Here is a 54,742-nt window from a genome sequence, read left to right on the forward strand (position 1 = left end):
ATGATAGTGCGCATTCGCGTGTGAAAGTAGGTCATCGTCAGGCTTCTATTCCAGCAAACCCCTCTGATCTTCTGGTCAGAGGGGTTTTTGCTTTGGCGCATCGAAACGATGAAACCTTGTCTTGGGGGAATTCCTGGGTGTGGCCGCGATGGCGGCCTCATGCCCGGATGTGATTTGCGGGGGATCAGTCGATCACCGTCGTGATCAGGGCCGTTCACTGCTCCCTGACGTCCGCATAGTTGAGCACGAGGTCAAGGCAAAGAGCGTTGCGGTAGAGGGCCTGGGAGATGTTGGTCTGGCCATTGGCCCGCAGCAGGTTGAGAGCGAGATGGCGCAGTCCTGCAAAGACGCCGGGATTGCGCCGGATGCGGCAGGCATCCTCGGCCAGGGCCGTGTCGAGGACGTGATGGAGCTGGTTCTCGATGGCCCAGTGGCCGCGGATGGCCTGGGCCAGCTCTTCGGCGCTGGCCTGGCGGGTGCACAGGTACAGGGCGGGCTGCTCGGCGCGGGGGACGAAGGTCTTGCGGGCGGGGTCGAAGATCTCGGTGGTGCGCGTGACCTCGATCAGGCACTGGAAGTGATCGTGCCAGGGCTCCAGGCCGCTGCCGGCGGCCAGGGGCCACACGCGCACGCGGCGCTGCTCGATGCGGTTGCGCCGGCCCAGCGTGGCGCCGTAGTGCTCGTCATGGGCAGGACGGCGCCGGACCTGCTCGCGCAGGCGCGCCAGCAGCCGGGGCTGATTGCCCTTGAGCTGGATCAGCGCGCCGCCGCCGAGCCCGACGATGCGCTCGACCGTGTTTTTTGCAAGTGCAGCGCGTCCAGCGTGTACAGGCAGTCGCTCAGCCCCAGCTCGGCGATCAGGCGCTGGGCGGCCGCGATCTCGTGATCCTTGCTGCCGTCCTCGATCAGCACATGCCCGAGCACCACCCGCTCCTGCACCGCCAGCGCGCTGAGCACCTGGGCCGCTCGCCGGTCCTCGAAGCGCGCCAGGCTGCCGCGCAGCGTCTTGCCGTCCAGCGCGATCACCGCCCGGCCCACCGGAGCTGTCGTGTGCTCGACCTGCTCGCTGGCCAGCCGGCGCAGCGCCGCCTCCAGCTCTGCGGCATCGAGCCCCTGCAGGATCTTGCGCAGCCCCGTGTAGGCCGGTGCGCGCTTCCACCGGCTGCCGAACGCCTCGTTGAGAGACTGCCAGTGCGCCTGCAGGAACTGCTCGATCTTGCGATACGACGTCGCCCCGGACGCCACCGCCAGCACGCTGTACAGCAACACGTGCGGCAGGTCGTAGCGCTTGCCCTGCGCTCGGCGCGGATCACTCACCTGCGCCAGGCTTTGTTTCAGCCATGACATCGTCGTCCCGTTCCATCTGCCTCGGTCAGCCGCGCAGTTTGCCGCAGGTCAGTGTTAGCAGTGAACAGCCCTGCCGTCGTGATGATGCCGCCGCCCAGGCATACTTCGCCGTCATAGACGACGGCCGACTGGCCCGGCGTGACCGCCCATTGCGCCTCGTCGAACTGCAGACCGAAGCTACTGTCAGTCGGGTTGCCGGCGTCGATGCGGCAACGGGCATCGGCCTGGCGATAGCGGGTCTTGGCAGCGCAGACGCCCGGCGTTGGCGCCTCGCCGGCCACCCAGCTGATGTCGCCCGCACGCAGCTGATGCGACTGCAGCCACGGGTGGTCATGGCCCTGCACGATCCACAGCGTGTTCTTCTCCATGTCCTTGCGGGCGACGAACCAGGGTTCGTGGTCGCCGCCGCCGCGTGCCGACTTCTTCTCCTTCACGCCGCCGATGCCGATGCCCTTGCGCTGGCCGAGCGTGTAGAAGCTCAGCCCCACATGTTCGCCGAGCACGCGACCGCGGTCGTCCTTGATCGGGCCGGGTTCCTTGCTCAGATAGCGGTTCAGGAAGTCGCGGAACGGGCGCTCGCCGATGAAGCAGATGCCGGTCGAGTCCTTCTTCTTCGCGTTGGGCAGGCCGATCTCCTCGGCGATGCGGCGCACCTCGGTCTTGTGGATCTCGCCGACCGGGAACATCGTCTTCGACAGCTGCGTCTGGTTCAGCCGGTGCAGGAAGTAGCTCTGGTCCTTGGCCGGGTCCAGGCCCTTGAGCAGCTCGAAGCGCTGGCTGGTCGGGTTCTCGCGCACGCGGGCGTAATGGCCGGTGGCGATCTTTTCGGCACCGAGGCGCATCGCGTGGTCGAGGAAGGCCTTGAACTTGATCTCGGCATTGCACAGCACGTCCGGATTGGGCGTGCGGCCCGCCTGGTATTCGCGCAGGAAATCCGCGAAGACGCGGTCCTTGTATTCGGCGGCGAAGTTGACGTGCTCGATCTCGATGCCGATGACGTCGGCGACCGAGGCGGCGTCGAGGAAGTCCTGGCGCGACGAGCAGAACTCGCTGTCGTCGTCGTCCTCCCAGTTCTTCATGAAGATGCCGACGACCTCGTGACCCTGCTGCTTGAGCAGCCAGGCGCTGACGGCCGAGTCGACGCCGCCGCTCAGGCCGACGACGACACGCTGCGGACGCACGTCCGTGCTCATGCCGCACCTCCGGCGCCCAGGGCGTCCTCGGCCCAGACCGCGTCCAGCGGGTGGCTGCGGCCGGCCAGATGGTCCTCGATGCAGCGCAGCAGCATCGGCGAGCGGTGGCGCGCGACGCTGGCGCGGATCTCGTCCGGTGTCATCCAGACGGTGCGCACGATGCCGGCGTCGAGCGCCTGGCCGGGAATCGGCTCGCCGACCTGCCCGCGGTAGGCGAAGCGCAGGTAGGTCACGTCCGCAGCCGGGTCGGCCTCGCGGTGCATGCGGGCCAGATAGACGCCGAGCAGGGTCTCGGGCACGAAGTGGCGCCCGGTCTCCTCGAGCGCCTCGCGCACCACGCCCTGCAGCAGCGACTCTCCGGCCTCGAGATGGCCGGCCGGGTTGTTCAGTTTCAGACCATCGGGTGTCTCTTCCTCGACCAGCAGGAAGCGGCCTTCCTGCTCGATGATGGCCGCGACTGTGACACTGGGTTTCCAACGTTGTTCGCTCATGTCGCGATCCTACCGGCTCGGGCTGTTACCGGGGGGAGGCGGGCCGTGTGACGCGCCATGTCTCCGGGATCACTCGGGGGTGGTCCCATCACGCGATCTGTGTAATCTGACTCGTTCCACAACGAGGAGGGGTGAGATGCTGGTCGGTGTACCGCTGGAGACGGCCGCCGGGGAAACCCGCGTGGCCGTGACGCCCGAGACGGCGAAGAAACTGAAGGCGCAGGGGCACACGGTGCGTGTGCAGTCCGGCGCCGGAGTCCGGGCGAGTGCGCCCGATGCGGCCTACGAGGCCGTCGGCGCCGAGATCACCGATGCGGCAGGCGCCCTCGGCTGTGATCTGGTGCTGAAGGTGCGCACGCCGTCGCCTGCCGAGATCGCGCTGACGAAGCGCGGCGCGGCGCTGGTCGGCATGCTCGACCCGTTCGACCGCAGCGGGCTGGAGCGCCTGGCCGCGGCCGGCCTGACCGCCTTCGCGCTGGAGGCCGCGCCGCGCACCACCCGTGCGCAGAGCATGGACGTGCTCTCGTCCCAGGCCAACATCGCCGGCTACAAGGCGGTGATCATGGCCGCCGACCGCTACCAGAAGTTCTTCCCGATGCTGATGACGGCGGCCGGCACGGTCAAGGCCGCGCGCGTCGTGATCCTGGGCGTCGGCGTGGCGGGCCTGCAGGCCATCGCCACCGCCAAGCGCCTGGGCGCGGTGATCGAGGCCTCCGACGTGCGGCCCTCGGTGAAGGAGCAGGTCGAGTCGCTTGGCGCCAGGTTCATCGACGTGCCCTACGAGACGGCCGAGGAGAAGGAGGCGGCCGAGGGCGTCGGCGGCTACGCCCGGCCGATGCCGCCGAGCTGGCTGGCGCGCCAGAAGGTGGAGGTCGCCAAGCGGGTGGCGCAGGCCGACGTGGTCATCTCCACCGCGCTGATCCCGGGTCGCCCGGCGCCGACGCTCATCACCACGGAGATGGTGCAGGCGATGAAGCCGGGCTCGGTGATCATCGACATCGCCGCCGGCCGCGGCCCCGAGGGCGGCGGCAACTGCCCGCTGACGGTGGCCGGGCAGACGGTGCAGGTCCACGGCGTGACGATCGTCGGCGAGACCAACCTGCCGGCGCTGGTGGCGGCCGATGCCTCGGCGCTGTACGCGCGCAACGTGCTCGACTTCCTCAAGCTGGTGCTGGCGAAGGACGCCACCGCCCTGAACGTCCCGATGGACGACGACATCGTCGTCGCCTGCCTGGTCGCCCGCGACGGCCAGGTCACCCGCAGCTGAAGGAGCAGACCATGGATGTGGTTTCCCACACGATCATCAACCTGATCATCTTCGTGCTGGCCATCTATGTCGGCTACCACGTCGTCTGGACGGTCACGCCGGCGCTGCACACGCCGCTGATGGCGGTGACCAATGCGGTCTCGGCGATCGTCATCGTCGGCGCGATGCTGGCGGCTGCGCTGACCGAGACGACGCTGGGCAAGAGCATGGGCGTGCTGGCGGTGGCTCTGGCCGCGGTGAACGTCTTCGGCGGCTTCCTGGTCACGCGCCGGATGCTGGAAATGTTCAAGAAGAAGGACAGGAAGCCCGCAGCGGCCAAGGGAGAGTCGGCATGAGCATGAATCTCGTCACGCTGCTCTACCTGATCGCCAGCGTCTGCTTCATCCAGGCGCTCAAGGGGCTGAGCCATCCGACCACCTCGATCCGCGGCAACGTCTTCGGCATGACCGGCATGACCATCGCGGTGCTGACCACCGCGGCGCTGATCGTCAAGCTGGCGGGCTCGCCGCTGGGGCTGGGCTATGTGCTGGCCGGGCTGGTCGTCGGCGGCGGCCTGGGCGCCTACATGGCCAACAAGGTCGAGATGACGAAGATGCCCGAGCTGGTCGCCTTCATGCACAGCATGATCGGCCTGGCGGCGGTCTTCATCGCCATCGCCGTTGTCGCCGAGCCCTACGCCTTCGGCATCGCCGCCAAGGGCGAGCTGATCCCGGCGGGCAACCGGCTGGAGCTCTTCCTGGGCGCAGCCATCGGCGCGATCACCTTCTCGGGTTCGGTCATCGCCTTCGGCAAGCTCTCGGGCAAGTACAAGTTCCGCCTGTTCCAGGGCGCGCCGGTGCAGTTCAAGGGCCAGCACATGCTGAACCTGGTGCTCGGCCTGGCCACCGTCGGCCTCGGCCTGGTGTTCATGTTCACCGAGAGCTGGCCGGCCTTCTTCGCGATGCTGGCGCTGGCCTTCGTGATGGGCGTGCTGATCATCATTCCGATCGGCGGCGCGGACATGCCCGTCGTCGTGTCGATGCTCAACAGCTACTCCGGCTGGGCGGCGGCCGGCATCGGCTTCAGCCTGAACAACTCGATGCTGATCATCGCCGGCTCGCTGGTGGGATCCTCGGGCGCCATCCTCTCGTACATCATGTGCAAGGCGATGAACCGCTCGTTCTTCAACGTGATCCTGGGGGGCTTCGGCGGCGAGGCGGCGGCGGCCACCGGCGGCGCGCAGGCGCAGCGCAGCGTCAAGAGCGGCTCGGCCGACGACGCGGCCTTCATTCTCGGCAACGCCGAGACGGTGGTGATCGTGCCCGGCTACGGCCTGGCCGTGGCGCGCGCCCAGCACGCCGTGAAGGAGCTGGCCGAGAAGCTGACCCACAAGGGCATCACGGTGAAGTACGCGATCCACCCGGTAGCCGGGCGCATGCCGGGCCACATGAACGTGCTGCTGGCCGAGGCCGAAGTGCCCTACGACCAGGTCTTCGAGATGGAGGACATCAACGGCGAGTTCGGCCAGGCCGACGTGGCCATCATCCTGGGCGCCAACGACGTGGTGAACCCGGCCGCGCTGCAGAAGGGCAGCCCGATCTACGGCATGCCGATCCTGGAGGCCTACAAGGCCAAGACCATCATCGTCAACAAGCGCTCGATGGCCGCCGGCTACGCCGGCCTGGACAACGAGCTGTTCTACATGGACAAGACCATGATGGTGTTCGGCGACGCGAAGAAGGTCGTCGAGGACATGGTCAAGGCGGTGGAGTGAGGTCCGGTCCGGATCTGATCCTGAACGCCGAATGAATGTGGATTTAACGGGAAATGAGCAACAGAGGTGGCGTCTCTGAATGAATCCCCTGATGTCCGCTGACGGGGCCTCGACCAGAATAGTCCGCAGATTGGAGACATCTGAATGGACAAAGTCTGGTTGAGGCATTACCCCGAGGGGGTGCCGGCCGACGTCGAGCTCGGTCGATACGCCTCGCTGGTTGCCCTGCTCGACGAGAGCTTCGCCGCCTTTCGCGAGCGGGACGCCTACCGCTACATGGGCCAGGTGCTGAGCTACGGCCGCATCGACGAGATGTCGAGGGCCTTCGCGGCCTGGCTGCAGGCCCAGGGCCTGCGCAAGGGCGACCGCGTCGCCGTCATGCTGCCCAACATGCCGCAGTACCCGGTCGCGGTGGCGGGCATCCTGCGCGCCGGTCTGGTGGTGGTGAACGTCAATCCGCTCTACACCCCGCGCGAGCTCGAGCACCAGCTGCGCGATGCCGGCGCGAAGGTGCTGCTGATCCTGGAGAACTTCGCGCACACGCTGCAGCAGGTGCACGGCACGCTGCCGCTCGAGAAGGTGGTGCTGACCTCGATGGGCGAGCTGCTCGGCTTCCCGAAGGGCCCGATCGTCGACTTCGTCGTGCGGCGGGTGAAGAAGCTGGTGCCGGCCTTCGAGCTGCCCGGCGCCGTGCGGTTCCGCGACACGCTCGCGCAGGGGCGCACCCGCGGCTTCCAGCCGGTCGAGGTCGCCGCCGACGACCTGGCGGTGCTGCAGTACACCGGTGGCACGACCGGCGTGGCCAAGGGCGCGATGCTGCTGCACCGCCACCTGGTCGCCAACGTGCTGCAGTGCGATGCCTGGTACCAGCCGGCGCTGAAGAAGATTCCGCCCGGCGAGCAGCTGGTGCAGGTCTGCGCGCTGCCGCTCTATCACATCTTCGGCTTCACCACGAACATGATGCTCGGCTCCCGGGTCGGCGCCTGCAACGTGCTGATTCCCAATCCGCGCGACCTGCCGGCGCTGCTCAAGGAGCTCTCGGGCATCCGCTTCCACACCTTTCCGGCGGTCAACACGCTGTTCAACGCGCTGGCCAGCCATGCGGCCTTCGGCACGGTGGACTGGAGCCACCTGAAGATCTCGGTCGGCGGCGGCATGGCGGTGCAGCAGGCCACCGCGAAGCTGTGGCTGCAGAAGACCGGCTGCGCGATCTGCGAAGGCTACGGCCTGTCGGAGACCTCGCCGACGGTGAGCTGCAATCCGACCGACAGCCAGAGCTTCACCGGCACGATCGGCCTGCCGCTGCCGTCCACCGAGATGTGCCTGCTCGACGACGACGGCCGCGAGGTGCCGCCGGGCACCGCTGGCGAGATCGCGGTGCGCGGTCCGCAGGTCATGGCCGGCTACTGGCAGCGCCCCGACGAGACCGCCAAGGTCATGACCGCCGACGGCTTCTTCCGCACCGGCGACATCGGCATGGTCGACGAGCGCGGCTACTTCCGCATCGTCGACCGCAAGAAGGACATGATCCTGGTGTCGGGCTTCAACGTCTATCCGAACGAGGTCGAGGACGTGCTGACGCAGATGCCCGGCGTGGCCGAATGCGCCGCGGTCGGCGTGGCCGACAGCCGCACCGGCGAGGCGGTCAAGGTGGTCATCGTGCGGCGCGATCCGATGCTGACCGAAGCCGACGTGCGCGCCTACTGCGAGCAGAACATGACCGGCTACAAGCGTCCGCGCATCGTCGAGTTCCGCGACGAGCTGCCGAAGACGCCGGTCGGCAAGGTGCTGCGGCGAGAGCTGCGCGACCGCAGGGCCTGAACGCATGCACGCGCAGGGGCAGCACAGTCGTCAGGCAGGGACCATGGCCGAGTACTACGCCAAGTCGACGCGGGGACGTCAGGTGCTGCGCGACCGGCACTATCCGCTGCCGCGCTCGGCGCGCAACCTGCTGCTGATCCTCGATCCGTCGCAGCCGGTGCGGCACTGGCTGCACATGGTGCGCGGGGCCGGCTGGGCCGAGATCGGCGTGCTCGAGCAGGCTGGCCTGATCGAGCCGGTGGAGGCCGAGGGTCCGGCCGAGACGCGCCCGCTCGCGCTGCCCAGCGAGTTCCACACCGACTTCGGCGCCGACCTGGCCGGGGAGGCGGTGCCGGCGCGTGCGCAGGGCTGGCCCGCGCCGCCGCTTCCGCTCTTCACGCGTGCGCCCGCGCCGGTGCACCGCAATCCGGCGACATCGCCCCCGCCACATCGCGAAGTCGCGCCGGAGCCGGAATCGATCAGCGCCTTCCTGCCGCTGACGACCCAGCCGCGGCTGCACTCCTCGCTCGATTTCTCCGACCTCTACGACAGCCTGACCGCGCTGGCGCGGCAGACGCTGGGCCTGCTGCGCGGCTACCGCTACACGCTGCGCATCGAGAAGGCGCGCGACATCGACGAGCTCGAGCAGGTGGCCAGCGACTTCGTCGCCGAGGTCGAGCGGGTGCGCGGCCGGGTGACGGCGCGCACCGTGGGTCGCGCGCTCGGCCTCGAGGGCTGGTCCGAGACCTGACGCGCCCGGTCCGGGCGGGGCGTTATGCTCCGTGCACCATGACCGATACCGCCGCCCCGATCCGACCGCTGGCCCTCGTCAGCGCGCTGCACCAGGAACTCGCCGCGCTGCTGGCGCGTGGCCGCGAGGCCGACTTCGAGCGTCAGCGCCATGCCGGGCGCGATTTCCTGGTCGGACGGCTGCACGGCGTGCCGGTGGTGCTGGTGCTGTGCGGCGTCGGCAAGGTCGCGGCGGCGACCACCGCGACGCTGCTGGCCGAGCGCTTCGGCGTCGGCGCCCTGGTCTTCACCGGCGTGGCCGGCGGCCTGGGCGAGGGCGTGAAGGTGGGCGACGTGGTGCTGGCCGACACGCTGCTGCAGCACGACATGGATGCCTCGCCGCTGTTCCCGCGCTTCGAGGTGCCGCTGACCGGGCGTTCGCGCTTCCCGGCCGATGTGGCGCTGACCCAGGCGCTGGCCCGGGCCTGCGAAGAGGTGCTGGCGCAGCCGCAGCCCTTCGGCGCGGCCGCCGAGGCGCTCGGCGTGAGCCGCCCGGCCCTGCATCGGGGCCTGATCATCAGCGGCGATCGCTTTGTCGGCGCCGCCGCCGAATGTGCGGCGCTGCGCCAGGCGCTGCCGGATGCGCTGGCCGTCGAGATGGAAGGCGCCGCCCTGGCACAGGCCTGCCATGACCTCGGCCTGCCGTTTGCGGTGCTGCGCACCGTCTCGGACCGCGCCGACGACAGCGCGCATGTCGACTTCATGCGCTTCATCGACGAGGTCGCCTCGCGCGCCAGCGCGGCGATCGTCGACGGCTGGCTCAGCGTGCGCTGAGCGCCTCGACCACCGGCTCGGTGCTGTCCAGGCCGCTGCGCGCGATCCGGCCGAGCAGACCCGGCCACCAGGTGCCGGGCAGGCGGTCGGTGCCCAGCCGCACGACGACGGTGCGCTGCTGGGGCGCGACGTAGATGTACTGGCCGTGCTGGCCCTGGGCGTAGAAGTCGGTGCCGGGCACCAGCGTGGCCGGATCGACGCCCGAGGCCGGATCGGGCGCGGCCTCGAGCCGGCCCTGCGGCATGCGGCGCCACTGGCCGGTGTAGAACACCGCCGACGGTCGGCTCGGATCCTCGATGTTGCGCCGGGCGGCCGCGTCCTTGCCGGGATGCTCCTGCACCGCCAGCAGCGTGTCGATCCAGTCGGACGGGACGACCTGGCGGGTGCCGACGCGTCCACGGTCGAGCATCAGCTGGCCGATGCGGGCGAAGTCGATCGCGCGCGCGTTCAGGCAGCAGAAGGCCTTGGCCTGGCCGAGCACTGCGCTGTCGACGCTCCAGCTCGCCTCCATGCCGGCACCGATCGGCTCCCACAGGCCGTGCGCGAGCAGCTGCGGCAGCCGGCGGCCGGTCGCGCGCTCGATCGCCATGCCCAGCACCTGCGTGTCGCCGCTGCTGTAGCGGTAGCGCTGGTCGGGCGGCTCGGCGATCTTCAGGCCGGCCACCGCGCGGCCGAGATCGTGCGTCAGGTAGAAGACCGCCACGTCCGACCACGGCGAGCCGTACTGCTCCTGGAAGGCGATGCCGCTGCGCATCGCCAGCAGGTCGCGCAGGCGCACCTGCACGAAGCGAGGGTCCTGGGCCTCGAGTTCGGGCAGGTAGCGGGTGACCGGATCGTCGAGGCCATGAATGTGGCCGTCGCGGATCGCCTGGCCAAGCAGCAGCGCGACGACCGACTTGGCCATCGAGAACGAGGTCAGCAGCGTGTCGCGCTGGCGGCCGGCGAAGTACTGCTCGTGCAGGATCCTGCCATCGCGCAGGACGACCAGCGCCACCGTGCCCTGCTGCTCCAGCCAGGGGCCGAGCTCGCCTCCGCCCGGCGCGGCGGGCAGCTTCAGCGCCTCGGTCGCCGCTGGCAGCACCACCGGCTGGCGCGAGGCCGGAATCGGAGCGTTGTCGAAATGCAGGTGGTCGGTGATGGTCGTGCGCTGCTGGCCGATGATCCAGGCCGGCGGCATCAGGCTGCAGCCCGACAGGGCCAGCGGCAGCAGCAGCGCGCCCAGCGCGCGGGACGGAAGAGAGCGGGAAGGTCGGGGGGGCATGGCAGGGACGGCGGACCGCGCAGGGCGGTCCGCACAGAGGCCGTGGAGGCTCAGGGATGGGCGGCGATGACCTGCGCGACCGCGGCGGTCAGCCGGCGCGCGTAGGCCAGGTCGATGAACTCGTTCGGGCCGTGCGCGTTGCTCTTCGGGCCCAGCACGCCGCAGACCATCATCTGCGCCTGCGGGAAGCTCTTCTGCAGCAGGTTCATCAGCGGGATGGTGCCGCCCTGGCCGATGTAGCCCAGCGGCGCGCCGAACTGGTCGTGCGAGGCGCGGTCCATGGCGCGCTCCAGCCACGGCGCCAGCTCGGGCGCGTCCCAGCCGCTGGCGCCCCAGGCGCCGGCGCGGCCGTCGGGCTGGAAGCTCACGCGGGCGCGGTAGGGCGCGTCGGCCTCCAGCAGCGCCTTCAGGTGCTCGGCGGCGGCGTTGGCGTCGACCGTCGGCGGCAGGCGCAGGCTGAGCTTGAAGGCGGTGAAGGGGCGCAGCACGTTGCCCGCGCTGGAGAGCGGCGGCAGGCCCTCGGCGCCGGTCACGCTCAGCGTCGGCCGCCATGTGCGGCCCAGCAGGGCCTCGACCGGATCGTCGGTCATCGGCAGCACCGGCAGGCCCTCGGCGCCGCAGGCCCAGGGCTGGCGCTTCCAGACCTCGTCGCCGAGCACCGCGGCGGTGGCGCGGGCCTGCGCCAGCCGCGCCGCCGGGATCTCGACATGGAAGGCACCGGGCAGCAGCCGGCCGGTGGCGCTGTCCTCCAGCCGGTCGAGCAGGTGGCGCAGGATGCGGAAGCTCGAGGGCACCACGCCGCTGGCGTCGCCCGAATGCACGCCTTCCTCCAGCACCTCCACCTTCAGCGCGCCGCTGACCAGCCCGCGCAGCGAGGTGGTCAGCCAGAGCTGCTCGTAGTTGCCGGCGCCCGAGTCCAGGCAGACCACCAGACTCACCGAGCCGAGCCGCTCGCGCAGCGCGTCGACGTAGAAGGGCAGGTCGTCGGAGCCGCTTTCCTCGCCGGTCTCGATCAGGCCGACGATGCGCGGGTGCGGCACGCCCTGGTCCTTCAGCGCCTCGATCGCGGCGACCGCGGCGTAGACCGCGTAGCCGTCGTCGGCGCCGCCGCGGCCGTAGAGCCGCTCGTCGATGCGCTTCGGGGTCCAGGGACCGAGGTCGGCGCGCCAGCCGGTGAACTCGGGCTGCTTGTCGAGGTGGCCGTACATCAGCACGCTGGGCTGCTGCGCGGTGCCGACCGCCGCCTCGTGGCGGGTCGCGGCGACCTCGAAGAACAGCACCGGCGTGCGGCGCCGGCCGGCGGCGTCGTGCAGTTGCACGATCTCCAGCGTCAGGCCGGGCACATGGCGCTCGCGCACCCAGTCGGCGGCGCGGCGCACCACGGTGTCGAGGTGCCCGTGCGCCGCCCAGTCGGCGTCGAACATCGGGCTCTTGGCCGGAATGGCGATGTAGTCGGTCAGCTCGCGGACGATGTCGCGGTCCCAGGTGGCGGCGACATGCCGCGCCAGCGCGGCCGGGTCGGGACGGATCAGGGTGTCGGGGGCGTTCATGCGGACCTCGTGTCGGGCCAGGGGATGGCCGTCCACCGGTCAGTGTAGCCAGTCCGCGTGAAGTTCCGCCAGTTCAGCCCAGCGCGTCGTCGAGCAGCGCCGGCAGCGCCTCCAGGCCCTCGATCAGCTGTGCAGGCAGCGTGCCGTCGGCCAGCCTCGGCAGCTCGTTGAGCGCATGGAACTGGATGCGCGAGCCGCCGCCGGCCTCGGCGGTGATGCGCATCGTCAGCGGCAGGCTGACGACCTGCTCCGGATCGTCGCTCTGCACGATCGCGGTCTCGTCCTCGGCCAGGCCGAGCACCAGCCATTCGCCCCGGCCCTCGCGGTCGTGCAGCGGAATGCGGGCAAAGACGCTCAGGCCGTGCGATTGCGCATGCGCGCTGAGCCGTTCGATCGCCTCGGTCGGCGAATAGCGGGTGCTGCGGGCCAGGCGGCCGCTGTGCAGCGGGCCGAGGCTGGTGACGGTCAGCGCGACTACCGTCAGCCCGCCGGTGATCCAGCAGCGCCAGAGCGCGGTGCGTCGTCGGTCCTGAGAGAGCCTGTCCAGATCATCGAGTGGATTCATCGGAACTCCTCGCTGGAACGGGTGTGGCGAACGCCACGGATGGAAATCACGAATGTACAGGCCCCGCGGCGTCAGGATCGTGAAAGTCGCGCGCCTGTCCGGGTTGATCCGGGCGGGGATCCTCCGGATTTACACCGATATATGAAACAATGTGTAAGTCGCTTCCGGCGTGAAGACATCGGTTGTCACGGGTGCGACGCAGACGAGACACCCATGAGGATCAGCACCCGCATCGATCTGGCGGTGGCCGCGGCCGCTGCGCTCGCGCTGGCCGGGCTGGCCGCGCTGACCTGGCTCGATCATGCGGACTGGCTGCCACGGCTGATGCCGCGTGCGCTGGCGCTGCTGGCGCTGTTCGTGGTGCTGGACCGGGTGCTCAGGCATCTGGTGCTGCGGCCGGTGCACGAGCACAGCCAGGCGCTGCGGCGGCTGGCGCTGCACGACAGCCTGACCGGTGCGGTCAACCGGCGCGGCTTCACGGACCGGCTGCAGCAGGCGCAGGGCCAGGCCGCGCTGTGCGCGCAGCCGCTGTCGCTGGTGATGGTCGACATCGACCATTTCAAGCGCATCAACGACGTGCACGGCCATGCGATCGGCGACAGCGTGCTGCGCGAGGTCGCGGCGCGGCTGCGCCGGCAGATGCGCCGCGGCGACCTGCTCGGCCGGCTCGGGGGCGAGGAGTTCGCGGTGCTGCTGCCGGGAACCGATCTCGAGGGCGCGGCGGTCCAGGCCGAGCTGGCGCGCCAGGCGCTGCGCCGCGAGCCGGTGGCGGTCGCCGGCACGGTCACTGCCAGCCTCGGCGTGGCGCAGTGGGATGGCAGCGAGCCGGCGGCCGACTGGCTCGAGCGCGCCGACCTGGCGCTGTACGAGGCCAAGCGGCTCGGCCGTGACCGGGTGCGCCTCAGCGGTGCTCGAACTTGAAGACGGCGGTGCTGGCGAGCAGGTTGGGCCAGTGCTTGACGACCTCGCCCTCGTGCAGGCCGAAGGCGTCGAGGATGTGCAGGCCGTTCTTGCGCGCGAGGATCCCGAAGTCGGCGAAGGTGCCCACCCGGATGTTGGGCGTGTCGTACCACTGGTAAGGCAGCACCTTGGTCACCGGCATGCGACCCTGCAGCACGCGCAGCCGGTTGGGCCAGTGCGCGAAGTTCGGGAAGCTGACGATGCCGATGCGCCCGACGCGCGCGGTCTCGCGCAGCATGTCCTCGGTGTTGCGCAGGTTCTGCAGCGTGTCGAGCTGCAGCACCACGTCGAAGCTGTCGTCCTCGAAGAGGCTCAGGCCTTCTTCCAGGTTGCGCTGCAGCACGTTGACGCCGCGCTGCACGCAGGCCAGCACCTTGGCGTCGTCGAGCTCGACGCCGTAGCCGCGGCAGCCGCGCCGGTCGCGCAGCAGCGCCAGGAGGGCGCCGTCGCCGCAGCCCAGGTCGAGCACGCGGCTGCCCGCGGGCACCAGATCGGCGATCAGTTCGAGGGCCTGGCGGTTGCTCATGCGCCGATCTCCCGGGCGATGTTGTCGTAGCAGGCGCGCACGATGCCGTGGTAGCGCGCGTCGTCCAGCAGGAAGGCGTCGTGGCCGTGCGGCGCGTCGATCTCGGCGTAGCTGACGTCGAGCCGGTTGTCGAGCAGGCCCTTGACGATCTCGCGCGAGCGTGCCGGCGAGAAGCGCCAGTCGGTGGTGAAGCTCACCACCAGGAACTTGGCCTGCGCCCGGGCCAGCGCCCGCGACAGGTCGCCGCCGAACGCGCGCGCCGGGTCGAAGTAGTCGAGCGCGCGGGTGATCAGCAGGTAGGTGTTGGCGTCGAAGTACTCGCTGAACTTGTCGCCCTGGTAGCGCAGGTAGCTCTCGATCTGGAACTCGATCTCCTGCGTCGAGTAGGCCAGCTCGGCCGCACGCAGCTCGCGGCCGAACTTGGCCTCCATCGAGTCGTCCGACAGGTACGTGATGTGGCCGATCATGCGCGCCACCCGCAGGCCGCGCTTGGGCACGACGCCGTGGGCGTAGAAATGGCCGCCGTGGAAGTCCGGGTCGGTGACGATGGCGCGCCGGGCGACCTCGTTGAAGGCGATGTTCTGCGCCGACAGGTTCGGCGCCGAGGCGATCACCAGCGCATGGCGCATGCGCTCGGGGTACTGCAGCGTCCAGCTCAGCGCCTGCATGCCGCCGAGGCTGCCGCCCATCACGGCGGCGAGCTGGCGGATGCCCAGCCGGTCGAGCACGCGGGCCTGCGCGTTCACCCAGTCTTCCACCGTGACGACCGGAAAGTCGCTGCCGTAGGGCCGGCCGGTGTCCGGATCGAGATGCATCGGCCCGGTCGAGCCGAAGCACGAGCCGGGGTTGTTGATGCAGATGACGAAGAAGCGCTCGGTGTCGAGCGGCTTGCCGGGGCCGATCAGGTTGTCCCACCAGCCGACGTTCTTCGGGTTGTCGGCGTGGGTGCCGGCGACATGGTGGCTGGCGTTGAGCGCGTGGCACACCAGCACCGCGTTGCTGCGCTCGGCGTTGAGCCGGCCGTAGGTTTCGTAGACCAGCGTGTAGTCGCGCAGCGAGGCGCCGCTGCGCAGCTCCAGCGGTTCGCCGAAGTGCATCTTCTGCGGGGTGACATGTCCCTGCATCGACATCGGGAGAACTCCGAAAGGTTTTTCGACCACAAAAAAACCCGGCGCTGCCTGAGGCGGACACCGGGTCGTCGAGTGCCCCTCTTTAGCGGAATTTCTAGAGCGCCCGCAAGCCGGACCAAATCGGCGCTGTGAGGGGCAAGTGTAGCGCGAGCCCGTCCGGGGGGACAGCGGCTGCACGATCTGCGCATTCCGACCGCCGCGCCTCCCCCGGCCGGGTGGTCCTCTGGCGATCCGGACCCGCGGCTCCGGGATGCATCGCCGGTGCCGGCCTCGTGACAATCGTCCGGCACCCCCCTCTTTCGTACGAACCCGACATCCGCCGACCGTGAACCCGACTGCTGTATCCGATCTCTCGATCCCGGGCGATGCCTGGCTGCTGGCGCTGGGCACGGTGCTGGTGCTGGCGCTGGTCGGGCGGCTGTGGCACCGCTGGCAGCAGGGCCGCTCGCAGGACCGGGCGCTGTCGGCGCCGTCGCTGCCGTTCGAGCCGCCGCTGTCGCGCTGGCCCGGCACCACGCCGGTCGAGCCCGACCTGCAGCGCCTGGTCGGCGAGGTCCAGGACCGCCTGGGCATGCAGCTGCTGAACGCACGCACGCTGGCGCGCACCGGCGAGGCGCTGCCGGGCAGCACCCGGCTGATGCATCTGGATCACCAGCTCGCGCAGGCGCTGCTGTCGCTGCGGCTGATGCGCGATGCGCTGCGGCCGGAGCCGGCCTCGCTGCTCGACAGCCTGCACGGCATGCAGGCGCATTTCCAGCCGCTGCTGGCCGAACGCGGCATCCGCCTGGACTGGCAGGTCGACGAGGCGCTCGACCGGATCAGCCTGCCGGCGCGCAGCCGGCTGGGACTGCTGCGGCTGATGCAGGAAGCGCTCGACAACGTCGTGCGCCATGCCCGCGAGGCCCGGCTCGCGCAGTTCCGCCTCGAGGCGGACGGCGAGGCGGGCGAGCGGTGCCTGCGCCTGCGCGTCGTCGACGACGGCCAGGGCACGCCGGAGAGCCGGCGCGTCGAGTCGACCGCCCTGGGCATTGCCCGCATGGAGCGCCAGACGCTCGAGCTGGGCGGCCGCCTGGCCGTCGGCCCGGCGCGCCCGGGCTGGTGCGTCGACCTGCGGATGCCGCTGGACTGAGCGCGGCGCCGTCCGCTCAGGCCGGGTTCGCGGGCGCGGCCGGTGCCGGCGGCTGCGTCGCGGCGAAGCTCGGACGCTGCGACAGGCGCAGCATCAGCTTCGCCAGGTTCGGGTGATCGTCGCGCCAGGCGATGGTCGGGAAGCGGAAGTCCAGGTAGCCCAGCGCGCAGCCGACGGCGATGTCGGCCAGCGTCGGATGCAGGCCGGAATACCAGCTGCGCTCGCCCAGGCCTTCGGACATCGTGCACAGGCCCGCGTGGATCTTGCCCAGCTGGCGGTCGATCCAGGCCGGGCAGCGCTGGCTGTCGTCGCGGCCCGGCCAGGTGGCCTCGAGCCGCGCCAGCAGGGCCGCGTCGAGCAGGCCGTCGGCCAGCGCCTCCCAGGTGCGGACTTCGGCGCGCTCGCGGCCCTTCTCGGGAATCAGCCGTCCGACCGGCGAGAGCGTGTCGACGTATTCGACGATGACCCGCGAGTCGTAGAGTGCGTCGCCCCCCTCGAGCACCAGGCAGGGCACCTGGCTGAGCGGGTTGGCCGAGGTCAGCCCGGCCGGGTCCGACCAGGGGTCCTCGATGACGAGCTTGTAGTCGAGTTTCTTCTCCGCCAGCACGATGCGCACCTTGCGCACATACGGGCTGGTCAGCGAGCCGATGAGTTTCATGAGCGGGCGAGTTTGTCGTTCTGTCCTGCGGGGCCGGACCATTCTAGCCACGAGTCGCGGCGCGAGCCGGGGCCGGCCTCCTCCCTTGGGGGGACGCTGCGGGCTTCAGTGCCCCTGCGTCCAGTCGATCCGGTCCGGTCGCCCGGGCAGGTCGAGCCGGGCCTCGGCCGGGGCGGTGCGGGCCACGATCCGGCCGCGCCGAACCACCGCCAGGCGGGTCGCGCGCAGCCGGATCGCCTCGACCGGCGAGCGGGCCTGCAGCAGCACGACATCGCCGTGGCAGCCGATGTCCAGCCCGTGGCCGGCGAGCCCGAGCACCTTCGCGGCATTCGTCGTCACCGCGTCGAAGCAGGCGCGCATCTGCGCCTGCGAGGTCATCTGCGCCACATGCAGTCCCATCTGCGCCACCTCCAGCATGTCACCTGACCCCAGTGAGTACCACGGATCCATGACGCAGTCATGGCCGAAGGCGACATTGACGCCGGCAGCCATCAGCTCGGGCACGCGTGTCATGCCGCGGCGCTTCGGATAGGTGTCGTGGCGGCCTTGCAGCGTGATGTTGATCAGCGGGTTGGCCACCGCGTGCACGCCGGCTTCCGCGATCAGCGGCAGCAGCTTGGAGACGTAGTAGTTGTCCATCGAGTGCATGGACGTCAGGTGCGAGCCGGTGACGCGACCCTGCAGCCCGAGACGCTGCGCCTGATACGCCAGCGTCTCGATGTGGCGCGAATGCGGGTCGTCGCTCTCGTCGCAGTGCATGTCGACGCGCAGTCCCCGCTCGGCGGCCAGCTCGCACAGGATGCGGACCGATTCGGCGCCGTCGGCCATCGTCCGCTCGAAGTGCGGGATGCCGCCGACCACCTCGACACCCAGGTCGAGCGCGCGCCTGAGGTTGGCCAGCGCCGTCGGGCTGCGCAGCACGCCGTCCTGCGGAAACGCCACCAGCTGCAGGTCGAGGCAGGGCGCGACGCGGCGCTTCACCTCCAGCAGCGCCTCGACCGCCAGCAGCCGGTCGTCGCAGACGTCGACATGGCTGCGGATCGCCAGCAGCCCCCTGGCGACCGCCCAGTCGCAGTACTGCAGCGCGCGCTCGACCAGCGCTTCCTGCGTGAGCTGCGGCTTGAGCTCGCCCCACAGCGCGATGCCCTCCAGCAGCGTGCCGCTGGCGTTGACGCGCGGCAGGCCGTAGGAGAGCGTCGCGTCCATGTGGAAATGCGCGTCGACGAAGGGCGTGCTGGCCATCCAGCCCTGCGCGTCGAGCGTGGGCAGGCCCGGCGGCGTGGCCAGCGCCGGGCCGACCGCGGCGATGCGCCCGGCCAGGATCAGCAGGTCCTGGCCGCGGCGGCCGTCGGGCAGCGTGGCGTCGCGGATCAGCAGGTCGTGGGCTTCGGTCATCGTCGCTTCTCCGCGGGAGGGGCTCGGCGGCCTGATCAGGCCGCGATGCGGGCGCGCCGGCGTCGGCCGGCGGCCATTTCGGCCTCGCAGCGCTGCATCAGCGCCTCGATCGTGTCGCCCGGGCCGGCCTGGGCATGGCTGATGTCGATCTGCAGCCGGTGGTTGCCGCTCAGGGTCGACCAGTCGCGCGCCTGCACCGCCTGCGCGATGCGCTGGCAGATGCGCGCGGCATCGTCGGCCGAGGCCTCGGGCAGCAGCACCGCCACCTGCGATCCCGACCAGTGCGCCGCGAGGTCGCCGGCGCGCAGCGTGCGCCCGATCAGCCGGGCGAAGGCATCGAGCACACGCTCGTCGGGCGGCCCGTTCGACGGGTCGGCCTCGCAGGCGGCCAGCAGCAGCACCGCCAGGTGGCCGTCCGCAGCCCGGGGCAGCACCTGGCGGGCCCGGGCGAGAAAGTCCGGGCGCGACGGCACCGCCGCGGGCAGGTCCTCGCCAGGGCCGGTCTCGGTCTCGGGCTGCAGCGCCGGGCGGCGCTCCTTCGAGCGGACCTGGGCCAGGTAGCGCGACAGCCGGGCCGAGGTGGGCAGCGGTGTGGCTTCGGTGCCCAGGCGCCGCCGTGCTGCCAGCTCGACGCGCTGGCGTGCCTCGAGTTCGCGGCCCTGCGCGGCCAGGCAGCGGGCGAGCCGCTGCTCGGCCAGGTCGCTCAGCGGCTGGTGGCCGAGGCGGTGCGCCTCGTCGGCCAGACGCCGCGCCGCTTCCTCGAGCGCGCTCGGGTCGTCCTGCGCCTGTGCGATCAGCATCGCGATCCAGATGGTCGGCAGCTCCAGGTCCGCACGGTGCGCGGGCTGCAGCGGCCGCAGCGAGGCCAGCTGCAGCCGCGCGCGCTCGGGCTCGCCGGCGCTGCAGTGCAGCAGCGCCTGCAGCCAGCCCAGGCGCAGCGCCGAGCGCGCCGAGACCGGCCAGAGGCCGGCGGTGGCGTGGGCGGTGTCCAGCGCGTCCTGCAGTCCGGCGCGGGGCAGCGGCGTGTCGTGGCCGTGCTCGCCGATCGCATGGCACCAGGCCAGCGTCTCGCCGAGCAGCAGCGCCAGATGCAGCTGCCAGCCGGCGGCGAGCCGGGCCTCGGCGCGCACCGCCGGGGGCGGAGCCGCGCGCAGGCGCTCGACCAGCGCGACCGCCGCCGCGCCCTGGCCGCGCCAGACCATCGCGTCGGCCAGCGCCTCGGTGGCGCGCAGCAGCGGCACCTCGGCCGTGCGCGCCGGATCGCAGTCGGCCAGATGGTGGGCCAGCAGGCCCGACTCGAGCGCCTCGTCGAGCCGGCCGAGCCGGGTCGCGGCCCGGCAGGCCCGGGCATGGACCAGGACCCGCTCGGCCAGCGAGCCCGGCGCCGTGCCGCGGCTCAGCGCGTCGCGCGCCGCTGCCAGGGTCGCGGCCGGGTCGCCGGCCCGACCCGCGTCGTGCTCCTCATCGTCCAGGCTGTCCAGCTCGTCGCTTGGTTCCAGGCGCTCCGGTTCGCTCATGCATTCCCCGTCTCGTGTCATCCGGTCCGCCGTGGCTGCGGCTTGCACGCGTCCCGCGCCGCCTCTTCTGATCCGGAATCCGCTGATCCGGGCACCTCGGGCAGGCCTGCAGGCCGCGATCCGCTCTGGATCCGGCAGAGTCCGGTCGCCAGCACGCCCATTCGTGCCGCTTCCGGATGAAGGGAATTGAACCACAGCCGCACCCGGCCCCGACATCGGCCCGGCTTACTTGGTCCCGAACATCCGGTCGCCGGCGTCTCCCAGGCCGGGAACGATGTAGCCGTGGTCGTTGAGCTGGCGGTCGATCGCCGCGGTGTAGACCGGCACGTCCGGATGGGCCTCGTGGAAATGCTTCAGGCCCTCGGGCGCCGCCAGCAGGCTGACGAAGCGGATCGAGCGCGGGCGGGTCTCCTTCAGCCGCTCGACCGCGGCCGCGGCCGAGTTGCCGGTGGCCAGCATCGGGTCGAGCACGATGGCGTCGCGCTCGTGCATGTCGCCGGGCATCTTGAAGTAGTACTCGACCGCGACCAGCGTCCTGGGGTCGCGGTACAGGCCGATGTGGCCGACGCGCGCGCCCGGCACCACCTGCAGCATGCCGTCGAGGAAGCCGCTGCCGGCCCGCATGATGACGACGAAGACGGTCTTCCGGCCCTCGATGACCGGGCTCATCATCGTCTCGAGCGGCGTCTCGATCTCGATCATCTGCGTCGGCATGTCGCGGGTGACCTCGTAGGCCATCAGCATGCTGATCTCGCCGAGCAGGCGGCGGAAGCTGTTGGTCGAGCGGTCCTTCTGGCGCATCAGCGTCAGCTTGTGCTGCACCAGCGGGTGATCGACGACATGGACCTGGCCGGCGCCGGGGGTGTTCATCGTGCTCATGGGGTCTCTCCTCGCGGGTTGCGGATCAGGTGGGTATCCGGTGGGTCTCAGAAGACGGTGCCGTCGCTGTCGATGCGCAGCGGCGGCGCGCCGCCCGGCCGGCGCTCGGCGGCGATCTCGCGGCCGGCGGCCCAGCTGCCGCCCTCGAGCATGCACGCCAGCGGCAGCTGCTGCGCATCGACGCCCAGCTCGGCGCGCACCAGCGGCGCCAGGTCGTCGAGCAGCGCCACCGTCAGCGCCCGCCACTCGATCACCCACGGATCGTCGACCGTCTTCGGCAGGGCGGCGAAGTCGGCCGCCAGCGGCACCAGCGCGCCGCCGTCGATCAGCAGGCCGCCGTTGCGGTATTCGGGCAGGCCGGTGAGCGCGTCCAGCCCTTCCACCGCGATGCCGGCCCATTCGAAGGGCTCCAGCAGCGAATAGGTCAGCCACTGCGACAGCTTGTGGAAGGGCACCCGGCCGGCGGCCGGCGCGTCCGGCGCGCTGGCCTGCGGGTGCGGCCAGACATCGCCGATCGGCCGCCCGTCCAGGCTCTGGCCCGAGGGCCAGATCGGCGCGAGCGACTCCAGCAGCTCGACCAGCAGCTCGGCGGCCTGCAGCGTCGGCGTGGCGCTCGAGCGCTGGCGCGCACGCGCGGCCAGCCGATCGAACAGGCCGCCGGGGCGGCCGTCGTCGCCGAAGCGCTCGGGCTGCGCCGCCATCACCGCGCCGAGCCGGCGCAGCAGCGCCGCACGCCCCTCCAGGCCGACGAGCGGATTGTCCGGCCGGACCTGGAAGACGGCCGCCAGCGGTGCGGCCTGCATCCGGCCGAGCGCGCGGGCGTCGACCCGGCAGGGCTCGTCCGGCCGCGACGAGAAGGCACCGGCCGCGAAGGCGCGCAGCGTCGCCACCGCCAGCCCTTCCGAGCGCGTGAGGCGCTGGCCGGTCTCGGCCTCGTCGTAGTGCCAGTCGGGGCCGGCGCCGGCATCGAGCAGCACGCTGATCAGCGCCAGGTCGATGCGTGCGCGCGCCAGGCCGGCGCTGCCGAGCGGGCGCACCTGTGCGTCGATGGCCTCCTGCCGGTCGACGCCGCCGGCCTCGAAATGGCGCCAGCGGCTGTGGTACGGGATCTGCAGGTCGGGGAATCGCCGGCGCGTCAGGGCGGCGATGCGCCGCGCGATGGCCGGCAGTGCGCCGCGGTCGATGCGGAAATGCGTCGAGTGGCCGCTCTCGACCGCGGCGGCGATCGCATGGCAGCGCCGGCGCACGGTGGCCGGGTCGTTCAGCACGGCCAGCGGGTCCGGGCGATGGTGTTCACTCAAGGCCGCGCCCCTTCACGGCGGCCAGATCCGCCTCGTCCGGCACCTCGCCGGTGGTGAAGTAGCCGGCGGCGATCTTGGCCTGGATCTCGACCATCGCGTCGGCCGGCACCAGCTCGTCGGGGATCTTGATGCGCTCGACCACCTCGATGCCGCTGCCGGTGATGGCGTCGAACTTGTCGTTGCTCATCGACACCAGCCGGTGGATGCGGCGGATGCCCAGCCAGTGCAGCACGTCGGGCATCAGCTCCTGGAAGCGCATGTCCTGCACGCCCGCCACGCACTCGGTGCGCAGGAAGTACTTGTCGGCCGAGTCGCCGCCCGCCTGGCGCTTGCGCGCGTTGTAGACGAGGAACTTGGTGACCTCGCCCAGCGCGCGGCCCTCCTTGCGGCTGTAGGCGATCAGGCCCACGCCGCCGCGCCCGCCGTGCTCGACCGACTGCGCGCCCTCGATGCACTCCTCGATCGCGTGCGTCAGGTAGGGGCGGCAGGTGCAGATGTCCGAGCCGAACACGTCCGAGCCGTTGCATTCGTCGTGGATGCGCGCGGTCAGCGTCACCGACGGATCGGCCAGGTCGCGCACGTCGCCGAAGACGTAGAGCGTCTGCCCGCCGATCGGCGGCAGGAAGACCTCGATGTCGCTGCGGGTGACCAGCTCGGGGTACATGCCGCCGGTCTCCTCGAAGAGCGTGCGGCGCAGTTCGGCCTCGCTCACGCCGAAGCGCTTGGCCACGCCGGGCAGCCACCAGACGGGCTCGACGGCGATCTTGGTCACCGCGGCCGAGCCGTCCTCGAGCAGGATGCGGCCGTCGGGCTTCAGGCGCTGGAAGGCCATGGCCTGGCGCACCTCGGGCAGGTGGATGTGCGCCTTGGTGACGGCGATGGTCGGGCGGATGTCCATGCCGGCGGCGATCTGCTCGGCGTAGACCTCGGCGACCAGCGCGCCCCATGGATCGATCGAGACGATGCGCTCGGGCTCGGACCACTGCGGGTTGGGGCCGATGCGGTCGGTCGGCGCGGTGTTGGTGAGGTCGGCGCGGTGGCCGCGCTCCAGGTTGCCGGCGGCCACCGCGAGCGCGCGGTAGACACCGTAGCTGCCGCTGTGCGTGCCGACGACATTGCGCTGGTGGCGCGAGGTGGTCGTGCCGACGACCGGGCCGCGTGCCTGCGGATCGGCTTCGCCCCAGCGGATCGGCGGGGCCCCGGCCGCACCCTGGCCGGGATGGGAGGTGAGCCGGATGTGGCCGGCCGGGGAGGGGGAAGGGTCGCGGGCCATGGGGGTTCCTCGGGTGTCAGTCGGTGATCTGCAAGCCGCGTGCCTGTGACGGGGGCGACGGCGGCACCTGTCGCTCCTGCTGCAGCTGCTGCAGTTGCAGCCAGTGCGGCGCGACCGCCGCGCGCAGCGCCGGTTCCGGCACGTCGGCGCTGGCGGGCAGCAGGGCCAGCGCGCCGAGGCCGCGCTGCTCGTGCAGCAGCGTCTCGGCGGCGGCGCCGAGCGCGAGCAACCGGCGCAGCATCGGCTCGAGCGGCGGGCGCTGCGCGGGCGCGCGGATGCGCTCGCGCACGAAGGTGACCACCGGCGCGGCCAGCCCCCAGCTCGCGCACAGCACGCTGCCGTAGGCCGCATGCCCGATGCCCCAGGCGCTCGTCTCGGCCGCGTCGAGCGCGGCCGGGTCCTGGCCGAGGGCGTCGAGCAGGGCCTCGTAGGGACGTCCCAGGTGGGCCAGCATGACGGCCTGGCCGCTGCGCGCGAACAGTCCGGCGGTGTGCGCCTGCAGCGGGTCGACGCCGAGCGCGGCCGCGCTGCGGCCCATCAGCAGCCCGGTCTGGCCGGCTTCGTGCCACAGCGCGTTCATGCGTGGCGACGGCGGAAAGGCCGCGCGCAGCGCGCTGGCATAGCTGATCGCGACGACCTCGCGGGTGCCGAGGTAGCGCAGCGCCTCGCCGACGGTCTCGACTCGCCGCAGCAGGCCATACATCGCCGAGTTGACGGTGCGCACGACCGCCGCGGCCAGCGCCATGTCGGACTCGATCAGCGCGGAGATCGACGGCAGCGTGCTGTCGTCGTCGCGCATCAGGGCCAGCAGTTCGAGCAGGGCCCGAGGGCAGGCGGGCAGGTCGACCTGCAGGGTGCGCAGCGGTGCGGGCAGTGGCACGTTCGTTCCCCAAGACGGTGTTGCACGGGGCCGCAGCGTACGCCGCCTCCCTCATCTGGTGCGTCCGCACGGACCGTGACGGTGCACATTCCAGACGACTTCGGGAATGCGGCGCGCTCCGGTCGTTGCATTTCCCTCTCGGACGTCCCGGGAATTCCTTGAGCTGCGGCAATGAAAATTGATCGGCACGGGTTTTGCCTTCGTGCTGCCTTCGAAATCTGCTGGAATTCGTGACACTTGTCGCACCTTGTGGTGGGGCAACCGGACTGGACACACCCGTGAAACAAGAGATGAACACTTCTTTTGGTGCTTCCCGCCTGCCTTCGCGGGCCTCGATCCGTTTCGATGAGGTTCTGGCCGCCGCCGAGCGGCTCGCGCGCTGGCGCATGGGCGCCTGCCTGAGCTACCGGCCCGAGGCGGACGAGGCGCCGGCGGACGTGAGCGCGCGCCTGATCGCCTCGCTCGGGCCGCTGTCGGGGCTGGCGTCGGACACGCAGCTGCTGATGCAGCCCTCGGCCTTCGGCCAGGACGTGATGCTGATGATGCAGCTGCTGGCGGCGGCGCAGTCGCGCGCGATGCCGGTCACGATCGATCTGGTCGCGCCGGAGGCGACCGAGCGGCTGATGAGCCAGATCGACCTGCTGGGCGCGCACCACGACGGCCTGGGCCTGTCGCTGTCGAGCGACCGCGAGCGCAGCCTGGGCGATGCCGACCGCGCCTGCGTCGCCGGCCTGCGCCTGCGGCTGGTGCACGAGCGCTGGTCCGACACCGGTCAGGCGCGGCGCCAGTCGGCCGAGGCCTTCGAGCGCCTGGTCGACCATGTCGCCGGCCGCACCCGCCATGTCACGCTGGCCTGCCACGAGCCGCAGCTGGTCGACCGCTGCGTCGAGCGGCTGCGCCGTGCCGGCACCGCGGTCACGCTGGAGCTGCAGCCCGACCAGCCGCGCCAGGGGCTGCTGTGGGTCTCGCGCCAGCGCCAGGTGCCGGTGCGCAGCCTGCTGCACTACGGCCGGCCGGCTGCGCCGGCCCGCCTGGGCACGCTGGCACGCCAGCCGCGTGTGCTGTGGTGGTCGACGCTGAGCAGCAGCCTGAGCGCGCTGCTGCCGACCTGAGTCGCGACCTGAATCCGGCTCAATCGTCCGTCAGCGGACCGGTCGCCTCGAGATCGTCGCCGAGCTGCAGCTGCAGGCTGTCGGGCCGCGGCACCGGCGTGGCCCGGGCCAGCGCCATCCAGACCGCAAAAGGCAGTCCGGCCTCGTGCGGCAGCACGCGCATCGGGGCCGCGCGCCGCATCAGCGGCTGGCCGTCGCGCATCTCGATGACGCCGCACTCGACCGGAATCTCGTCGGTGCGGGCAATGCCCTCGGCCAGCACGTAGTACAGGCCCGCGGCCATGTCGAGGTAGGCCGCGCGCTTGGCCGGCCGACGCAGGTCGGCGAGCAGGTCGGCGCGGCTGACCTTGATCTCGTGCACCAGCGGCTGCAGGTAGCCCGCCACCGTCGTGTGGCGCACCGAGAACACGTCGGGCATGGCCATCTGCCAGGTGCCGTCGTCGCCGGGCTCGGAGGGCACGGCGGGGGCGCCGGGGCCGGCGCTGGCGGCGGTGTCGGAGGGCGCGCGCGCGCGCAGCGACAGCCCGCGCCAGGCGATGCGGCCCTCGCGCATCAGCGCCTGCGCCATCTGCTCGACCAGCGTCTCGTGCGCGCTGCGGGCGGCGCGGTTGCGTGCGGCCGACTCGGCCAGCGCCTGGATGCCGGCATCGGTCACCCGCACCGTGCAGCGGCCGGCGGTGTCATGGCTGCGCTCGAGCAGGCCGGCGGCGAGCAGCTCGGCCTCGAGGATGTCCTGCGCGGGCCAGCCGGCCGAGCGCCAGACCTCGCGCAGGCGGCGCCGGTGGGCACTGGTCAGGCGGATCGGGGCGGGGCAGGGCTCGGGCAGGCTCATGCCCCCGAGCGTAACAATTTCGTGTCCGCGGTGAGCTGCGGCAGGTTCTTCGCGCATCGTCCGTCCCGTCGTCCGTCAGGCACCGGCCTGGCGGGCCCGCTCCGACCCCATCGCATGAAAGACCGCGTGGCACAGCGCCGGCGAGATGGTGTACTCGGTGATCTCGAGTCCGCCCAGTGCCGCCGCAGGTGCGTCGTACCAGTGCCAGCGACCGTCGTCCGGCAGGCTGCGGCCGTGGCCGCGACCGGATTCCAGGGGCGTCAGGCCGCCCAGCGCGGGGGGCGACGGGGGGGGAATGCGCCGTCCCGGCGTGCGTCCCAGTTCGTGCAGCAGCTGTTCCAGTGCCTCGAGCGTGGCCATGTTCTTCTCCCTGCGTGAATGAATTCACATCCTTCCAAGCACGGGGTCATTCTTCCATCCGGGCCGGGTGCGCATCCATCGCTCCAACAGGTGAGGCGGCTGGTGAATCGTTCACATCGGGCGGGCCCTGCCTGGCACTGATTCTCAGCCCGTCACGCGCAGCGCATGCATGGCCAGGCCGATCAGGCCGCCGACCAGCGTGCCGTTGAGGCGGATGAACTGCAGGTCGCGGCCGATCGCCAGCTCGATCTCCTGCACCAGCTGCTCGTCGTGCCAGCCGCGCACCGTGCGGGCGATGTGCTCGGCGGCGACGTCGCGCAGCGCCGGCGCCGCCTGCTCGACCGCGGACAGCAGGTGCTCCTGCAGCGCCGAGCGCAGCGCCGCGTCCTCGCCCAGCGCCTGCCCGAGCCGCCGGGCCGTCGCGGCGATCTGCGCCTGCAGCCGCGACTGCGGCGTGCCCAGCTCGGTCTGCAGCCACTCGCGCAGCTCGTCCCACAGGCCGCGTGCATAGTCCTGCAGCGCCGGCTCGTGCAGCCAGCGGTCCTTGGCAGCATTGATGCGGGCGGCGAAGTCCGGATCCTGGCGCAGCCGCTCGACCAGCTCGGCGACGCTGCGGTCGAAGGCCAGCCGGCGCGGATGCTGCGGATCCTCGCAGACCTCGTGCACCCAGCCGGTCAGCCCGCGCGCGGTGGCCGCCGCGAGCTTCAGGCCGAACTCCTCGGTGTCGGCGACCAGGCCGATGGTGCGCAGCACCAGCGGGTACTCGCGTCCGGCGATCTCGATCAGCACCGAGGCGAGCGTGCGCTGCACCTCCTCGGTGTCGACCTGCTCGGCGAGCTGGCGCAGCGCCTGCTCGAAGAGCTGCTGGTGGCGGCCCTGCGCGGTCAGCGTGTCGAGCAGGTCGCCGGCCAGGTGCGACAGGTCGAGCCGCTCCAGGCGCCGGGTCACGGCGCTCTGCAGCAGGCCGCGCACCCGCGCGTCGTCGATGCAGCCGAGCAGGCCGCCGGCCAGCCCGCGCAGGTGGCCGGCGAGCAGCTGCGCGCTGTCCTCGCGCGCGAGCCAGCAACCCAGCTGCGCGACCGGATCGAGCGCGGCCAGCCGGGCCAGCAGCGTCGGCGTGTCGAGAAAGCGGTCGCGCACGAAGACCGCGAACTGGTCGGCCAGCTGCGGCTTGCGACGCGGCAGGATCGCGGTGTGCGGAAAAGGCAGGCCCAGCGGTCGCCGGAACAGCGCCACCACCGCGAACCAGTCGGCCAGCGCGCCGACCACCGCCGCTTCGGCAAAGGCCGCGACCCAGCCCCAGACGCCGTGGCGGCCCTGATGGTGGGCCAGCGCCAGCAGCAGCAGGCAGGCCGCCAGCGCCAGCAGCGCGAGCCGCTTCATCTGCCGCAGTCGCGCCAGGCGCTCGCCGGCCGGGCGCGTCCCGGAGGACGGGGCGGCGGACGGCGGGGCGGGCGGCGACGGATCCGGTTCACGCATGACCATGACCCGATTGTGCTCGGCCGAGGGTGACGCGGCGCTGTCACCGAACAATGTGCGCATGTCGCACGACATGTCCTGGAATGTGCGCATGCCGCACATGCGCCCGGCCCGGCGTGCCGGCCTCCTAACCTTGATTCAGGTCAGATCCCGATGAACCTCCTCGCCCCGTCTTCTTCTGCCGCGCCCGCCGCCGTCCTCGCGTCCCCGATCGCCGAGCGCGACCTGCTGGGCGCGCTCGAGAAAGGCCTGCGCGTCATCGAGGCCTTCGACCAGGACCGCCCGCGGCTGACGATCAGCGAGGTCGCGCTGCGCACCGGGCTCAGCCGCGCGGCGGTGCGCCGCTGCCTGCTGACGCTGGTGCATCTGGGCTATGCGCGCCAGGACGAGCGCCATTTCTCGCTCAGCCCGAAGGTGATGCGCCTGGGCCAGTCCTACATGCATTCGGCGAAGCTGCCGCGCGCAATCCAGCCGCAGCTCCAGCGCATCGCGATGGCGATGCAGGAGGCCGGCTCGGTCGGCGTGCTCGACGGCGACGACGTGATCGCGGTGGCGGCAGTGACCGCCGGCCGGGTGGTGTCGTCGACGCTGCAGCCGGGCACGCGCGTGCCGGCCTACTGCACCGCCAACGGCCGGGTGCTGACCGCCTGGCTGCCCGAGCCCGAGCGCGAGGCCTGGCTGGCCCGGCAGACGATGGCCGCGCGCACCGTGCAGACCCTCACCGACCGCGACCGCCTGCGCGAGGAGCTCGCCCGCGTGCGGGCCCAGGGCCATGCGCTGGTCGACCAGGAGTTCGAGCCGGGCCTGCGCACCGTGGCCGTGCCGCTGCGCAACCGCCGCGGCGAGGTGGTCGCCTCGATGAACGTCAGCGTGCACGCCGCGCGCGTGTCCATTCCCGATCTGCTCGACCGCTGCCTGCCGATGCTGCTGCAGGCGCAGGAGCAGCTCAAGCCCCTGCTCTAGCCCACCCCCCCAGAGGAGACACCCATGACCATCCCCCGCCGCACCCAGGTCGTCATCGTCGGCGCCGGCCCGTCCGGGCTGCTGCTCGGCCAGCTGCTGCACAAGGCCGGCATCGACAACGTCGTGCTCGAGCAGCGCAGCCCCGACTACGTGCTCGGCCGCATCCGCGCCGGCGTGCTGGAGCAGGTCTGCGTCGACCTGCTCGACGAGGCGGGCGTGGGCGAGCGCATGCACCGCGAGGGCCTGGTGCACGACGGCATCGAGCTGGCCTTCGGCGGCCAGCGCCACCGCATCGACATGAAGGCGCTGACCGGCGGCAAGACGGTGATGGTCTACGGCCAGACGGAGGTCACCCGCGACCTGATGGACGCGCGCCGCGCCGCCGGCCTGCCCACCGTCTACGAGGCCGCCGACGTGGCGGTGCACGACTTCGACTCCACCGCGCCGCGGGTCAGCTTCCAGGTCGAGGGCGTGCGCCACGAGATCGCCTGCGACTTCATCGCCGGCTGCGACGGCTTCCACGGCGTGTGCCGCGCCAGTGTGCCCAAGGAGCGCATCCAGAACTTCGAGCGCGTCTACCCCTTCGGCTGGCTGGGCATCCTGGCCGACGTGCCGCCAGTGGCCGACGAGCTGATCTATTCCAACCACGAGCGCGGCTTCGCGCTGTGCTCGATGCGCAGCAGGACGCGCGTGCGCCACTACGTGCAGTGCTCGCTGCAGGACAAGGTCGAGGACTGGAGCGACGAGCGTTTCTGGGACGAACTGCGCAGCCGCCTCGATCCTGCCGCCGCCGCGGCCCTGCAGACCGGCCCGTCGATCGAGAAGAGCATCGCGCCGCTGCGCAGCTTCGTCGCCGAGCCGATGCGCTTCGGCCGCATGTTCCTGGCCGGCGACGCCGCGCACATCGTGCCGCCGACCGGCGCCAAGGGCCTGAACCTGGCCGCGTCGGACGTGCGCTACCTCAGCCGCGCCTTCATCGAGTTCTACGCCGACCACACCGAGGCCGGCATCGACGACTACTCGCGCAAGGCGCTGCGCCGCATCTGGAAGGCCGAGCGCTTCTCCTGGCACATGACCAGCCTGCTGCACAAGTTCCCGGCGGGCCCCGGCGACACCGGCGCCGTCGGCCACCGCATGCAGACCGCCGAGCTCGACTGGCTGGTCCACTCCACCGCCGGCATGACCGCACTGGCCGAGAACTACGTCGGGCTGGCCTTCGAGGACTGAACCTCGAGGCGCCGCGACAGGGCGCGCGCGCAGCGGCGCCGGGCGCACCGGCGCGGTGCAGCGGCTGTGGCAGGATACCCCCCTGCCTGTGCCTGACGCCATGACCGATCCGAACGCTCCCTCCCTGTCGCCGGTCACGCCGGCCCGCGCGCTGGCCGAGCGCCTGTTCGGCGCCTGGGTGCGCATCGTCTCGCCGGCGACGCTCAGGGCCGATGCGCAGGCCGGGCTGCTGGGCGCGCTGCTGGTGCTGCCGCAGGGCATCGCCTTCGCGTCGCTGGCGGGGCTGCCGCCGCAGTACGGCCTGTACAGCGCGCTGGTGCCCACCGTGGTGGCGGCGCTGGCCGGATCGAGCTGGCATGTGGTGTCCGGCCCGACCAATGCCAACTCGCTGGCGCTGGCGGCGATGCTGGCGCCGCTGGTGGCGGCCGGCTCGCCCGGCTACATCGAGCTGGCGCTGATGGTGACGATCATGGTCGGCCTGATCCAGACCGCGGTCGGCGCGCTGCGGCTGGGGCTGCTGGCGGACTTCATCTCGCCGGCGGCGCTGCTGGGCTTCACCAGCGGCGCGGCCTGCCTGATCGGCATCCATGCGCTGCGAGATCTGCTCGACGCCGGCGTGCCGCGCGGCCTGGGGCCCGGCGGCGTGCTGGTGCAGAGCGCGCAGCACCTGCCGCAGGCCAGTCCGGCCGCGCTGGCCACCGGGCTGTGCGCGCTTGGGGTGGCCGGCGTGCTGCGCCGGCGCCGGCCGCGCTGGCCCTTCATGCTGTTCGGGCTGGGCGCGGCCTCGGTGCTGGGCGCCTTGCTGCCGGTGCTGGTGCCGGGCTGGCGCGAGGTGCGCATCCTCGGCCCGCTGCCCTCGCCGTGGCCGTCCTTCCATCTGCCGCAGGTCGAGTGGTCGCGCCTGCCCGAGCTGCTCGACAAGGCGCTCGCGCTGTCGATCATCGCGCTGGGCCAGTCGGTGTCGATCGCCAAGGCGGTGGCGGCGCGTTCGGGCCAGCGCATCGACACCAACCGCGAGTTCCTGGGCCAGGGCCTGTCGAACCTGGCCGGTGGCTTCTTCTCGTGCTATCTCAGCTGCGGCTCGCTGAACCGCTCGATGCCCAATCTGGAGGCGGGCGCCCGCACGCCGCTGGCCGGCGTGGCCTCGGCGCTGTGGCTGCTGCTGCTGGTGGCGGTGTCGGCGCCGCTGCTGGCGCACATCCCGCAGGCGGCGATCGCCGGGCTGCTGATGCTGGTGGCCTGGACGCTGCTGGACCTGGCGCGCTGGCGCCGCCTGGCGCGCCTGGACCGCACCGACCTGGCGATCGCCGCCACCACGCTGGCGGCCACGCTGCTGCTGCGGCTGGAGATCGCGATCCTGATCGGCACCGGGCTGTCGCTGGTGGCCTATCTCTACCAGACCTCGCGCCCGGCGATGCGCACGATGGGCTTCGACAGCCGCCGCGCCGACCGCCGCTTCGTCGTGCGCGACGACACGCCCGGCGCGCTGCCCGAATGCCCGCAGCTGAAGCTGCTGCGCATGGAGGGCGAGATCTACTTCGGCGCCGCCACCCATGTCGCCGAGCACCTGCACGCGCTGCGCCAGAACCATCCCGGCCAGAAGCACCTGCTGGTGATGAGCAAGAGCATGAACTTTCTCGACCTGGCCGGCGTCGAGCTCTGGGAGACCGAACTGCGCGAGCGCCGCGCCGCCGGCGGCGACCTGCATTTCCACCGCCCGCGCCCGCAGGTGATGGCGATCTGGCGCCGCACCGGCTTCCTGGACCGGCTGGGGGCCGACCATGTCTTCCCGGACAAGCAGCAGGCGATCGCCTCCATCTTCCGCCGGCTCGATCCGGCGGTCTGCGCGCGCTGCCCGGTGCGGCTGTTCCGCGAATGCCAGCCGGACGATCCGGGCGCGGTGATCTGACCCGATATCCCCCATTGAATGGAGATCAGGGTTTTCCTGAAGCCGCTAGAGTCGGTGGAACCGTCACCACTCCTGGCGCGCTGGCTGTCGCGCGCGCTCCTCCCATGCCGTCTTCCCCCTCCCGCCCGCTGCAGGGCGTCCTGTTCGTCGTCGCCGCGGTGGCGCTGTTCGCCTGCTTCGATGCCGGCGTCAAGGTCGCCAGCGCGCTGGCCCCGGTCGGCGTCGTCGTCTGGGCACGCTACCTGTTCCAGGTCGGCGTGACCGCGGTGACGGTGCTGCCGCGCCGCGGCCGCGCGCTGCTGCGCACCGAGCGGCCGGGCCTGCAGCTGCTGCGCGGGCTGTGCCTGCTGTCGCTGAGCGTGCTGGCCTTCTTCAGCCTGCAGGTGATGCCGGTGGGCGAGTTCACCGCCATCGTCATGCTCACGCCGCTGCTGATCACGCTGCTGGCGGCGCTGACGCTGGGCGAGCGCATCTCGGCCTGGCGCTGGCTGCTGCTGGCCGGCGGCATGGCCGGCGCGCTGATCGTCATCCGCCCCAAGGGCGAGGCCCATGACCTCGGCTGGGCGGCGCTGCTGCCGCTCGGGCTGGTGGTGTCGAACGCGCTGTTCCAGATCATCACCAGCCGGCTGGCGCGCACCGAAGACCCGACGACGACGCATTTCTACACCGGCCTGACCGGCGCGCTGCTGACCAGCGTGGCGCTGCCGTGGAGCTGGCAGCCGCTGTCGCCGGCGGGCTGGGCGCTGCTGGCGCTGCTGGGCGCGCTGAGCTCCTCCGGCCACTTCCTGCTGATCCTGGGCTACATGCGCGCCCGTGCGGCGACGCTGACGCCCTTCCTGTACTTCCAGATCGTCTTCGCGACGCTGGTGGGCTGGATCTGGTTCGACCATGCGCCCGACGCGATGACCCTGGTCGGCATCGCGGTCATCGCCGGCTGCGGCGTGGCGGGCACCTGGCTGGCCAGCCGGGCGACGCCCGCTGCGGAGCCGGCGCTGCCGGCGCGGCGGTGCTCGGCCTGATCGTGCGGGTCCGGCCGGTTCAGTCGCCGAAGGTCGACAGGCCGGCGAAGCGGCTGGCCAGATGCTCGCGCCGGCACACTGCCGTCGGCCACAGGCAGGGCCACAGGAGCACCGTGAGCGTGCCGAGAATCAGCGCCGAGACGGCGGCGCGCGGCAGCGGCCGCTCGCCGGCCGGCTGCATCGCGCGCAGGACCTGAGCCTCCTGGACGGCGTCGCCGATCAGCTCGCTCAGCGGACCGCGGAAGACCAGCGTCAGGCCGATGCCGAGGTAGGCCCCCATCAGGATGTCGAGAAAGTACTGCATGGTCTTCGTCCTGTCGCGAAGACCGGATGCTGTCATGATCCGGATCTGCCTGGTACCAAGTCGGGTTCCTGCATTCGCGGGGGGCCTGATCCCGAGCTGCACATCCCGGGCCGTCTTTGCCGCTTCTGGCCGGGAGCCGGGCGGCCCGTCCGGGCGGGGCGGGCCGGATCGGCGGCGCTACACGCCCAGGCAAGCGGCCAGCGCCGGGCTGTCGCGCAGCGCGGCGGCCTCGCCGGCCAGCACGACGCGGCCCTTCTGCAGCACGACCAGCCGGTCCGACTGGTCGCAGACCTTGCGGTAGTCGCGGTCGACGATCAGCGTGGCGATGCCGGTGCGGCGGATCTCGGCGATGACGCGCCAGATCTCGGCGACGATCAGCGGCGCCAGACCCTCGGTGGCCTCGTCCAGGATGATGGCGTCGGGATTGGTCATCAGCGCGCGGCCGATGGAGAGCATCTGCTGCTCGCCGCCCGAGAGCTGGTGGCCCAGGTTCGTCAGCCGCTCGGACAGGCGCGGGAAGGTCGCCATCACGCGCTCGAAGGTCCAGTCCTGCTGGCCGGCGGTGCCGGCGCGGGCGGCCATGAGCAGGTTCTCGCGCACGGTGAGCGTCGGGAAGATGCCGCGGCCCTCGGGCACGTAGGCCACGCCGAGCCGCGCGGCCTGGTGCGGCAGGCCTTTCGACAGGTCCCGGCCGGCGACCTGGATGCGGCCCTGGCGCTGGCGCACATGGCCCAGCAGCGTGCGGATCAGCGTCGACTTGCCCATGCCGTTGCGGCCGAGCAGGCCGACGGTCTCGCCGCGCTCGAGGCGGAAGTCGATGCCGTGCAGGATGTGGCTGCTGCCGTACCAGGCCTGCAGGTCCTGCGCGTCGAGGATCGGCGCGTCCGGGAATGTCGTCATCTCAGTGGCCTCCCAGGTAGGCGGCCTGCACGTCGCGGTTGCTGCGCACCGCGTCGGGCGTGCCTGTGGCGATGACCGCGCCGTTGACCATCACGGTGATGCGGTCGGCGACCGCGAACACCGCGTCCATGTCGTGCTCGACCAGCAGCAGGGCATGGCCCGTCTTCAGCGAGCGCAGCAGCTCGAGCATGCGCTGCGATTCCTCCGGGCCCATGCCGGCCAGCGGCTCGTCGAGCAGCAGCACGCGCGGCTCGGTGGCCAGGCACATCGCGATCTCGAGCTGGCGCTTCTGGCCGTGCGAGAGGCTGGCGGCCTGGCGCTCGGCCAGCGCCGCCAGGCCGGCACGCTCGATCGCGCTGCGAGCACGCTCGACGCTGGTGCGGCAGGCCTGCGCCGCCTCCCACCAGGCCCAGGGCCGCTGCACGCGGGCCTGCGCGGCCAGGCGGCAGTTCTCGAACACGCTCAGCGGCAGGAAGATGGTGTTGCGCTGGTAGCTGCGGCCGATGCCGGCATGCGCGAGCTTCGGCTGCGGCCAGCGCGTCACGTCCGTGCCGCCGAGCAGGACCGCGCCGCTGCTGGGCGCGAGCTCGCCGGAGAGCAGGTTGATCAGCGTCGACTTGCCGGCGCCGTTGGTGCCGATGACGGCGTGGATCTCGCCCTCGGACAGCGCCAGCGACACGTCGCTGACCGCGCGCAGCGCGCCGAACTGGCGCGACAGGCCGCGCGCCTCGAACAGGACCGGGTTCGGGCTGGGGTTCATGCGTGGCGCTCCCGCGGGGTGTCGGTGGCGGTCGGGGTCGGCCGCGCGCGGCGGGGCCGGCGCAGGCGCAGGCCTGCCAGGCCCTGCGGCAGCAGCGCCACCGCCAGGATGATGAAGCCGCCGAACAGCAGCTGCCAGTGCCGGGTCAGCGCGGAGAAGCCCTCCGAGAGCAGCACGAAGGCAAACGCCCCCGCCACCGCGCCGCCGAGGCTGCCCAGTCCGCCGAGAATGATCATCACCAGCGCGTTGCCGCTGTAGTGCCAGGACAGGATCTCCGGCGTCACGAAGCCGTACTGCGCCGCGTACAGGAAGCCGCCCAGCCCGGCGAGCATGCCCGCCAGCACGAAGGCGCCGAGCTTGTACAGCAGCGTCGGGTAGCCGGCGGCGCGCATGCGCTGCTCGTTGTGGCGGATGCCGGCCAGCGCATGTCCGAAGCGCGAGCGCAGCACCAGCCCCAGCACCGCCAGCGTCAGCGCCAGCCCGGCCAGCACGAAGCCGTGGAAGTGGCCGGCCTTCTCCAGGTCGATCGCCTGCCAGCCGGCGATCGAGAAGTCTGGCTTGAAGTAGATGTAGGCGCCGTCGCTGCCGCCGGCGATCCGGGTGTCGTGGAAGACGAAATAGACCAGCTGCCCGAAGGCCAGCGTGACCATGATGAAGTAGATGCCCTGGGTGCGCATCACCAGCGCGCCGACGAGCAGCGCCAGCAGCCCGGCGCCGCCGACCGCCGCGGCCAGCATCAGCCAGCCGTTGCCGGCCTCCGACATCGGCGCGAGCATCGCCACCGCGTAGGCGCCGAAGCCGAAGAAGGCCGCATGGCCCAGGCTGACCAGCCCGGTGATGCCGACCAGCAGCTGCAGGCTCGCGGCGAAGATCGCCATGATCATCACCTTCGACAGCAGCTCGACATGGAACTTGCTGCCGATCGGCTCGGGCAGCAGCGGAAACACCGCCAGCAGCGCCAGCACGAGCAGCCAGGCGCGCACCGGGCGCACGAGGAGGGAGGAATGCTTGTCCATCGCCGGATCACCCTGCCTTGAACAGACCGGCCGGGCGCCACAGCAGGATGGCCGCCATCAGCACGTAGACCAGCGCGCCGGCACCTTCCTGCCAGAGCACCTTGCCGAAGGTGTCGACGACGCCGATCAGCAGCGCCGCCACCAGCGCGCCCTTGACCGAGCCGATGCCGCCGATCACCACCACCACGAAGCACACGATCAGCACCTGTCCGCCCATGCCCGGATAGACCGAGGACATGGGCGCCGCGATCATCCCGGCGAACACCGCCAGCGCCACGCCGACCGCGAACACGATGCGGTACAGCAGCGTGATGTTGATCCCGAGCGACTGCACCATCTCGCGGTTGGTGGCGCCGGCGCGCACCATCATGCCCAGGCGCGTCCTGCTGATCAGCAGGTACATGCCGAGCGCCAGCGCCAGGCACACGCCCGAGACGAACAGCCGGTAGACCGGATAGGTCATGCCGTTGCCGATGGCGATCGAGCCCGCCAGCAGCTCGGGCATCGCCACGCCGTGCACCTCGTCGCCCACCAGCAGGCTGCGCAGCTCCTCGAAGACGAGGATCAGCCCGTAGGTCATCAGCACCTGCTGCAGGTGCTCGCGCTCGTAGAGAAAGCTGAAGAAGGCCCATTCGAGCAGGTAGCCGAAGGCCACCGCCAGCAGGGTGCCGACCAGCAGCGCCAGCGGCAGGCTGCCCAGCAGCGAGCTGAGCGCGAAGGCCATGTAGGCGCCGATCATGTAGAAGCTGCCGTGGGCGAGATTGATCACGCCCATGATCCCGAAGATCAGCGTCAGCCCCGAGGCCACCAGGAACAGCAGCAGGCCGTACTGCACGCTGTTGAGGCACTGGATGAGGAAGGTGGTGAGGTCCATGGGGGACGTGCGTGCGGTGCGTGGGTCCCCGCCTGCGCGGGGATGACGCCCGGTCCTTCTCCGTCATCCCCGCGCAGGCGGGGGTCCACGACGAGGGCCGGACCCGGGATCAGAGCTTGCAGCCGCGCGCCGGATCGGCCAGCCCCTTGGCCGCCACGCCGATGTTGCGGTTCACCTTGCCGCCGACCTCGCGCAGGTAGATGTCCTGCACCGGGTTGTGCGCCCGGCTGAGCGTGAAGGCGCCGCGCGGGCTGTCGATCTTCGTGCTCTCGATGGCCTTGACCAGCGCGTCGCGCTGCTTCATGTCGCCCTTGACCGCGTTGACGCCGGCGGCCAGCATCTGCGCCGCGTCGTAGCCCTGCACCGCGTAGACATCGGGCTGCAGCTTGTAGGTCTTGGCGTACTGCAGCCGGAAGGCCTTGTCCTTCGGGTTCGCCAGGTCGTCGGCGTAGTGCAGCGTGGTCAGCAGGCCCTTGGCGGCGTCGCCCTGCGCCTCGAGCGTGCCGTCGGTCAGGAAGCCTGCGCCGATCAGCCGGATGCTGCTGCCCAGCCCGGCCGCCGCCCAGTCCTTGACGAACTTGACCGCGCCGCCGCCGGCGAAGAACACGTAGACCGCATCCGGCTTGAGCGCGGCCACCTCGGTCAGAAGCGCCTGGAACTCGACATTGGGGAAGGGCAGGTTCAGCTCCTTGACCACCTTGCCGCCGCCGGCCTCGAAGCCCTCCTTGAAGCCCTTGACCGACTCGTCTCCGGCCGCGTACTTCCAGGTCAGCGTCACCGCCGTCTTGATCTTCCTGTCGGCGGCGACCTTGCCCATCGCGAAGCCGGGCTGCCAGTTCGAGAACGAGGAGCGGAAGATGTTGGGCGCGCACAGCGGGCCGGTGATCGCGTCCGCGCCGGCGTTGGGCACGATCAGCAGCGTGTTGCTGTCCTTGGCGACCTTGGCCATCGCCATCGCGACACCCGAGTGCACCGTGCCGACCATCACGTCGACGTTGTCGCGCTTGACCAGCTTGCTGGCGTTGTCGGCCGCCTTGGCCGGATCGGACTCGTCGTCCACCTTCACGAACTCGACGGCCTTGCCGCCGAGCCTGCCGCCCTGCTCGTCGACGTACTGGCGGAAGCCGTTCTCGATCGCCGTGCCCAGCGCGGCGTAGGTGCCGGTGTAGGGCAGCATGAAGCCGACCTTGATGCGGTCCTGCGCACCGGCCGCGCCGGCGGCGCCGGCCAGCGTCGCGGCCAGCAGCAGCGTGCGCGCGAGGCGCTTCGATCCGTGGGGCGTGTTCATCGCGTGTCTCCTCGTCGTGTCGTCAGCCGACGTGACGGTGCAGGAAGTTGCAGGTCGCGTCGATCAGGGTTTGCGGCTGGTCGCGGTGCGGGCTGTGGCCGCAGGACGGCAGCTTCAGCAGCTCGGTGCGCTGCGACGGGCGCAGCGCGGCGATGCGCTCGATCTGCGCCATCGTTCCGTACTCGTCGTCCTCGCCCTGCACCGCCAGCACCGGGCAGGTGATGCGGGCCACTTCCGCCTCGAGGTTCCAGTCGCGGAAGGCCGGGTCGAGCCAGATGTCGTTCCAGCCGAAGAAGGCCGAGTCGGGATCGGCGTGGTGGCGGGCCAGCCGGGCGCGCAGGTCGGTGCTCTCGTAGGCGACGCGGGCCTGGCGGATGCTCTCGATCGTCAGGTCCTCGACGAAGAGGTGCGGCGCGGCCACCACCAGCGCGGCGACCCGCTCGGGGTGTGCGGCGGCATGCAGCAGCGCGATCGAGCCGCCGTCGCTGTGGCCGAACAGCACGCAGGGCCCGGCCTCGCCCAGCGCGTCGAGCAGCGCTGGCAGCAGCTCGCGCGCCTGGCGGTGCATGAAGTCGGGCTGCCAGCGCTCGTCCGGCGGGCGCGGCGTCGAGCGGCCGTAGCCCGGGCGCGAGTACACCCAGCCGGCGCGGCCCAGCGCGGCGCACAGCCGCGCCGGGAAGTCGCGCCACAGCGACAGCGAGCCCAGGCCTTCGTGCAGGAAGACCAGCGGCGCGCGCGCCGGGGCGCCCGCCGGCGCGTCGATGCGCGCCCACTCGATCTGCACCGGCCGGCCGGCGGGCGCGAGCGTGACGAATCCGGTGGCGTCCATGGCGCGGCGTCCGGGCTCAGGTCGAGGCGCGGGCCTGCGTCTGTGCCTGCGCACGCTCGCGCTCGCGCAGCCGGAAGCGCTGGATCTTGCCGGTGGCGGTCTTGGGCAGCTCGTCGACGAACTCGATCTGGCGCGGGTACTTGTAGGGCGCGAGCCGGTCCTTCACGAAGGCCTTCAGCTCGGCCTCGGTGGCGCCGTGCGGCTCCTTCAGGATCACGAAGGCCTTGGTCTTGGTCAGCCCTTCTGCGTCCTCCACGCCGATGACCGCCGCCTCCAGCACCGCCGGGTGCTGCACCAGCGTGGCCTCGACCTCGAAGGGGCTGACGTAGATGCCGCTGACTTTCAGCATGTCGTCGGAGCGGCCGCCGTAGGTGTAGGTGCCGTCGGCGTTGCGCACGTACTTGTCGCCGCTCTTGGTCCAGCCGCCCTGGAAGGTCTCGCGGGTCTTCTCGCGGTTGCCCCAGTACATCATCGCGGCGCTCGGGCCCTGGATGTAGAGGTCGCCGGGCTCGCCCTCGGGCACCTCGCGGCCGTCGTCGCCGCGCAGCTCGACCCGGTAGCCCGGCACCGGCCGGCCGGTGGTGCCGTAGCGCACGTCGCCGGGGCGGTTGCTCAGGAAGATGTGCAGCATCTCGGTCGAGCCGATGCCGTCGACGATGTCGACGCCGAAGCGGGCCCTGAAGCGCTCGCCCAGCTCGGCCGGCAGCGCCTCGCCCGCCGACGAGGCCAGGCGCAGCGCCACCGCCTCGCGCGCCGGCAGCTTCGGATGCGCGAGCATGCCCGCGTAGCCGGTCGGCGCGCCGAAGAAGACGCTCGGACGCACGCCGCCCGTGCCGCCGAGCCAGCGCTGGAACACCGCCTCCGGCGTCGGCCGATCCGCCATCAGGATCGTCGTCGCGCCCACGCTGAGCGGGAAGCTCAGCGCGTTGCCCAGCCCGTAGGCGAAGAAGAGCTTGGCGGCGGAGAAGCACACGTCGTCCTCGCGCAGGCCCAGCACCGCGCGGCCGTAGAGCTCGGCGGTCCAGTAGGGGTTGCCGTGCGAGTGCACCGTGCCCTTGGGACGGCCGGTCGAGCCGGAGGAATAGAGCCAGAAGCCGGGCGCGTCCGGCCCGGTGGCCGCCGCCTTCTGCGCCGGCGCGTGCGCGGCCAGGAAGGCCTCGAGCTCGACCTCGGACGGATGCAGCGGCGCCACCGGCCGCGACACGATCACCCGGCCCACCTCGTGGTCCGACTTGACCAGCGCGGCGTTGAGCGTCGGCAGCAGCGCGCCCGACACCAGCACCGCCTGCGCCCGCGAGTGCTCGAGCATGTAGGCGTAGTCGTCGGCGGTCAGCAGCGTGTTGACCGCCACCGGCACGATGCCGGCATGCATCGCGCCGAGAAAGCTCACCGGCCAGTCGTTCACGTCCTGCATCAGCAGCAGCACGCGCTCTTCCCGCTTGATGCCCAGCCCGCGCAGGCCGCTGGCCAGGCGGCGCACCCGCTCGTCGAGCGCGCGGAAGGTGAGGGTGCCGAGATCGTCGACGAAGGCCGCCTTGTCCGGCCGGCCGGCATTGAGCGCGAGCAGGTGCTGGGCGAAGTTGAAGTCCGCGCCGGGCGCGGCGACGGGCAGGTCGGTGAGGTCGCTCATGGCGGGTCTCCTGGATCAGGCGGCAGGCGGCGTCGGCGGGGTCAGCCGCGACAGCACGGTCGGCGCGGCCTGCACGGCGGCGCGCCGGTGATGGAAGTTCAGCGCACGCAGGCCGCCCAGCTCCTCGCCGCCGCCGGCGCGGCCCGGGCCGCCGTGCAGCGACTGCGGCATGACGTTGCCGTGGCCGGTGTGCAGCGCGGCCACCGCCGGCGTCACGACATGCACGCGGCCATGCACGGCCGCCAGGTCGAGCGCGGTGGCGGCCAGCGCGTCGGCGGCCGCGTCGTCGTCCTCGCCGTACAGCGAGCAGGCCAGCGAGCCTTCGCCGCGGGCGACCAGCGCACGGGCATGGTCGAGGTCGCGGTAGGGCATCAGCGTGGCGACCGGACCGAAGACCTCGGTGGTGTGCAGCAGCGCGTGCTGGTCCGGGTCGCGCGAACCCAGCAGCACTGGCGCGACGCAGGCGGCCACCGCCGGATCGGCATCGACCAGCGCGGCGCCGCGGCCGTCGTGCAGCGTCTCGGCCACGCCCTGGAGCTGCGCGATGCCGGCCTGCACCGCGTCGAACTGCGCCCGGCTGACCAGCGCGCCCATGCGCACCGACTCGTTGCGCGGGTTGCCCACCGTGACCCGGGCCAGCCGCGCGCCGATCGCCTCGGCCGCCGCGCCGTAGAGCGCCTCGGGCACCAGCACGCGGCGGATCGCGGTGCATTTCTGGCCCGACTTCTGCGTCATCTCGCGGGCGACTTCCTTGACCAGCAGCTCGAAGGCGGCGCTGCCCGGCGTGGCGCCCGGCATCAAGAGGGCCGAGTTGACGCTGTCGGCCTCGATGTTGATCCGCACCGAGCGCTCGGCCACCGCCGGGTGGCGGCGCAGCAGCGCGGCGGTGTCGGCCGAGCCGGTGAAGCTCAGCCCGTCGAAGGGCTGCAGCGCATCCAGCAGCCCGGCCGAGCTGCCGCAGACCACGTTGAGCGCGCCGGCCGGCAGCACGCCGGCGTCGATCACGTCCTGCACCATGCGCTGCGTCAGCCACGCGGTCGCGGTGGCCGGCTTGACCACCACCGGCACGCCCGAGAGCAGCGCGGGCGCGGCCTTCTCCCACAGGCCCCACGACGGGAAGTTGAAGGCGTTGATGCACAGCGCCAGCCCGCGGGTCGGCACCTGCACATGGCGGCTGCCGAAGGCGCCGCCCTTGGCCAGCGCGACGAACTCGCCGTCGGCCAGCACGCGTGCGTCGCCCAGCGCCTCGCCCAGCTTCGCGTAGACGCCGATCGTGTAGATCGCGCCGTCGATGTCCACCGCGGAGTCGTTCTTCACCGTGCCCGAATTGGCGGTGGAGAGGGCGAAGTAGGCGTCGCGGCCGGCCTGCAGCACCTGGGCGACGGCCTTGAGCAGACCGGCGCGCTCGCGGTACGTCAGTGCGCGCAGCGCGGCGCCGCCCTGCCGGCGCACGCGCTCGAAGCCGCCGGGCAGGTCGAGGCCGGTCGCGTCGACCCGCACCAGCGCGTCGCCGAGCACCGGATCGAGCAGCGTCGTGCCGGCTCCGGTGCCGACATGCCGCTGGCCGCCGAGGTGGTTGGGCAGCAGCTCGATCGTGGACGCGCTCATGCGGCGGCTCCGGTGAACTCGATCGCGCCCTGCGGCAGCAGGTAGAGCACGAAGGCGCGCCCGCCCGCGACGGTCGGCCGGTGCGCCGAGCCGGGGCCGTAGACGCACCAGCCCGCACCGCGGCCGTCGAAGGTGGCGCCGGCGTCGACCGGCACGATCAGGTCGATCTCGCCGTGCGGATGGCGGTGGTGCGGGCCGGCGATGTCGGCCATGTCGACCACGTCGACCGAGCAGCCGGCCAGGTCGTCGGCGGCCTTGAAGATGCGGCCGTAGCGGATGCCGCCGCCCTCGCGCTGGCACAGCCAGCCCTCGGCCACGCCGGTGCGGATGGCCTCGGCCAGCCGGGTGAAGGTGGGGGAATCTGCACCATGGTGCAGGTTCAGCCAGGCATCGAGCGTGTCGTCGAGCGGCCGACCGGCCAGCTCGGCAGCCAGTTCGCTCAGTGCGGCCCGGAAGGAGGCTTGTGACATGATGGATTGGCGGCTTCAGTGAGATGCACTATTGTGCGTTCTGGAAAACGATAGTTATCACCCTGATCCGTGTCAAGCAATATAGTGCATACATGGTGTTTCCCCTAGGCGCGATGCAGACCTCCCGCAGCCCCGATTCCGGCCGCTCCGATGCCGGCCCCGCCCTTGCCGCCGACGAGGCCGGCGAGGCCAAGAACCCCTTCCTGGTCGCGCTGGGCGAGCGGGTGCGCGAGCTGCGCGCCCGGCGCGGGCTGACGCGCAAGGCGGTGGCACAGATGTCCGAGGTGTCCGAGCGCCATCTGGCCAACCTCGAGTACGGCATCGGCAACGCCTCGATCCTGGTGCTGCAGCAGGTGGCGGGCGCCTTGCAGTGCTCGCTGGCCGAGCTGATCGGCGACATGACCACCGCCTCGCCGGAATGGCTGATGCTGCGCGAGCTGCTCGAGCACCGCAGCGAGGCCGACCTGCGCCGCGCGCGCGAGGCGCTGGTGCGGCTGTTCGACGGTGCGGCGGCGGCACCGGCGCAGCGCAGCCGCTGCATCGCGCTGATCGGCCTGCGCGGCGCGGGCAAGTCCACGCTCGGCCAGATGCTGGCCGACGCGCTGGGCTGCCCCTTCATCGAGCTGAGCCGCCAGATCGAGGCCTTCGCCGGCTGCAGCATCAGCGAGATCCACAACCTCTACGGCACCAACGCCTACCGCCGCTACGAGCGCCGCGCGCTCGAAGAGGCGATCCAGATCTATCCGGAAGTCGTCATCGCCACGCCGGGCGGGCTGGTGTCGGATGCAGCCAACTTCAACCTGCTGCTGAACCACTGCACCACCGTGTGGCTGCAGGCCACGCCCGAGGACCACATGAACCGCGTCGCCGCCCAGGGTGACCTGCGCCCGATGGCGGCCAGCCGCGAGGCGATGGACGACCTGCGCCGCATCCTCGCCGGCCGCTCCGCCTTCTACGAGAAGGCCGACCTCGCGCTCGACACCAGCGCCCAGGACCTGGAAGCGACCTTCGCGCTGCTGCAGGCCCGGGTGATGCAGGTGCTGGAGCCTGATCCGGCACGCTGAGGCCGCGCCGTCCCCCCTGGGTCAGTGGTGCAGCCGGGGTTCAGTTTGTCTATTTTTCCTGCTGCTCCTGCTTTCGCGGGAGCGCTTCAGGGAGAAAGACATGAATCCAGGGCCTTCTTCGCCGGCCGGCGCCAACAATTTCGGGGCCTTGCGCCTGTTCTTCGCGGCCCTCGTGGTCTTCGCGCATGTGCCGGAGGCCCTCGACGGTGACCGCCATCGCGAGCCGCTGACCTGGCTGTCGGGCGGGCGGCTGTCGTGCGGCGACCTGGCGGTCGATGCCTTCTTCCTGATCAGCGGCTACCTGATCCCGCACAGCTACCTGCGCTCGGGCAGCATCGCCGGCTACCTGCACAAGCGGGTGCTGCGCATCTTCCCGGGCTTCGTCGCCGCCTACCTGGTGACGGTGCTGGTGGCGGCGCCGCTGGCCGGGGGCGACCTGCGCTCGGCGCTGGTGCCGGGCCAGCTGGCCGAGCATCTGGCGCGCATCGTGCTGCTGCACGGGCCCTTCGTGAAGGGCTCGTTCGTCGGGCAGCACTATCCCGCGCTCAACGTCAGCGTCTGGACGATTCCCTACGAGTTCAACGCCTATCTGCTGGTGATCGTGCTCGGGCTGAGCGGGATGCTGCGCCATCGCGTCGGCCTGCCGCTGCTGGCGCTGGCGCTGCTGGTGCTGGGCACCACCGGCCTGCAGCCGGGCATCGAGCTGCCGCCGACGCTGGCCAAGATCATCGGAACGCCGCAGGACAACGCCCGCCTGCTCGGCATGTTCTGCGCCGGCGCGGTCTTCCGCCTGCACGCCGACCGCATCCGCCTGGACCACCGCGGCGCGCTCGTCGCGGCGGGCGCGCTGCTGCTGGCGCTGGGCCAGCCGCGCTGGGCCGAGCTGGCCCTGGCACCGCTGGGCGGCTACCTGATCTTCTGGTTTGCGCTGAAGGTGCATTCCCGGCGGCTGTCGCGCATCGGCAGCGGCACCGACCTGTCCTACGGCCTCTACCTCTATGCCTGGCCGGTGCAGAACCTGCTCATCCGCCATCTGCCCGGCGCCTCGCCCTGGATGCTGGTGCCGCTGACGCTGGCGATCGCCGCCGGCCTGGGCTGGCTGAGCTGGCATCTGGTCGAGCTGCCGGCAAGCCGCTGGCGGTCGCGCGGCACTCTGGCTGCGGTCCCGGCCTGAGTCGCGGGCGGCGGTGCCGCCTGGTCAGCCCGCCGGCTCCGGACTTTCCCTGATTTCTGGCGTCATCTCCGGCACATGAACCGGATTGCATTTGCGTCACCTCAAGACAGGCACTATGATGCATTTCATCCGCTCACCGAATGCACGATCGTGCGTCCCGCCAGGAGACTCCGATGACCCAGACCGCTGTTCCCGTCGCCCCCGCTGCCGTCGACTACCAGACCCATCCGTCGCGCTACCGTCACTGGAAGCTGTCGTTCGAGGGCGCGGTCGCGACGCTGTCGGCCGACTTTGACGAGAACGCCGGCCTGCGTCCCGGCTACAAGCTCAAGCTCAACAGCTACGACCTCGGCGTCGACATCGAGCTCAACGACGCGGTGCAGCGCATCCGCTTCGAGCACCCGGAGGTGCGCACGGTGATCGTCACCAGCGCGAAGGAGAAGGTGTTCTGCTCGGGCGCCAACATCTTCATGCTCGGGGTCTCCAGCCACGCCTGGAAGGTCAACTTCTGCAAGTTCACCAACGAGACCCGCAACGGCTTCGAGGACTCGTCGAAGCATTCGGGCCTGAAGTTCCTGGCTGCGGTGAACGGCGCCTGCGCCGGCGGCGGCTATGAACTCGCGCTGGCCTGCGACGAGATCATCCTGGTCGACGACCGCTCGTCGGCGGTGTCGCTGCCGGAGGTGCCGCTGCTGGGCGTGCTGCCGGGCACCGGCGGCCTGACCCGCGTGACCGACAAGCGCCGCGTGCGCCATGATCTGGCCGACATCTTCTGCACCACCAACGAGGGCGTGCGCGGCCAGAAGGCCAAGGACTGGCGCCTGGTCGACGACATCGCCAAGCCGGCGCAGTTCGCCGCCCGCGTGCAGGAGCGCGCGCTGCAGCTCGCCGCGCAGAGCGATCGCCCGGCCGAGGCCAAGGGCGTCGAGCTGACGCCGCTGGACCGCACGGTCGAGGCCGACGCGCTGCGCTACAGCCAGGTCACCGTCGAGATCGACCGCGCCCGCCGCGTCGCCACCTGGACGGTGAAGGCGCCGAGCGGCGCGCAGCCGACGGACGTCGCCGGCATCGAGGCCGCTGGCGCGGCCTGGTATCCGCTGGTGCTGGCGCGCGAGCTGGAGGACGCCATCCTGTCGATGCGCACCAACGAGCTGGAGATCGGCACCTGGCTGATCAAGACCCAGGGCGACGCGGCGGCGGTGCAGGCGATGGACGCCACGCTGCTGGCGCACCAGGGCCACTGGCTGGTGCGCGAGACGACCGGCCTGCTGCGCCGCACGCTCAGCCGCCTGGATGTCTCCTCGCGCAGCCTGTTCGCGCTGATCGAGCCGGGTTCGTGCTTCGCCGGCACCTTCCTGGAGCTGGCGCTGGCCTGCGACCGCAGCTACCACCTGGCGCTGCCGGACGACGAGGCCGCCGCGCCGAAGATCACCGTCGGCGAGGTCAACTTCGGCCTCTACCCGATGGCCACCGACCAGAGCCGCCTGGCGCGCCGCTTCTATGACGAGGCCGCGTCGATGGCCGCGGTGCGCGCCGCGATCGGCCAGCCGCTCGACGCCGATGCGGCCTTCGGGCTCGGCCTGGTGACCTCCAACCCGGACGACATCGACTGGGCCGACGAGACCCGCATCGCCATCGAGGAACGCGTGGCGATGAGCCCGGACGCGCTGACCGGCATGGAGGCCAACCTGCGCTTCAACGGCGTCGAGAACATGGTCACCCGCGTCTTCGGCCGCCTCACCGCTTGGCAGAACTGGATCTTCCAGCGCCCGAACGCCGTCGGCGAGAAGGGCGCGCTGAAGGTCTACGGCAAGGGCGACAAGGCCGCCTTCGACTGGAACCGCGTCTGAATCAGTCCTTCCCCTCCGTCATTCCCGCGAAAGCGGGAACCCACCCCCGTCACCGTCGTCACCGTCGTCTGCCCCTCGTGGGTTCCCGCTTTCGCGGGAATGACGGCAGCCCAGGAGTCCTGACATGAGCAGCATCGACTACAGCGAGAAGATCCCCAACAACGTCAACCTCGCCGAGGACCGCACGCTCAAGCGCGCGCTGGAGCAGTGGCAGCCCAACTACCTCGACTGGTGGGCCGACATGGGCCCGGACGGCTCGCAGAACTTCGACGTCTACCTGCGCACCGCGGTCAGCGTCGATCCGCAGGGCTGGGCGCAGTTCGGCCACGTCAAGATGCCCGACTACCGCTGGGGCATCTTCCTGAATCCGGCCGAGGCCGACCGCAAGATCCACTTCGGCGACCACAAGGGCGAGGACGCCTGGCAGGACGTGCCCGGCGAATACCGCGCCAACCTGCGCCGCATCATCGTGACCCAGGGCGACACCGAGCCGGCCTCGGTCGAGCAGCAGCGCCACCTCGGCCTGACCGCGCCCAGCCAGTACGACCTGCGCAACCTGTTCCAGGTGAACGTGGAAGAGGGCCGCCACCTCTGGGCGATGGTCTACCTGCTGCACAAGTACTTCGGCCGCGACGGCCGCGAAGAAGGCGAGGCGCTGCTGGAGCGCCGCTCGGGCCAGAAGGACAACCCGCGCATCCTGGAAGCCTTCAACGAAGAGACGCCCGACTGGCTGTCGTTCTTCATGTTCACCTACTTCACCGACCGCGACGGCAAGTTCCAGCTCTGCGCGCTGGCCGAGTCGAGCTTCGATCCGCTGGCGCGGACCACGAAGTTCATGCTGACGGAGGAAGCGCACCACATGTTCGTCGGCGAGTCGGGCGTCAGCCGCGTCATCAACCGCACCTGCCAGGTGATGAACGAGCTGAAGACCGACGACCCGGCCAAGCTGCGCGCCGCCGGCGTGATCGACCTGCCGACGATCCAGCGCTACCTGAACTTCCACTTCTCGGTGACGATCGACCTCTTCGGCGCCGACGAGTCGAGCAACGCCGCCACCTTCTACTCGACCGGCCTGAAGGGCCGCTACGAAGAGGGCAAGCGCATGGACGACCACCAGCTGCGCGGCCAGACCTACCGCGTGCTGAACGTGCAGAACGGCCAGCTCGTCGAGCGCGAGGTGCCGATGCTCAACGCGCTCAACGAAGTGCTGCGCGACGACTACATCAAGGATTCGGTGGCCGGCGTCGAGCGCTGGAACAAGGTGATCGAGAAGGCCGGCATCCCGTTCCGGCTGAAGACGCCGCACAAGGCCTTCCATCGCAACATCGGCAGCCTGTCGGGCGCCAAGGTGTCGCCGGACGGCCGCGTGGTGTCCGAGGCCGAGTGGAAGGCCAAGGCCGACGAGTGGCTGCCCTCGGGTGCCGACCGCGCCTTCGTCGCCAGCCTGATGGGCCGCGTCGTCGAGCCGGGCAAGTTCGCCAACTGGATCGCGCCGCCGGTCATCGGCATCAACCGCCAGCCGGTCGATTTCGAGTACGTGCGCTTCAACTGAGCTGGACAACCGAGCTGGAGATCCGCCGTGGACATGGCCGACATCGCTGACCTGACTGTCATCCGGCAGCACCTGATCGATCCCGAGATCTGCATCCGCTGCAACACCTGCGAGGCGACCTGCCCGGTGGGTGCGATCACGCACGACGACCGCAACTATGTCGTCGACGCGGGCCAGTGCAATCTCTGCATGGCCTGCGTGCCGCCCTGTCCGACCGGCTCGATCGACAACTGGCGGCTGATGCCGCGCGCCCGGGCCTACACGCCGGCCGAGCAGCTGCTGTGGGACGAGCTGCCGGCCGAGCTGACGCCCGAGCAGCTCGCCGAGGCCGGGGTGGCGGCCGGCGCGGCGCCCGGGGTCGAGCCGGTGGCGCCTGCGCTGCCGGCCGCGGTCGACGGCACGCCCGCCTTCGGCAGCGCGCAGTGGGGCGCCACCGTGCCGCCGTGGTCGGCCGCGCATGCCTACACCCACCTCTACGGCCCGAAGGCCGCCACGAAGACGATCACCGCGACCGTCACCGGCAATGTGCGCGTCACCGCGGTCGGCCGCGACTACGACACCCACCACATCGTGCTGGACTTCGGCGCGATGCCCTTTCCGGTGCTGGAAGGCCAGTCGATCGGCATCGTGCCGCCCGGCGTCGATGCCCACGGCAAGCCGCACCACGCCCGCCAGTACTCGATCGCGAGTCCCCGCAACGGCGAGCGGCCCGGCTACAACAACCTGTCGCTGACCATCAAGCGCGTGCTGGAGGACCACCAGGGTCGCCCGGTGCGCGGCGTGGCCAGCAACTACATGTGCGATCTGCAGGTCGGCGACAAGGTGCAGGTGATCGGGCCCTTCGGCGCCAGCTTCCTGATGCCCAACCATCCGAAGTCGCACATCGTCATGATCTGCACCGGCACCGGCTCGGCGCCGATGCGCGCGATGACCGAATGGCGCCGGCGCCTGCGCGCCAGCGGCAAGTTCGAGGGCGGCCGGCTGATGCTGTTCTTCGGCGCGCGCACGCCCGAGGAGCTGCCGTACTTCGGCCCGCTGCAGAACCTGCCGCGCGACTTCATCGACATCGAGCTGGCCTTCAGCCGCGTCGCCGGCCAGCCGCGCCGCTACGTGCAGGACGCGATGCGCGAGCGCGCCGCCGACCTGGCCGCGCTGCTGGCCGACCCGGACGCCTGCTTCTTCGTCTGCGGCCTGAAGGCGATGGAGGAGGGCGTGGTGCTGGCGCTGCGCGACATCGCCACCCAGGCCGGGCTGGACTGGGACACGGTCGGCGCCGCGCTGAAGCGCGAAGGCCGGCTGCACCTCGAGACCTACTGAGCGGGCGTGCCGAGCCGAGCCGGCGTTGATCTCCGGCAAATCCCGTATTCATTAGCCGACCGGTCGGTCTAACAATAAGACCCACGAGACCGATCCGGCCTCTGCCCAGGATGCCCCGATGCCCGACACGACTGCGCCGCCCCCGCCGACCCTGACCCTGAGCCGACCGCGCCCCGGCGTCGCGCAGGTCACGATGTCGCGCCCGGCGGTCTTCAATGCCTTCGACGAGCAGATGATCGCCGAGCTGGACGCGGCCTTCGCGCAGCTGGCCGAGGACGAGGGCGTGCGCGTCATCGTGCTGGCCGGCGAGGGCCGGCATTTCAGCGCTGGCGCCGACCTGCAGTGGATGCAGCGCGCCAGCACCGCCTCGCTCGACTGGAACGTCGCCGATGCGCGCCGGTTCGCCGGGATGCTGGCCCGCATCGAGGCCTGCCCGAAGCCGACCGTGGCGCGGGTGCAGGGCGCGGCGCTGGGGGGCGGCGTCGGCCTGGCCTGCGCCTGCGACCTCGCGGTCGCCGCCGACAACGCCAGCTTCGCGGTCAGCGAGGCCCGGTTCGGCATCCTGCCGGCGGTCATCGGCCCCTATGTGACCAACGCGGTCGGCAAGCGCCAGGCCCGGCGGCTGGCGCTGACGACCACCCGCATCGGCGCGGCCGAGGCGCTGGCCATCGGGCTGGTGCAGCAGGTGGTGGCGCCGGATGCGCTGGACGCGGCGGTGGACCGCGCGGTCGACGAGCTGCTGGCCGGCGGGCCTGGCGCGCAGCGCGAGATCAAGCAGCTCTTCGCGCAGCTCGAGGTCGGCCCGATCACGCCCGAGGTGCGCGAGCTCACCGCGCAGACCATCGCCCGGGTGCGCGGCACCGACGAGGCGCGCGAGGGCTTCGCCGCCTTCCTGGGCAAGCGCCCGCCGAACTGGATGCCGCAATGAGCGCTGCAAGCGATTCTTCCTTCCCGCCCTCGCTGCAGGGCGCGCCGCTGCTGGTGGTCGGTGCCGGCATCATGGGCGCCGGCATCGCGCAGGTGGCGGCGCAGGCCGGCCATCCGGTGTGGCTGCACGATGCGCGCGAAGGCGCCGCGGCCGAGGCCAAGGCCCGGCTCGCCGCGAGTCTGGACACGCTGGTCGCCAAGGGCCGGCTGAGCGCCGAGGCGGTCACGCAGACGCTCGCGCGCATCACGCCGGTCGGCGCGCTGGCCGAGGCGGCGGGCGCGCGGCTGGTGGTCGAGGCCATCGTCGAGAAGCTCGACGTGAAGCGTGCGCTGTTCCGCGAGCTGGAAGGCCTGGTCGCGCCCGACTGCGTGCTGGCGACCAACACCTCGTCGATCTCGGTGACCGCCATCGCCAACGGGCTGGCGCGCCCGGAGCGGCTGGTCGGCATGCACTTCTTCAACCCGGTGCCGCTGATGAAGCTGGTCGAGGTGGTCAGCGGCCTGCAGACCGCGCCGGCGGTGGCCGAGGCGATCTCTGCGCTGTCCGCCGCCTGGGGCAAGACGCCAGTGCACGCCAAGTCCACGCCCGGCTTCATCGTCAACCGCATCGCGCGGCCGTATTACGCCGAGACGCTGGCGCTGCTGCTGGAGCAGGCGGCCACACCGGCGGTGCTCGACGCCTGCCTGCGCGCGGCGGGCTTCCGCATGGGCCCGTGCGAGCTGATGGACCTGATCGGCCACGACACCAACTTCTCGGTGACGCAGTCGGTCTTCGAGGCCAACTTCTTCGACAAGCGCTTCATGCCCTCGCTGGTGCAGCGCGAGCTGGTCGACGGCGGCCTGCTCGGGCGCAAGTCGGGCCGCGGCTTCTACGTCTATCCGGACGAGGGCACGGCGCTGCCGGTGGCGGTCCACGGCGCGCCCGACACCGCCGGCGCCGTCACGGTGCATGGCCAGGGCCCGATCGCCGACGCGCTGGCGCAGGCCGCCACCGCCGCGCTGGCCGACCAGGGCTGGGGCCCGGCGCGCGTGACCGACAGCGGCTGGACCGGGCTGGAGATCGACGGCGCGCGGCTGATGCTGACCGACGGCCGCCCGGCCTCGCAGGTGGCGGCCGAGACCGGCTGCCGCGAGGTCGCGCTGTTCGACCGGCCGGTGCGGCTGCCGGTCGCGCCCGGCACTGCGCTGGCCTGGGCGCTGGCCGAGGGCGCCTCGCCCGCCTGGCGTGCGCAGGCGCCGGCCTGGCTGGCGGCGCTGGGCTTTGCGCCGCTGCCGCTGGCGGATGTGCCGGGCCTGGTGGTGGCGCGCACGCTGGCGATGCTGATCAACGAGGCCGCCGACGCGGTGCTGCAGGGCGTGTGCACGCCCGAGGGCGCGGACGCGGCGATGAAGCTCGGCGTCAACTATCCGGCCGGGCCCTTCGAGTGGCTGGCCGCCTGGCGGGCGTCCGAGGTGGTGGCGCTGCTGGACGCGCTCGACGCGCACCACCGCGGCGAGCGCTACCGCGTCAGCCCGTGGCTGCGCCGGCAGGTCTGGGCACGACAGACGGGAGATGCTGCATGAAGTTCGCCGAGTTCCATGTCGGCCAGGTCCTCGAGGCCGGGCCCCATGTGCTGACCCAGGACGAGCTGCTGCGCTTCGCGCGCGACTGGGATCCGCAGTGGTTCCATACCGATCCGGAGGCCGCCGACGCCGGGCCCTTCCAGGGCCTGATCGCCAGCGGCTGGCAGACCTGCGGCATCGCGATGCGGCTGATCGCCGACGCGGTGCTGGCGGGCTCCGAGTCCTATGCCTCGCCGGGGCTGGCCTACGTGAAGTGGCCGCATCCGGTGCGCCCGGGCGACGCGCTGAGCGTGCGCGCGACCGTGCTGCAGGTGCGCCGCTCGTCCAGCCAGCCGCACCTGGGCCTGCTGCGCTGGCGCTGGCAGCTCTTCAACCAGGCCGGCCGCGAGGTGCTCGACCTCGAGGCGACCAGCCTGTTCGACCTCAACCGATCCTGAGCGGCCTCCCGGCTGCGCTCCGCCATGACCCACGCCTACCTCTGCGACGCCATCCGCACCCCCTTCGGCCGCTATGGCGGCGCGCTCTCCAGCGTGCGCACCGACGACCTGGGCGCGATCCCGATCCGGGCGCTGATGGCGCGCCATCCCGCCGTCGACTGGGCCGCGGTCGACGACGTGCTCTACGGCTGCGCCAACCAGGCCGGCGAGGACAACCGCAACGTCGCGCGCATGTCGGCGCTGCTGGCCGGGCTGCCGGTGGAGGTGCCGGGCGCGACGATCAACCGGCTGTGCGGCTCGGGGCTGGACGCGGTGGGCTCGGCCGCGCGGGCGATCCGCGCCGGCGAGGCCGGGCTGATGATTGCCGGCGGCGTCGAGAGCATGAGCCGCGCGCCCTTCGTCATGCCCAAGGCGGAATCGGCCTTCAGCCGCAGCAACGCGGTCTACGACACGACGATCGGCTGGCGTTTCGTCAACCGGCTGATGAAGGCGCAGTACGGCGTGGACTCGATGCCGGAGACGGCCGAGAACGTCGCCGAGCAGTTCGGCATCGAGCGCGAGGCGCAGGACCGCATGGCGCTGCGCTCGCAGCAGAACGCGGTGCGCGCGCAGCAGGCGGGCTTCTTCGACGCGGAGATCTGTCCGGTCACGATCGCGCAGAAGAAGGGCGACCCGGTCGTCGTCGCGAAGGACGAGCATCCGCGCGACACCAGCCTGGAGTCGCTGGCGCGGCTCAAGGGCGTGGTGCGGCCGGAGGGCACGGTGACCGCGGGCAACGCCTCGGGCGTGAACGACGGGGCGTGTGCGCTGCTGCTGGCCAGCGAGGCGGCGGCCGCCCGCCACGGCCTGACGCCGCGCGCGCGGGTGGTGGGCATGGCCACCGCGGGGCTGGCGCCGCGCATCATGGGCTTCGGCCCGGCGCCGGCGGTGCGCAAGGTGCTGGCGCTCACCGGCCTGACGCTGGCGCAGATGGACGTGATCGAACTGAACGAGGCCTTCGCGGCGCAGGGCCTGGCGGTGCTGCGCGACCTGGGTCTGGCCGACGACGACGCGCGGGTCAATCCGAACGGCGGCGCCATCGCGCTGGGCCATCCGCTGGGCGCCAGCGGCGCGCGGCTGGTGACCACCGCGATGAACCAGCTGCACCGCATCCAGGGCCGCTACGCGCTGTGCACGATGTGCATCGGCGTGGGCCAGGGCATCGCGATGGTGATCGAGCGGGTGTGAGGCCGGCGGCATACTCGCCGCCCATGACTGCTCCCGCACCCGCCTGCCCTCCCGCCATCGTCCTGATCGACAACCACCCGGCCACCGCGCCGGCGGTGGATCACCCGCGCGTCGACCGGCGCCTGTCAGGCTGCCCGCGCCGCGAGACCTGGACCGCCTTCGAGGCGCCGCAGGGCGACCTGAGCGCCGGCGTCTGGACCTGCGAGCCGGGGCACTGGCGCATCGTCTTCCCGCCGCACAAGGACGAGTATTTCTTCGTGCTCGAGGGCCGGCTGCGGCTGCATGACGCCGCGCGCGGCACCGCCACCGAGGTGCAGGCCGGGCAGGGCGCGGTGATTCCGGGCGGCTTCGAGGGCTCGTTCGAGGTGATCGAGACGGTGCGCAAGCACTTCGTCGTCGTCGAGCGGCCGCTGCCGGCGGCGGCCTGAGCGCCGCGCACGGGGTCAGCCTGCGCCGGGCGTGTCCTCGACCGTGCGGTGGCCGGCGATCAGCACCGCCAGCATGCGCATGAATTCGCCCCGCTCGGTCTCGGGCAGCGGCGAGAGGATGCGCTGCTGCGCCTGCAGCATCGCCGGCACCAGCGCGGCCAGCAGCGCGCCGCCGGCCTCGGTCA

51 protein-coding genes, 1 pseudogene and 1 riboswitch (1 of these 53 cut by a window edge) are annotated in these 54,742 nt (G+C 71.6%); of the genes and pseudogenes, 23 read left to right on the forward strand and 29 right to left on the reverse strand.

Annotated features, from left to right (window positions below; all coding sequences use genetic code 11):
* Positions 1–214: 214 nt before the first annotated feature.
* From HNQ01_RS22620 to HNQ01_RS17565, 3 genes and pseudogenes are all read right to left on the reverse strand, one after another.
* Positions 215–1,347, reverse strand: a pseudogene (locus HNQ01_RS22620) (ISAs1 family transposase).
* Positions 1,335–2,540, reverse strand: coding sequence for a tRNA 2-thiouridine(34) synthase MnmA (gene mnmA, locus HNQ01_RS17560; protein ID WP_217427600.1), 1,206 nt, complete (start codon positions 2,538–2,540; stop codon positions 1,335–1,337). Before mnmA ends, HNQ01_RS22620 begins: the two are co-directional and overlap by 13 nt.
* Complete coding sequence (locus HNQ01_RS17565) at positions 2,537–3,031, reverse strand: NUDIX hydrolase (protein WP_173806739.1); 495 nt, start codon at positions 3,029–3,031, stop codon at positions 2,537–2,539. Before HNQ01_RS17565 ends, mnmA begins: the two co-directional genes overlap by 4 nt.
* 136 nt (positions 3,032–3,167) lie before the next feature.
* Here HNQ01_RS17565 and HNQ01_RS17570 point away from each other — a divergent pair, with 136 nt between their 5' ends.
* The 6 genes from HNQ01_RS17570 to HNQ01_RS17595 all read left to right on the forward strand — a co-directional run bounded on the left by HNQ01_RS17570 (position 3,168) and on the right by HNQ01_RS17595 (position 9,414).
* The gene (locus HNQ01_RS17570; RefSeq protein WP_173806741.1) at positions 3,168–4,298 is read left to right on the forward strand and encodes a Re/Si-specific NAD(P)(+) transhydrogenase subunit alpha; all 1,131 of its coding nucleotides are present in this window, start codon (positions 3,168–3,170) and stop codon (positions 4,296–4,298) included.
* Between the two features lie 11 nt (positions 4,299–4,309).
* Complete coding sequence (locus HNQ01_RS17575) at positions 4,310–4,633, forward strand: NAD(P) transhydrogenase subunit alpha part 2 (RefSeq protein WP_173806743.1); 324 nt, start codon at positions 4,310–4,312, stop codon at positions 4,631–4,633.
* Complete coding sequence (locus HNQ01_RS17580) at positions 4,630–6,051, forward strand: NAD(P)(+) transhydrogenase (Re/Si-specific) subunit beta (protein WP_173806745.1); 1,422 nt, start codon at positions 4,630–4,632, stop codon at positions 6,049–6,051. The genes HNQ01_RS17575 and HNQ01_RS17580 overlap by 4 nt, the downstream gene beginning before the upstream one ends.
* Before the next feature lie 144 nt (positions 6,052–6,195).
* Positions 6,196–7,872, forward strand: coding sequence for a long-chain-fatty-acid--CoA ligase (locus HNQ01_RS17585; protein ID WP_173806747.1), 1,677 nt, complete (start codon positions 6,196–6,198; stop codon positions 7,870–7,872).
* Positions 7,873–7,915: 43 nt separating this feature from the next.
* Positions 7,916–8,602 (forward strand): hypothetical protein, encoded by a 687-nt coding sequence (locus HNQ01_RS17590; RefSeq protein WP_173806748.1) that lies wholly within the window; start codon positions 7,916–7,918, stop codon positions 8,600–8,602.
* 38 nt (positions 8,603–8,640) lie between these two features.
* Complete coding sequence (locus HNQ01_RS17595) at positions 8,641–9,414, forward strand: 5'-methylthioadenosine/adenosylhomocysteine nucleosidase (protein ID WP_173806749.1); 774 nt, start codon at positions 8,641–8,643, stop codon at positions 9,412–9,414.
* Here HNQ01_RS17595 and HNQ01_RS17600 read toward each other — a convergent pair.
* From HNQ01_RS17600 to HNQ01_RS17610, 3 genes are all read right to left on the reverse strand, one after another.
* Positions 9,401–10,675, reverse strand: coding sequence for a serine hydrolase domain-containing protein (locus HNQ01_RS17600; protein ID WP_173806750.1), 1,275 nt, complete (start codon positions 10,673–10,675; stop codon positions 9,401–9,403). The genes HNQ01_RS17595 and HNQ01_RS17600 overlap by 14 nt on opposite strands.
* Positions 10,676–10,725: 50 nt before the next feature.
* The gene (locus tag HNQ01_RS17605) at positions 10,726–12,225 is read right to left on the reverse strand and encodes a M20/M25/M40 family metallo-hydrolase (protein ID WP_173806751.1); all 1,500 of its coding nucleotides are present in this window, start codon (positions 12,223–12,225) and stop codon (positions 10,726–10,728) included.
* Positions 12,226–12,298: 73 nt separating this feature from the next.
* Positions 12,299–12,790: a hypothetical protein gene (locus HNQ01_RS17610; RefSeq protein ID WP_173806752.1), complete on the reverse strand. Its 492-nt coding sequence runs from the start codon at positions 12,788–12,790 to the stop codon at positions 12,299–12,301.
* A 213-nt stretch (positions 12,791–13,003) separates the two neighbouring features.
* On the opposite strand from HNQ01_RS17610, the gene HNQ01_RS17615 reads away from it, so the two are divergent.
* Entirely contained in the window at positions 13,004–13,711 is a 708-nt protein-coding gene (locus HNQ01_RS17615) for a GGDEF domain-containing protein (protein WP_173806753.1), read from the forward strand.
* Here HNQ01_RS17615 and metW read toward each other — a convergent pair.
* Both metW and metX read right to left on the reverse strand, forming a co-directional pair.
* On the reverse strand, positions 13,692–14,276 hold the full coding sequence (metW, locus tag HNQ01_RS17620) for a methionine biosynthesis protein MetW (RefSeq protein WP_173806754.1): 585 nt from the start codon (positions 14,274–14,276) through the stop codon (positions 13,692–13,694). The genes HNQ01_RS17615 and metW overlap by 20 nt on opposite strands.
* On the reverse strand, positions 14,273–15,406 hold the full coding sequence (gene metX / locus HNQ01_RS17625; protein WP_173806756.1) for a homoserine O-succinyltransferase MetX: 1,134 nt from the start codon (positions 15,404–15,406) through the stop codon (positions 14,273–14,275). The genes metW and metX overlap by 4 nt, the downstream gene beginning before the upstream one ends.
* Positions 15,407–15,471: 65 nt before the next feature.
* Positions 15,472–15,543: riboswitch (SAM riboswitch) on the reverse strand.
* Positions 15,544–15,731: 188 nt separating this feature from the next.
* Between metX and HNQ01_RS17630 the strand changes: the two genes are divergently transcribed.
* Positions 15,732–16,535 (forward strand): sensor histidine kinase, encoded by an 804-nt coding sequence (locus HNQ01_RS17630; protein WP_173806758.1) that lies wholly within the window; start codon positions 15,732–15,734, stop codon positions 16,533–16,535.
* 16 nt (positions 16,536–16,551) lie between these two features.
* Here HNQ01_RS17630 and HNQ01_RS17635 read toward each other — a convergent pair whose 3' ends face one another.
* From HNQ01_RS17635 to HNQ01_RS17665, 7 genes are all read right to left on the reverse strand, one after another.
* Positions 16,552–17,193 (reverse strand): glutathione S-transferase family protein, encoded by a 642-nt coding sequence (locus HNQ01_RS17635; protein ID WP_173806760.1) that lies wholly within the window; start codon positions 17,191–17,193, stop codon positions 16,552–16,554.
* Between the two features lie 105 nt (positions 17,194–17,298).
* Complete coding sequence (locus HNQ01_RS17640) at positions 17,299–18,588, reverse strand: amidohydrolase family protein (RefSeq protein WP_173806762.1); 1,290 nt, start codon at positions 18,586–18,588, stop codon at positions 17,299–17,301.
* Positions 18,589–18,623: 35 nt separating this feature from the next.
* Positions 18,624–20,105 (reverse strand): diguanylate cyclase domain-containing protein, encoded by a 1,482-nt coding sequence (locus HNQ01_RS17645; RefSeq protein WP_173806764.1) that lies wholly within the window; start codon positions 20,103–20,105, stop codon positions 18,624–18,626.
* A 225-nt stretch (positions 20,106–20,330) separates the two neighbouring features.
* A complete protein-coding gene (upp, locus tag HNQ01_RS17650; protein ID WP_434801522.1) occupies positions 20,331–20,984 on the reverse strand; it encodes a uracil phosphoribosyltransferase in 654 nt (217 codons plus the stop codon).
* 47 nt (positions 20,985–21,031) lie between these two features.
* A complete protein-coding gene (locus HNQ01_RS17655) occupies positions 21,032–22,285 on the reverse strand; it encodes a URC4/urg3 family protein (RefSeq protein ID WP_173806766.1) in 1,254 nt (417 codons plus the stop codon).
* Positions 22,278–23,558 carry a GTP cyclohydrolase II gene (locus HNQ01_RS17660; RefSeq protein WP_173806768.1) on the reverse strand — a complete coding sequence of 427 codons (1,281 nt, stop codon included), beginning with the start codon at positions 23,556–23,558 and terminating at the stop codon, positions 22,278–22,280. Before HNQ01_RS17660 ends, HNQ01_RS17655 begins: the two co-directional genes overlap by 8 nt.
* Before the next feature lie 16 nt (positions 23,559–23,574).
* Entirely contained in the window at positions 23,575–24,438 is an 864-nt protein-coding gene (locus HNQ01_RS17665; RefSeq protein WP_173806770.1) for an HDOD domain-containing protein, read from the reverse strand.
* Between the two features lie 290 nt (positions 24,439–24,728).
* Here HNQ01_RS17665 and HNQ01_RS17670 point away from each other — a divergent pair, with 290 nt between their 5' ends.
* Complete coding sequence (locus HNQ01_RS17670) at positions 24,729–25,550, forward strand: hypothetical protein (protein ID WP_173806771.1); 822 nt, start codon at positions 24,729–24,731, stop codon at positions 25,548–25,550.
* Between the two features lie 19 nt (positions 25,551–25,569).
* Here HNQ01_RS17670 and HNQ01_RS17675 read toward each other — a convergent pair whose 3' ends face one another.
* From HNQ01_RS17675 to HNQ01_RS17685, 3 genes are all read right to left on the reverse strand, one after another.
* The gene (locus tag HNQ01_RS17675; protein WP_173806773.1) at positions 25,570–26,382 is read right to left on the reverse strand and encodes a hypothetical protein; all 813 of its coding nucleotides are present in this window, start codon (positions 26,380–26,382) and stop codon (positions 25,570–25,572) included.
* A 75-nt stretch (positions 26,383–26,457) separates the two neighbouring features.
* On the reverse strand, positions 26,458–26,742 hold the full coding sequence (locus tag HNQ01_RS17680) for a hypothetical protein (protein WP_173806775.1): 285 nt from the start codon (positions 26,740–26,742) through the stop codon (positions 26,458–26,460).
* A gap of 144 nt (positions 26,743–26,886) precedes the next feature.
* Entirely contained in the window at positions 26,887–28,227 is a 1,341-nt protein-coding gene (locus HNQ01_RS17685; RefSeq protein ID WP_217427601.1) for a DUF445 domain-containing protein, read from the reverse strand.
* Positions 28,228–28,374: 147 nt separating this feature from the next.
* On the opposite strand from HNQ01_RS17685, the gene HNQ01_RS17690 reads away from it, so the two are divergent.
* The 4 genes from HNQ01_RS17690 to HNQ01_RS17705 all read left to right on the forward strand — a co-directional run bounded on the left by HNQ01_RS17690 (position 28,375) and on the right by HNQ01_RS17705 (position 33,339).
* The gene (locus HNQ01_RS17690) at positions 28,375–29,184 is read left to right on the forward strand and encodes an IclR family transcriptional regulator domain-containing protein (RefSeq protein WP_173806777.1); all 810 of its coding nucleotides are present in this window, start codon (positions 28,375–28,377) and stop codon (positions 29,182–29,184) included.
* 24 nt (positions 29,185–29,208) lie between these two features.
* Positions 29,209–30,411 carry a 4-hydroxybenzoate 3-monooxygenase gene (gene pobA, locus HNQ01_RS17695; RefSeq protein WP_173806778.1) on the forward strand — a complete coding sequence of 401 codons (1,203 nt, stop codon included), beginning with the start codon at positions 29,209–29,211 and terminating at the stop codon, positions 30,409–30,411.
* A 100-nt stretch (positions 30,412–30,511) separates the two neighbouring features.
* Complete coding sequence (locus HNQ01_RS17700) at positions 30,512–32,320, forward strand: SulP family inorganic anion transporter (RefSeq protein ID WP_173806781.1); 1,809 nt, start codon at positions 30,512–30,514, stop codon at positions 32,318–32,320.
* 104 nt (positions 32,321–32,424) lie between these two features.
* Positions 32,425–33,339 carry a DMT family transporter gene (locus tag HNQ01_RS17705; RefSeq protein WP_173806783.1) on the forward strand — a complete coding sequence of 305 codons (915 nt, stop codon included), beginning with the start codon at positions 32,425–32,427 and terminating at the stop codon, positions 33,337–33,339.
* A gap of 19 nt (positions 33,340–33,358) precedes the next feature.
* Here the strand turns inward: HNQ01_RS17705 and HNQ01_RS17710 are convergent, their stop codons facing one another.
* The 10 genes from HNQ01_RS17710 to HNQ01_RS17755 form a co-directional block, all read right to left on the reverse strand.
* Positions 33,359–33,643 (reverse strand): hypothetical protein, encoded by a 285-nt coding sequence (locus HNQ01_RS17710; protein ID WP_173806785.1) that lies wholly within the window; start codon positions 33,641–33,643, stop codon positions 33,359–33,361.
* Between the two features lie 177 nt (positions 33,644–33,820).
* Positions 33,821–34,543 (reverse strand): ABC transporter ATP-binding protein, encoded by a 723-nt coding sequence (locus HNQ01_RS17715; protein ID WP_173806787.1) that lies wholly within the window; start codon positions 34,541–34,543, stop codon positions 33,821–33,823.
* Between the two features lies 1 nt (position 34,544).
* Complete coding sequence (locus tag HNQ01_RS17720; RefSeq protein WP_173806789.1) at positions 34,545–35,303, reverse strand: ABC transporter ATP-binding protein; 759 nt, start codon at positions 35,301–35,303, stop codon at positions 34,545–34,547.
* Positions 35,300–36,319: a branched-chain amino acid ABC transporter permease gene (locus tag HNQ01_RS17725; protein ID WP_173806790.1), complete on the reverse strand. Its 1,020-nt coding sequence runs from the start codon at positions 36,317–36,319 to the stop codon at positions 35,300–35,302. Before HNQ01_RS17725 ends, HNQ01_RS17720 begins: the two co-directional genes overlap by 4 nt.
* 7 nt (positions 36,320–36,326) lie before the next feature.
* On the reverse strand, positions 36,327–37,193 hold the full coding sequence (locus tag HNQ01_RS17730) for a branched-chain amino acid ABC transporter permease (RefSeq protein WP_173806792.1): 867 nt from the start codon (positions 37,191–37,193) through the stop codon (positions 36,327–36,329).
* Between the two features lie 109 nt (positions 37,194–37,302).
* Positions 37,303–38,481, reverse strand: coding sequence for an ABC transporter substrate-binding protein (locus HNQ01_RS17735; protein WP_173806794.1), 1,179 nt, complete (start codon positions 38,479–38,481; stop codon positions 37,303–37,305).
* 22 nt (positions 38,482–38,503) lie between these two features.
* Positions 38,504–39,310 carry an alpha/beta fold hydrolase gene (locus tag HNQ01_RS17740; protein ID WP_173806796.1) on the reverse strand — a complete coding sequence of 269 codons (807 nt, stop codon included), beginning with the start codon at positions 39,308–39,310 and terminating at the stop codon, positions 38,504–38,506.
* A 16-nt stretch (positions 39,311–39,326) separates the two neighbouring features.
* Positions 39,327–40,940 carry a benzoate-CoA ligase family protein gene (locus HNQ01_RS17745; protein WP_173806798.1) on the reverse strand — a complete coding sequence of 538 codons (1,614 nt, stop codon included), beginning with the start codon at positions 40,938–40,940 and terminating at the stop codon, positions 39,327–39,329.
* Between the two features lie 15 nt (positions 40,941–40,955).
* Positions 40,956–42,548, reverse strand: a complete 1,593-nt coding sequence (locus HNQ01_RS17750) for a 3,4-dehydroadipyl-CoA semialdehyde dehydrogenase (RefSeq protein ID WP_173806800.1) — start codon at positions 42,546–42,548, stop codon at positions 40,956–40,958.
* Positions 42,545–43,018, reverse strand: coding sequence for a 4-hydroxylaminobenzoate lyase (locus tag HNQ01_RS17755; protein ID WP_173806802.1), 474 nt, complete (start codon positions 43,016–43,018; stop codon positions 42,545–42,547). Before HNQ01_RS17755 ends, HNQ01_RS17750 begins: the two co-directional genes overlap by 4 nt.
* A gap of 113 nt (positions 43,019–43,131) precedes the next feature.
* Here HNQ01_RS17755 and HNQ01_RS17760 point away from each other — a divergent pair, with 113 nt between their 5' ends.
* The 10 genes from HNQ01_RS17760 to HNQ01_RS17805 all read left to right on the forward strand — a co-directional run bounded on the left by HNQ01_RS17760 (position 43,132) and on the right by HNQ01_RS17805 (position 54,557).
* Complete coding sequence (locus HNQ01_RS17760) at positions 43,132–44,082, forward strand: helix-turn-helix transcriptional regulator (RefSeq protein WP_286180935.1); 951 nt, start codon at positions 43,132–43,134, stop codon at positions 44,080–44,082.
* A gap of 100 nt (positions 44,083–44,182) precedes the next feature.
* Complete coding sequence (locus tag HNQ01_RS17765) at positions 44,183–45,256, forward strand: acyltransferase family protein (RefSeq protein ID WP_173806806.1); 1,074 nt, start codon at positions 44,183–44,185, stop codon at positions 45,254–45,256.
* Between the two features lie 173 nt (positions 45,257–45,429).
* Positions 45,430–47,106, forward strand: a complete 1,677-nt coding sequence (gene boxC / locus HNQ01_RS17770; protein WP_217427602.1) for a 2,3-epoxybenzoyl-CoA dihydrolase — start codon at positions 45,430–45,432, stop codon at positions 47,104–47,106.
* Positions 47,107–47,230: 124 nt separating this feature from the next.
* A complete protein-coding gene (gene boxB / locus HNQ01_RS17775; protein WP_173806810.1) occupies positions 47,231–48,658 on the forward strand; it encodes a benzoyl-CoA 2,3-epoxidase subunit BoxB in 1,428 nt (475 codons plus the stop codon).
* Between the two features lie 33 nt (positions 48,659–48,691).
* The gene (boxA, locus tag HNQ01_RS17780; protein WP_173806885.1) at positions 48,692–49,975 is read left to right on the forward strand and encodes a benzoyl-CoA 2,3-epoxidase subunit BoxA; all 1,284 of its coding nucleotides are present in this window, start codon (positions 48,692–48,694) and stop codon (positions 49,973–49,975) included.
* Positions 49,976–50,093: 118 nt separating this feature from the next.
* Entirely contained in the window at positions 50,094–50,903 is an 810-nt protein-coding gene (locus HNQ01_RS17785) for an enoyl-CoA hydratase-related protein (RefSeq protein WP_173806812.1), read from the forward strand.
* Complete coding sequence (locus HNQ01_RS17790) at positions 50,900–52,465, forward strand: 3-hydroxyacyl-CoA dehydrogenase (protein WP_173806814.1); 1,566 nt, start codon at positions 50,900–50,902, stop codon at positions 52,463–52,465. Before HNQ01_RS17785 ends, HNQ01_RS17790 begins: the two co-directional genes overlap by 4 nt.
* Positions 52,462–52,902 (forward strand): MaoC family dehydratase, encoded by a 441-nt coding sequence (locus HNQ01_RS17795; RefSeq protein ID WP_173806816.1) that lies wholly within the window; start codon positions 52,462–52,464, stop codon positions 52,900–52,902. The genes HNQ01_RS17790 and HNQ01_RS17795 overlap by 4 nt, the downstream gene beginning before the upstream one ends.
* A 24-nt stretch (positions 52,903–52,926) precedes the next feature.
* Positions 52,927–54,129: a 3-oxoadipyl-CoA thiolase gene (gene pcaF, locus HNQ01_RS17800; RefSeq protein ID WP_173806818.1), complete on the forward strand. Its 1,203-nt coding sequence runs from the start codon at positions 52,927–52,929 to the stop codon at positions 54,127–54,129.
* Between the two features lie 23 nt (positions 54,130–54,152).
* Positions 54,153–54,557, forward strand: coding sequence for a cupin domain-containing protein (locus HNQ01_RS17805; protein ID WP_173806820.1), 405 nt, complete (start codon positions 54,153–54,155; stop codon positions 54,555–54,557).
* Positions 54,558–54,572: 15 nt separating this feature from the next.
* Here the strand turns inward: HNQ01_RS17805 and HNQ01_RS17810 are convergent, their stop codons facing one another.
* On the reverse strand, positions 54,573–54,742 hold the final stretch of the coding sequence (locus tag HNQ01_RS17810; protein WP_173806822.1) for a MarR family winged helix-turn-helix transcriptional regulator. The gene runs 313 nt beyond the window's last position; only the last 170 of its 483 coding nucleotides appear in the window; its start codon lies beyond the right edge, outside the window; the stop codon is at positions 54,573–54,575.

Source organism: Sphaerotilus uruguayifluvii, from assembly GCF_013294065.1.
Lineage (GTDB): Bacteria > Pseudomonadota > Gammaproteobacteria > Burkholderiales > Burkholderiaceae_C > Sphaerotilus > Sphaerotilus uruguayifluvii.

Excerpts from the sequence above, each read along its gene's own strand:
- HNQ01_RS17785 (WP_173806812.1), top strand. The coding sequence starts at position 50,094 with ATGCCCGACACGACTGCGCCGCCCCCGCCGACCCTGACCCTGAGCCGA.
- HNQ01_RS17645 (WP_173806764.1), bottom strand. The coding sequence starts at position 20,105 with ATGAGCGAACCGGAGCGCCTGGAACCAAGCGACGAGCTGGACAGCCTG.
- HNQ01_RS17590 (WP_173806748.1), top strand. The coding sequence starts at position 7,916 with ATGGCCGAGTACTACGCCAAGTCGACGCGGGGACGTCAGGTGCTGCGC.
- HNQ01_RS17675 (WP_173806773.1), bottom strand. The coding sequence starts at position 26,382 with ATGAGCCTGCCCGAGCCCTGCCCCGCCCCGATCCGCCTGACCAGTGCC.
- HNQ01_RS17610 (WP_173806752.1), bottom strand. The coding sequence starts at position 12,790 with ATGAATCCACTCGATGATCTGGACAGGCTCTCTCAGGACCGACGACGC.
- HNQ01_RS17755 (WP_173806802.1), bottom strand. The coding sequence starts at position 43,018 with ATGTCACAAGCCTCCTTCCGGGCCGCACTGAGCGAACTGGCTGCCGAG.
- boxB (WP_173806810.1), top strand. The coding sequence starts at position 47,231 with ATGAGCAGCATCGACTACAGCGAGAAGATCCCCAACAACGTCAACCTC.
- HNQ01_RS17745 (WP_173806798.1), bottom strand. The coding sequence starts at position 40,940 with ATGAGCGACCTCACCGACCTGCCCGTCGCCGCGCCCGGCGCGGACTTC.
- upp (WP_434801522.1), bottom strand. The coding sequence starts at position 20,984 with ATGAGCACGATGAACACCCCCGGCGCCGGCCAGGTCCATGTCGTCGAT.
- HNQ01_RS17640 (WP_173806762.1), bottom strand. The coding sequence starts at position 18,588 with ATGACCGAAGCCCACGACCTGCTGATCCGCGACGCCACGCTGCCCGAC.
- HNQ01_RS17595 (WP_173806749.1), top strand. The coding sequence starts at position 8,641 with ATGACCGATACCGCCGCCCCGATCCGACCGCTGGCCCTCGTCAGCGCG.
- HNQ01_RS17585 (WP_173806747.1), top strand. The coding sequence starts at position 6,196 with ATGGACAAAGTCTGGTTGAGGCATTACCCCGAGGGGGTGCCGGCCGAC.
- pobA (WP_173806778.1), top strand. The coding sequence starts at position 29,209 with ATGACCATCCCCCGCCGCACCCAGGTCGTCATCGTCGGCGCCGGCCCG.
- HNQ01_RS17685 (WP_217427601.1), bottom strand. The coding sequence starts at position 28,227 with ATGGTCATGCGTGAACCGGATCCGTCGCCGCCCGCCCCGCCGTCCGCC.
- HNQ01_RS17720 (WP_173806789.1), bottom strand. The coding sequence starts at position 35,303 with ATGAACCCCAGCCCGAACCCGGTCCTGTTCGAGGCGCGCGGCCTGTCG.
- HNQ01_RS17750 (WP_173806800.1), bottom strand. The coding sequence starts at position 42,548 with ATGAGCGCGTCCACGATCGAGCTGCTGCCCAACCACCTCGGCGGCCAG.
- HNQ01_RS17690 (WP_173806777.1), top strand. The coding sequence starts at position 28,375 with ATGAACCTCCTCGCCCCGTCTTCTTCTGCCGCGCCCGCCGCCGTCCTC.
- HNQ01_RS17725 (WP_173806790.1), bottom strand. The coding sequence starts at position 36,319 with ATGGACAAGCATTCCTCCCTCCTCGTGCGCCCGGTGCGCGCCTGGCTG.
- HNQ01_RS17790 (WP_173806814.1), top strand. The coding sequence starts at position 50,900 with ATGAGCGCTGCAAGCGATTCTTCCTTCCCGCCCTCGCTGCAGGGCGCG.
- boxC (WP_217427602.1), top strand. The coding sequence starts at position 45,430 with ATGACCCAGACCGCTGTTCCCGTCGCCCCCGCTGCCGTCGACTACCAG.
- mnmA (WP_217427600.1), bottom strand. The coding sequence starts at position 2,540 with ATGAGCACGGACGTGCGTCCGCAGCGTGTCGTCGTCGGCCTGAGCGGC.
- HNQ01_RS17740 (WP_173806796.1), bottom strand. The coding sequence starts at position 39,310 with ATGGACGCCACCGGATTCGTCACGCTCGCGCCCGCCGGCCGGCCGGTG.
- boxA (WP_173806885.1), top strand. The coding sequence starts at position 48,692 with ATGGCCGACATCGCTGACCTGACTGTCATCCGGCAGCACCTGATCGAT.
- HNQ01_RS17805 (WP_173806820.1), top strand. The coding sequence starts at position 54,153 with ATGACTGCTCCCGCACCCGCCTGCCCTCCCGCCATCGTCCTGATCGAC.
- HNQ01_RS17570 (WP_173806741.1), top strand. The coding sequence starts at position 3,168 with ATGCTGGTCGGTGTACCGCTGGAGACGGCCGCCGGGGAAACCCGCGTG.
- HNQ01_RS17760 (WP_286180935.1), top strand. The coding sequence starts at position 43,132 with ATGCAGACCTCCCGCAGCCCCGATTCCGGCCGCTCCGATGCCGGCCCC.
- HNQ01_RS17600 (WP_173806750.1), bottom strand. The coding sequence starts at position 10,675 with ATGCCCCCCCGACCTTCCCGCTCTCTTCCGTCCCGCGCGCTGGGCGCG.
- metW (WP_173806754.1), bottom strand. The coding sequence starts at position 14,276 with ATGAGCAACCGCCAGGCCCTCGAACTGATCGCCGATCTGGTGCCCGCG.
- HNQ01_RS17710 (WP_173806785.1), bottom strand. The coding sequence starts at position 33,643 with ATGCAGTACTTTCTCGACATCCTGATGGGGGCCTACCTCGGCATCGGC.
- metX (WP_173806756.1), bottom strand. The coding sequence starts at position 15,406 with ATGTCGATGCAGGGACATGTCACCCCGCAGAAGATGCACTTCGGCGAA.
- pcaF (WP_173806818.1), top strand. The coding sequence starts at position 52,927 with ATGACCCACGCCTACCTCTGCGACGCCATCCGCACCCCCTTCGGCCGC.
- HNQ01_RS17795 (WP_173806816.1), top strand. The coding sequence starts at position 52,462 with ATGAAGTTCGCCGAGTTCCATGTCGGCCAGGTCCTCGAGGCCGGGCCC.
- HNQ01_RS17635 (WP_173806760.1), bottom strand. The coding sequence starts at position 17,193 with ATGAAACTCATCGGCTCGCTGACCAGCCCGTATGTGCGCAAGGTGCGC.
- HNQ01_RS17765 (WP_173806806.1), top strand. The coding sequence starts at position 44,183 with ATGAATCCAGGGCCTTCTTCGCCGGCCGGCGCCAACAATTTCGGGGCC.
- HNQ01_RS17730 (WP_173806792.1), bottom strand. The coding sequence starts at position 37,193 with ATGGACCTCACCACCTTCCTCATCCAGTGCCTCAACAGCGTGCAGTAC.
- HNQ01_RS17580 (WP_173806745.1), top strand. The coding sequence starts at position 4,630 with ATGAGCATGAATCTCGTCACGCTGCTCTACCTGATCGCCAGCGTCTGC.
- HNQ01_RS17565 (WP_173806739.1), bottom strand. The coding sequence starts at position 3,031 with ATGAGCGAACAACGTTGGAAACCCAGTGTCACAGTCGCGGCCATCATC.
- HNQ01_RS17575 (WP_173806743.1), top strand. The coding sequence starts at position 4,310 with ATGGATGTGGTTTCCCACACGATCATCAACCTGATCATCTTCGTGCTG.
- HNQ01_RS17615 (WP_173806753.1), top strand. The coding sequence starts at position 13,004 with ATGAGGATCAGCACCCGCATCGATCTGGCGGTGGCCGCGGCCGCTGCG.
- HNQ01_RS17605 (WP_173806751.1), bottom strand. The coding sequence starts at position 12,225 with ATGAACGCCCCCGACACCCTGATCCGTCCCGACCCGGCCGCGCTGGCG.
- HNQ01_RS17735 (WP_173806794.1), bottom strand. The coding sequence starts at position 38,481 with ATGAACACGCCCCACGGATCGAAGCGCCTCGCGCGCACGCTGCTGCTG.
- HNQ01_RS17700 (WP_173806781.1), top strand. The coding sequence starts at position 30,512 with ATGACCGATCCGAACGCTCCCTCCCTGTCGCCGGTCACGCCGGCCCGC.
- HNQ01_RS17660 (WP_173806768.1), bottom strand. The coding sequence starts at position 23,558 with ATGGCCCGCGACCCTTCCCCCTCCCCGGCCGGCCACATCCGGCTCACC.
- HNQ01_RS17705 (WP_173806783.1), top strand. The coding sequence starts at position 32,425 with ATGCCGTCTTCCCCCTCCCGCCCGCTGCAGGGCGTCCTGTTCGTCGTC.
- HNQ01_RS17670 (WP_173806771.1), top strand. The coding sequence starts at position 24,729 with ATGAACACTTCTTTTGGTGCTTCCCGCCTGCCTTCGCGGGCCTCGATC.
- HNQ01_RS17715 (WP_173806787.1), bottom strand. The coding sequence starts at position 34,543 with ATGACGACATTCCCGGACGCGCCGATCCTCGACGCGCAGGACCTGCAG.
- HNQ01_RS17680 (WP_173806775.1), bottom strand. The coding sequence starts at position 26,742 with ATGGCCACGCTCGAGGCACTGGAACAGCTGCTGCACGAACTGGGACGC.